At 67.6% G+C, this 57,671-nt stretch carries 50 protein-coding genes and 2 pseudogenes (1 of these 52 running past the window's edge); 34 read left to right on the forward strand and 18 right to left on the reverse strand.

Annotation, left to right across the window (positions count from 1 at the left end):
* Positions 1 to 216: pseudogene (locus AB0C34_RS28660) on the forward strand (cytochrome b); the annotation flags it as partial.
* Between the two features lie 66 nt (positions 217 to 282).
* Here the strand turns inward: AB0C34_RS28660 and AB0C34_RS28665 are convergent.
* The gene (locus AB0C34_RS28665; protein ID WP_357079701.1) at positions 283 to 780 is read right to left on the reverse strand and encodes a polyadenylate-specific 3'-exoribonuclease AS; all 498 of its coding nucleotides are present in this window, start codon (positions 778 to 780) and stop codon (positions 283 to 285) included.
* 187 nt (positions 781 to 967) lie between these two features.
* Between AB0C34_RS28665 and AB0C34_RS28670 the strand changes: the two genes are divergently transcribed.
* A complete protein-coding gene (locus tag AB0C34_RS28670) occupies positions 968 to 2,353 on the forward strand; it encodes a class II 3-deoxy-7-phosphoheptulonate synthase (protein ID WP_357079580.1) in 1,386 nt (461 codons plus the stop codon).
* 132 nt (positions 2,354 to 2,485) lie between these two features.
* On the opposite strand, the gene pknB is transcribed toward AB0C34_RS28670, so the two are convergent.
* Positions 2,486 to 4,450 carry a Stk1 family PASTA domain-containing Ser/Thr kinase gene (gene pknB / locus AB0C34_RS28675; protein ID WP_357079583.1) on the reverse strand — a complete coding sequence of 655 codons (1,965 nt, stop codon included), beginning with the start codon at positions 4,448 to 4,450 and terminating at the stop codon, positions 2,486 to 2,488.
* Positions 4,451 to 4,599: 149 nt separating this feature from the next.
* Here pknB and AB0C34_RS28680 point away from each other — a divergent pair, with 149 nt between their 5' ends.
* Positions 4,600 to 4,968: an Rv2175c family DNA-binding protein gene (locus tag AB0C34_RS28680; RefSeq protein ID WP_357079586.1), complete on the forward strand. Its 369-nt coding sequence runs from the start codon at positions 4,600 to 4,602 to the stop codon at positions 4,966 to 4,968.
* A 428-nt stretch (positions 4,969 to 5,396) separates the two neighbouring features.
* Here AB0C34_RS28680 and AB0C34_RS28685 read toward each other — a convergent pair whose 3' ends face one another.
* Positions 5,397 to 6,980, reverse strand: coding sequence for an alpha-(1->6)-mannopyranosyltransferase A (locus tag AB0C34_RS28685; protein ID WP_357079704.1), 1,584 nt, complete (start codon positions 6,978 to 6,980; stop codon positions 5,397 to 5,399).
* 385 nt (positions 6,981 to 7,365) lie between these two features.
* On the reverse strand, positions 7,366 to 8,442 hold the full coding sequence (locus AB0C34_RS28690) for a polyprenyl synthetase family protein (RefSeq protein WP_357079589.1): 1,077 nt from the start codon (positions 8,440 to 8,442) through the stop codon (positions 7,366 to 7,368).
* Positions 8,443 to 8,688: 246 nt separating this feature from the next.
* Between AB0C34_RS28690 and AB0C34_RS28695 the strand changes: the two genes are divergently transcribed.
* Positions 8,689 to 9,690: a methylenetetrahydrofolate reductase gene (locus AB0C34_RS28695; protein WP_357079592.1), complete on the forward strand. Its 1,002-nt coding sequence runs from the start codon at positions 8,689 to 8,691 to the stop codon at positions 9,688 to 9,690.
* A 156-nt stretch (positions 9,691 to 9,846) separates the two neighbouring features.
* Here AB0C34_RS28695 and AB0C34_RS28700 read toward each other — a convergent pair whose 3' ends face one another.
* From AB0C34_RS28700 to AB0C34_RS28725, 6 genes and pseudogenes are all read right to left on the reverse strand, one after another.
* A complete protein-coding gene (locus AB0C34_RS28700; RefSeq protein WP_357079595.1) occupies positions 9,847 to 10,647 on the reverse strand; it encodes a DUF1684 domain-containing protein in 801 nt (266 codons plus the stop codon).
* A 586-nt stretch (positions 10,648 to 11,233) separates the two neighbouring features.
* Positions 11,234 to 12,412, reverse strand: a complete 1,179-nt coding sequence (locus AB0C34_RS28705) for a glycosyltransferase family A protein (RefSeq protein WP_357079598.1) — start codon at positions 12,410 to 12,412, stop codon at positions 11,234 to 11,236.
* Between the two features lie 35 nt (positions 12,413 to 12,447).
* Entirely contained in the window at positions 12,448 to 13,143 is a 696-nt protein-coding gene (locus AB0C34_RS28710; RefSeq protein ID WP_357079707.1) for a DUF3153 domain-containing protein, read from the reverse strand.
* 158 nt (positions 13,144 to 13,301) lie between these two features.
* Positions 13,302 to 14,090 (reverse strand): carotenoid biosynthesis protein, encoded by a 789-nt coding sequence (locus AB0C34_RS28715; RefSeq protein ID WP_357079710.1) that lies wholly within the window; start codon positions 14,088 to 14,090, stop codon positions 13,302 to 13,304.
* Positions 14,091 to 14,296: 206 nt separating this feature from the next.
* Positions 14,297 to 14,467, reverse strand: a pseudogene (locus AB0C34_RS28720) (NAD(P)-binding protein); the annotation flags it as partial.
* A gap of 7 nt (positions 14,468 to 14,474) precedes the next feature.
* Positions 14,475 to 15,086 (reverse strand): GNAT family N-acetyltransferase, encoded by a 612-nt coding sequence (locus AB0C34_RS28725; RefSeq protein ID WP_357079601.1) that lies wholly within the window; start codon positions 15,084 to 15,086, stop codon positions 14,475 to 14,477.
* Positions 15,087 to 15,293: 207 nt separating this feature from the next.
* Between AB0C34_RS28725 and AB0C34_RS28730 the strand changes: the two genes are divergently transcribed.
* The 23 genes from AB0C34_RS28730 (at position 15,294) to AB0C34_RS28840 (ending at position 42,609) form a co-directional block, all read left to right on the forward strand.
* A complete protein-coding gene (locus AB0C34_RS28730; protein ID WP_357079604.1) occupies positions 15,294 to 15,734 on the forward strand; it encodes an SAV_6107 family HEPN domain-containing protein in 441 nt (146 codons plus the stop codon).
* Between the two features lie 125 nt (positions 15,735 to 15,859).
* Entirely contained in the window at positions 15,860 to 16,282 is a 423-nt protein-coding gene (locus AB0C34_RS28735) for a DUF3040 domain-containing protein (protein ID WP_357079607.1), read from the forward strand.
* 421 nt (positions 16,283 to 16,703) lie between these two features.
* A complete protein-coding gene (mraZ, locus tag AB0C34_RS28740) occupies positions 16,704 to 17,135 on the forward strand; it encodes a division/cell wall cluster transcriptional repressor MraZ (protein WP_357079610.1) in 432 nt (143 codons plus the stop codon).
* A 184-nt stretch (positions 17,136 to 17,319) separates the two neighbouring features.
* Positions 17,320 to 18,294, forward strand: coding sequence for a 16S rRNA (cytosine(1402)-N(4))-methyltransferase RsmH (rsmH, locus tag AB0C34_RS28745; protein WP_357079613.1), 975 nt, complete (start codon positions 17,320 to 17,322; stop codon positions 18,292 to 18,294).
* A gap of 197 nt (positions 18,295 to 18,491) precedes the next feature.
* On the forward strand, positions 18,492 to 19,430 hold the full coding sequence (locus AB0C34_RS28750) for a hypothetical protein (protein ID WP_357079616.1): 939 nt from the start codon (positions 18,492 to 18,494) through the stop codon (positions 19,428 to 19,430).
* A gap of 128 nt (positions 19,431 to 19,558) precedes the next feature.
* Positions 19,559 to 21,322, forward strand: coding sequence for a penicillin-binding protein 2 (locus tag AB0C34_RS28755; protein ID WP_357079713.1), 1,764 nt, complete (start codon positions 19,559 to 19,561; stop codon positions 21,320 to 21,322).
* Positions 21,323 to 21,615: 293 nt separating this feature from the next.
* A complete protein-coding gene (locus AB0C34_RS28760) occupies positions 21,616 to 23,199 on the forward strand; it encodes a UDP-N-acetylmuramoyl-L-alanyl-D-glutamate--2,6-diaminopimelate ligase (RefSeq protein ID WP_357079618.1) in 1,584 nt (527 codons plus the stop codon).
* A complete protein-coding gene (murF, locus tag AB0C34_RS28765) occupies positions 23,196 to 24,737 on the forward strand; it encodes a UDP-N-acetylmuramoyl-tripeptide--D-alanyl-D-alanine ligase (RefSeq protein ID WP_357079621.1) in 1,542 nt (513 codons plus the stop codon). The genes AB0C34_RS28760 and murF overlap by 4 nt, the downstream gene beginning before the upstream one ends.
* Positions 24,734 to 25,810, forward strand: coding sequence for a phospho-N-acetylmuramoyl-pentapeptide-transferase (gene mraY / locus AB0C34_RS28770; RefSeq protein ID WP_357079624.1), 1,077 nt, complete (start codon positions 24,734 to 24,736; stop codon positions 25,808 to 25,810). The genes murF and mraY overlap by 4 nt, the downstream gene beginning before the upstream one ends.
* Before the next feature lie 47 nt (positions 25,811 to 25,857).
* Positions 25,858 to 27,300 (forward strand): UDP-N-acetylmuramoyl-L-alanine--D-glutamate ligase, encoded by a 1,443-nt coding sequence (gene murD / locus AB0C34_RS28775; protein ID WP_357079626.1) that lies wholly within the window; start codon positions 25,858 to 25,860, stop codon positions 27,298 to 27,300.
* Positions 27,297 to 28,742, forward strand: coding sequence for a putative lipid II flippase FtsW (gene ftsW, locus AB0C34_RS28780; protein WP_357079629.1), 1,446 nt, complete (start codon positions 27,297 to 27,299; stop codon positions 28,740 to 28,742). Before murD ends, ftsW begins: the two co-directional genes overlap by 4 nt.
* Positions 28,688 to 29,842, forward strand: coding sequence for an undecaprenyldiphospho-muramoylpentapeptide beta-N-acetylglucosaminyltransferase (gene murG / locus AB0C34_RS28785; protein ID WP_357079632.1), 1,155 nt, complete (start codon positions 28,688 to 28,690; stop codon positions 29,840 to 29,842). The genes ftsW and murG overlap by 55 nt, the downstream gene beginning before the upstream one ends.
* A 20-nt stretch (positions 29,843 to 29,862) precedes the next feature.
* Positions 29,863 to 31,362: a UDP-N-acetylmuramate--L-alanine ligase gene (murC, locus tag AB0C34_RS28790; RefSeq protein ID WP_357079716.1), complete on the forward strand. Its 1,500-nt coding sequence runs from the start codon at positions 29,863 to 29,865 to the stop codon at positions 31,360 to 31,362.
* A gap of 33 nt (positions 31,363 to 31,395) precedes the next feature.
* A complete protein-coding gene (locus AB0C34_RS28795; protein ID WP_357079635.1) occupies positions 31,396 to 32,091 on the forward strand; it encodes an FtsQ-type POTRA domain-containing protein in 696 nt (231 codons plus the stop codon).
* Between the two features lie 352 nt (positions 32,092 to 32,443).
* Entirely contained in the window at positions 32,444 to 33,676 is a 1,233-nt protein-coding gene (gene ftsZ / locus AB0C34_RS28800; RefSeq protein WP_357079638.1) for a cell division protein FtsZ, read from the forward strand.
* Positions 33,677 to 33,753: 77 nt separating this feature from the next.
* Positions 33,754 to 34,482 (forward strand): peptidoglycan editing factor PgeF, encoded by a 729-nt coding sequence (pgeF, locus tag AB0C34_RS28805; RefSeq protein ID WP_357079641.1) that lies wholly within the window; start codon positions 33,754 to 33,756, stop codon positions 34,480 to 34,482.
* Positions 34,483 to 34,552: 70 nt separating this feature from the next.
* Positions 34,553 to 35,314 (forward strand): YggS family pyridoxal phosphate-dependent enzyme, encoded by a 762-nt coding sequence (locus AB0C34_RS28810; RefSeq protein ID WP_357079644.1) that lies wholly within the window; start codon positions 34,553 to 34,555, stop codon positions 35,312 to 35,314.
* A gap of 187 nt (positions 35,315 to 35,501) precedes the next feature.
* Positions 35,502 to 36,284: a cell division protein SepF gene (gene sepF, locus AB0C34_RS28815; protein WP_357079647.1), complete on the forward strand. Its 783-nt coding sequence runs from the start codon at positions 35,502 to 35,504 to the stop codon at positions 36,282 to 36,284.
* An 89-nt stretch (positions 36,285 to 36,373) separates the two neighbouring features.
* The gene (locus AB0C34_RS28820) at positions 36,374 to 36,676 is read left to right on the forward strand and encodes a YggT family protein (protein ID WP_039797136.1); all 303 of its coding nucleotides are present in this window, start codon (positions 36,374 to 36,376) and stop codon (positions 36,674 to 36,676) included.
* A 69-nt stretch (positions 36,677 to 36,745) separates the two neighbouring features.
* On the forward strand, positions 36,746 to 37,591 hold the full coding sequence (locus AB0C34_RS28825; protein WP_357079650.1) for a DivIVA domain-containing protein: 846 nt from the start codon (positions 36,746 to 36,748) through the stop codon (positions 37,589 to 37,591).
* 76 nt (positions 37,592 to 37,667) lie between these two features.
* On the forward strand, positions 37,668 to 37,868 hold the full coding sequence (locus AB0C34_RS28830) for a hypothetical protein (RefSeq protein ID WP_357079653.1): 201 nt from the start codon (positions 37,668 to 37,670) through the stop codon (positions 37,866 to 37,868).
* A gap of 296 nt (positions 37,869 to 38,164) precedes the next feature.
* Complete coding sequence (gene ileS / locus AB0C34_RS28835; protein WP_357079656.1) at positions 38,165 to 41,332, forward strand: isoleucine--tRNA ligase; 3,168 nt, start codon at positions 38,165 to 38,167, stop codon at positions 41,330 to 41,332.
* Positions 41,333 to 42,114: 782 nt separating this feature from the next.
* A complete protein-coding gene (locus AB0C34_RS28840) occupies positions 42,115 to 42,609 on the forward strand; it encodes an NlpC/P60 family protein (RefSeq protein ID WP_357079719.1) in 495 nt (164 codons plus the stop codon).
* Between the two features lie 335 nt (positions 42,610 to 42,944).
* Here the strand turns inward: AB0C34_RS28840 and AB0C34_RS28845 are convergent, their stop codons facing one another.
* Positions 42,945 to 43,832: a UTP--glucose-1-phosphate uridylyltransferase gene (locus AB0C34_RS28845; protein WP_357079659.1), complete on the reverse strand. Its 888-nt coding sequence runs from the start codon at positions 43,830 to 43,832 to the stop codon at positions 42,945 to 42,947.
* A 361-nt stretch (positions 43,833 to 44,193) separates the two neighbouring features.
* On the opposite strand from AB0C34_RS28845, the gene AB0C34_RS28850 reads away from it, so the two are divergent.
* Complete coding sequence (locus AB0C34_RS28850; RefSeq protein ID WP_357079662.1) at positions 44,194 to 45,597, forward strand: DNA polymerase IV; 1,404 nt, start codon at positions 44,194 to 44,196, stop codon at positions 45,595 to 45,597.
* 13 nt (positions 45,598 to 45,610) lie between these two features.
* The gene (locus AB0C34_RS28855; protein ID WP_357079665.1) at positions 45,611 to 46,285 is read left to right on the forward strand and encodes a hypothetical protein; all 675 of its coding nucleotides are present in this window, start codon (positions 45,611 to 45,613) and stop codon (positions 46,283 to 46,285) included.
* 336 nt (positions 46,286 to 46,621) lie between these two features.
* Here AB0C34_RS28855 and AB0C34_RS28860 read toward each other — a convergent pair whose 3' ends face one another.
* Both AB0C34_RS28860 and rarD read right to left on the reverse strand, forming a co-directional pair.
* Positions 46,622 to 47,548 carry an ADP-ribosylglycohydrolase family protein gene (locus AB0C34_RS28860; RefSeq protein ID WP_357079668.1) on the reverse strand — a complete coding sequence of 309 codons (927 nt, stop codon included), beginning with the start codon at positions 47,546 to 47,548 and terminating at the stop codon, positions 46,622 to 46,624.
* Between the two features lie 198 nt (positions 47,549 to 47,746).
* Complete coding sequence (rarD, locus tag AB0C34_RS28865) at positions 47,747 to 48,667, reverse strand: EamA family transporter RarD (RefSeq protein WP_357079722.1); 921 nt, start codon at positions 48,665 to 48,667, stop codon at positions 47,747 to 47,749.
* 35 nt (positions 48,668 to 48,702) lie between these two features.
* On the opposite strand from rarD, the gene AB0C34_RS28870 reads away from it, so the two are divergent.
* Entirely contained in the window at positions 48,703 to 51,126 is a 2,424-nt protein-coding gene (locus AB0C34_RS28870) for an HAD-IC family P-type ATPase (RefSeq protein ID WP_357079671.1), read from the forward strand.
* A 79-nt stretch (positions 51,127 to 51,205) separates the two neighbouring features.
* Complete coding sequence (locus AB0C34_RS28875; RefSeq protein WP_357079674.1) at positions 51,206 to 52,024, forward strand: PhzF family phenazine biosynthesis protein; 819 nt, start codon at positions 51,206 to 51,208, stop codon at positions 52,022 to 52,024.
* A gap of 142 nt (positions 52,025 to 52,166) precedes the next feature.
* On the opposite strand, the gene AB0C34_RS28880 is transcribed toward AB0C34_RS28875, so the two are convergent.
* The 5 genes from AB0C34_RS28880 to lspA form a co-directional block, all read right to left on the reverse strand.
* Positions 52,167 to 52,595, reverse strand: coding sequence for a hypothetical protein (locus AB0C34_RS28880; protein ID WP_357079676.1), 429 nt, complete (start codon positions 52,593 to 52,595; stop codon positions 52,167 to 52,169).
* 78 nt (positions 52,596 to 52,673) lie between these two features.
* Positions 52,674 to 53,216, reverse strand: coding sequence for a hypothetical protein (locus AB0C34_RS28885; protein WP_357079679.1), 543 nt, complete (start codon positions 53,214 to 53,216; stop codon positions 52,674 to 52,676).
* The gene (locus tag AB0C34_RS28890; protein WP_357079682.1) at positions 53,213 to 53,878 is read right to left on the reverse strand and encodes a hypothetical protein; all 666 of its coding nucleotides are present in this window, start codon (positions 53,876 to 53,878) and stop codon (positions 53,213 to 53,215) included. The genes AB0C34_RS28885 and AB0C34_RS28890 overlap by 4 nt, the downstream gene beginning before the upstream one ends.
* Positions 53,871 to 54,797 carry an RluA family pseudouridine synthase gene (locus AB0C34_RS28895; protein WP_357079685.1) on the reverse strand — a complete coding sequence of 309 codons (927 nt, stop codon included), beginning with the start codon at positions 54,795 to 54,797 and terminating at the stop codon, positions 53,871 to 53,873. The genes AB0C34_RS28890 and AB0C34_RS28895 overlap by 8 nt, the downstream gene beginning before the upstream one ends.
* Positions 54,794 to 55,390, reverse strand: a complete 597-nt coding sequence (lspA, locus tag AB0C34_RS28900) for a signal peptidase II (RefSeq protein WP_357079725.1) — start codon at positions 55,388 to 55,390, stop codon at positions 54,794 to 54,796. The genes AB0C34_RS28895 and lspA overlap by 4 nt, the downstream gene beginning before the upstream one ends.
* 138 nt (positions 55,391 to 55,528) lie before the next feature.
* On the opposite strand from lspA, the gene AB0C34_RS28905 reads away from it, so the two are divergent.
* The 3 genes from AB0C34_RS28905 to AB0C34_RS28915 all read left to right on the forward strand — a co-directional run.
* Positions 55,529 to 56,476, forward strand: coding sequence for a hypothetical protein (locus tag AB0C34_RS28905; protein ID WP_357079688.1), 948 nt, complete (start codon positions 55,529 to 55,531; stop codon positions 56,474 to 56,476).
* Complete coding sequence (locus AB0C34_RS28910) at positions 56,464 to 57,198, forward strand: hypothetical protein (RefSeq protein ID WP_357079691.1); 735 nt, start codon at positions 56,464 to 56,466, stop codon at positions 57,196 to 57,198. The genes AB0C34_RS28905 and AB0C34_RS28910 overlap by 13 nt, the downstream gene beginning before the upstream one ends.
* A gap of 81 nt (positions 57,199 to 57,279) precedes the next feature.
* A protein-coding gene (locus tag AB0C34_RS28915; protein WP_357079694.1) for a VOC family protein crosses the window boundary here: on the forward strand, positions 57,280 to 57,671 show its 5' portion. 76 nt of this gene lie beyond the right edge of the window; only the first 392 of its 468 coding nucleotides appear in the window; the start codon lies at positions 57,280 to 57,282; its stop codon lies beyond the right edge, outside the window.

The following is a 57,671-nucleotide window of genomic DNA, read 5'->3' on the forward strand; positions in this document are numbered from 1 at the left end:
GGTCACCCGATCCCGCTGCAGTATCAGGGCGCTCCGGTGCCGAAGAAGATGAGCAAGCTGGGTTCGGCGGGCAAACCGGGCACCGGCAGCTTCCTGCGCGCGGACCCCTGGCAGGAAAGCGAGAAGCACTTCGAACTCGAGCACCACGAAGAGCACAAGCAGTTGAAGGTGCTGCAGCGGGCACAGGAGAAGGCGAACGGCAAGAACAGCCACTGAGCTGGCGTTACGCGACGGCCCCGAGTCGAATCCGACTCGGGGCCGTCGCGTATCACGAGGCGGGTGTCACCAGCGGGGCGTCGAGCGAGCCGCCTCGATGGCCTCGAACTTGGCCAGATTGTGCCGGGCGTCGGCCAGCGCGTCATGCGCGTCCGCGGGAACCGGCGGAAGTTCGGGCCGGCCGTGTGCCTCCCAGTGCTGGCGCAGCTCGTTGGTGTAGCGCGGCAGGGCATTGGGCAGATCCACCATGGAACCCCACAGCTGGCACAGCGCCACATGGTCGTAGGCCGCGACCCAGGCCCACAGTTCCGGCTGCACGCTCGCTCTGGGGACCAAGAACCGGTAGAGGTCGTCGCGGATCTGTGCGCGGCTGCGCCATAGCGGGGAGGACGGCGACGGCAGCTGCGGAAGAACGTATTTGCGCACCCACGGGCCTGCACGGTCAGGATCGAATTCGGTGGACACCGCGTAGTACTCACGGCCGTCCTCGCAGACGAATCCGATCGAGATCAAATCGATGGTCTTACCGTCCTCGATGAATTCCGAGTCGTAGAAATATCGCAGCGAGATCGGTCTCTCCTCGGCGTTCGGGTGCCGTTGCGGCAGGTAATGGGTTTCGGGCAACCCTATGTGGACGGTCGGGGCGGCAGGTGCAAGGGGCCATACGGTGGAGATTTCCGCCACCTTGGTGGAGTGGTATTCCCTGGGCACCGGGTATCCCCGGAGGCCGGACGGTCCGTATTCTGGACTGGTGAACTGGACCGTCGACGTACCCATCGATCGCCTGCCGGAATTGCCGCCGCTGCCCGCCGGTCTGCGCAAGCGGTTGGACGACGCGCTGGCGCGTACCGCGCTGCAGCAGCCGTCCTGGGATCCGGCGCAGGCAGCCGAAATGCGCACCGTGCTGGAGAGCGTGCCGCCGATCTGCGTGCCCGCCGAGGTCGAGGAGCTGCGCAACCAGCTGGCCGAGGTCGCACGTGGCGAGGCGTTCCTGATGCAGGGTGGCGACTGCGCGGAGACCTTCGCGGACAACACCGAGCCGCACATCCGTGGCAACATCCGTACGCTGCTGCAGATGGCGGTCGTACTCACCTACGGCGCGAGCCTGCCGGTGGTGAAGGTGGCCCGGATCGCGGGGCAGTACGCCAAGCCACGCTCGGCGGACACCGACTCCCTCGGGCTCAAGTCCTACCGCGGCGACATGGTGAATTCGCTGGTCGCCGACGCGGGGCTGCGCCAGCACGACCCGTCCCGCCTGGTCCGTGCCTATGCCAACGCGAGCGCCGCGATGAACCTGGTCCGCGCGCTCACCGGCGCGGGCATGGCCGACCTGCACAAGGTGCACGACTGGAACCGTGACTTCGTCGCCAAGTCGCCCGCGGGCGCGCGCTACGAGGCGTTGGCCGAGGAGATCGACCGCGGCCTGGCGTTCATGACCGCCTGTCGGGTGAACGACCCGAGCCTGCAGGCCGCCCGCATCTATGCCAGCCATGAGGCGCTCGTGCTCGATTACGAGCGCGCCATGCTGCGCCTGAGCGAGAACGCGAACGGCGAGCCGGTGCTCTACGACCTGTCCGCGCACTTCCTGTGGATCGGTGAACGCACCCGTCAGCTCGATGGCGCGCATGTGGCGTTCGCGGAGCTGATCGCCAACCCGATCGGCTTGAAGATCGGCCCGTCCACCACGCCGGAGCAGGCCGTGGAGTACGTCGAGCGGCTGGACCCGAACAACGAACCGGGTAGGTTGACCCTTGTGTCGCGGATGGGTAATGGCAAGGTTCGCGACGTGCTACCACCGATCATCGAAAAGGTGCAGGCCACCGGTCACCAGGTGATCTGGCAGTGCGACCCGATGCATGGCAACACCCACGAAGCTTCCACCGGCTTCAAGACCCGTCACTTCGACCGCATCGTCGATGAGGTGCAGGGATTCTTCGAGGTGCACCACGCGCTGGGCACGCATCCCGGCGGCCTGCACATCGAGCTCACCGGTGAGGACGTCACCGAATGTCTGGGCGGCGCACAGGACATTTCCGACCTCGACCTTTCCGGTCGCTACGAAACCGCCTGTGATCCGCGCCTGAACACCCAGCAGTCCCTGGAGCTGTCTTTCCTTGTCGCGGAGATGTTGCGCTGAACGGTGATCGGCGCACCGGGTTACGTTCCGGTGCGCCGAATGTCGCGCTGGTCGTCGCGTAGCGCTTCAGCATGACCTCCCGTGTTGCGACACCTCGCCGGGTGCGAGCGACCTCGGCGGCGTGCCGCAGTGTCAGGGAAGTGCGACGAGCGAGACGCTGCTGCCTGGCTCGACGTTGGCACCGATGGCGGGGGTCTGCGAGATCACCACCGACGCGTCCGAGCGCGTGAGCTGGCTGATCTGCACGTGCAATCCCAAGCCTTCCAAACGGGAGCGGGCATCACCGACACTCGCACCCAGCAGGCTCGGCATCTTCAGCGCGTTGGACACGAGCAGGACGACCCCGTCGCCGGACTGCACAGTCTTTCCGGCGGTGGGATCGGTGCCGATGACGTGATCCGCCTCGACGCTGCGATCGAACTGGCTTCTATTCTCGCGCACGGTGATTCCGGCGGCCGTGAGGATCTGCACCGCCTCCGCGGTGGAGCGGCCGTGCACGTCGGGCACCCGTACCGGCTGGGATCCCTTACTGCGGAAGACCTTCACCTGCGCACCCATCGGCAGCACGGTCCCCGGTTTCGGATCGAGTCTGGCAACGGTTCCCTTGGGTGCGGCGTTGGACTCCTCTCCGGCGTCCACCGGTTGCAGCCCGGCATTCCGGATCAGCTGTTCGACATTCGACACCGAGTCACCAGGTTTGGCATCCGGCACCCGGGGCTTTCCATTGGAGACCAACACCGCGACCGTCGATCCCTTGGTGACCTTGGCCCCGGCCGACGGGTCGCTGCCGACCACGCCACCGACGGGGATCGTATCGGACGCCTTCGGCCGGGTCTCGGTCTCGAAGCCAGCCTCTCGGAGGGTAGCGATCGCCTTGTCGGTGTCGAGCCCAGCGATCGGCGGAACCGCCGAATAGCGGCCGAAACCGAGCCACCACCCGCCGATGCCGACCAGCAGCGTGAGGATCGCGATGATCGCCACCCACAGCCATACGGTGCGCCGGGACCTGTCGCGGTCGTTGCCGTAAGGCCGATACGGTGGCGCTGGATGCGCTCCCCGCATCTGCTGCGGCTGGTCGTAGCCGTCCGGCGCACCGTAGTCGAGTCGTGGCCGCTGCGCGGTGACCACTCTGGTGTGCTGCATGGGTTGCGCCGTGCGCGGTTCGCGTACCGGCGCCTCGACAGCGGTCCGCAGATCATCGGGATCGACGGTCCGGTAGCTGGCGCTGAGGTGCTCGGCCGACTCCTGCGGCGCGGGCACCCGGTAGGCGGGTAGTTGCAGCGACGCGCCGATCTGTCGCAGCGCGTCCACCATCTCGTTCGCGTCGGCGAACCGATGTCCCGGTTCGCGGGCGGTGGCCTTGGCGACCAACTCATCGAATTCCGCGGGCACCCCGGCGATGAATCGACTCGGGCTGGGCACGTCGTTCTCGATACGTTGGTAGGCCACCGACAGCGAGGTGTCACCGGTGAACGGGACTTGGCCGGTGAGCAATTCGAAGATCAACACGCCGAACGAGTAGACATCGCTGCGCGCGTCCGCGGTGCCGCTGGTGACCTGCTCCGGAGACAAGTAGGCGGCCGTGCCCAGAATGACACTCGCCGAGGTGGTGTTCGCCGCGGCCACCGCTCGCACCAGGCCGAAATCGGCGATCTTCACCTCGCCCGCATCGGAGATCAGCACATTCTCCGGCTTGATGTCGCGGTGCACCAGCCCCGCCGCGTGCGCGACGCCGATCGCCGCGAGCACCGGCTCGGCGACGGCGCGCACCGCGTGCGGTGGCATCGGGCCGCGTTCACGAAGCAGCTCGCGCAGCGTGCCGCCCTCGACCAGTTCCATGATCAGGAACGGGTGGTCGCCGTCGATCCCCTGGTCGTACACCGCGACCAGCGACGGATGCTTGAGTTTGGCGACCGCCCGTGCCTCGAACTCGAATCTCGATAGGAACTGCGGGTCACCTGCGAACTTCGGGTCCATCACCTTGATGGCGACCGGTCGGTCCAGGCGGGTATCGACCCCGCGGAAGACCGTCGACATTCCGCCGCGGGCAATCGGCGCATCGATCCGATAGCGCCCTTCCAGCATCTGGCCGATCAAGTGACGTCCTCCGGCTTTCCCAAACCTCGCACCCCTCGCGGTCCATGCCACAAGCGATCAGCCGCCCGGTGCGGCCCTCACGATGGTATCGACCGAACCGGCCCGGGTGTCTCACGACGTGCGAGGCAGGACCGTCTACCGTTGTCCGGGTGAGTGCATTTCCCTGCAGTGATGACGTTCTTCCGCAGTCGGTGGCGGTGGTGCCGCTGCCCGAGGTGGCGGACAACCTCGGACTGGTGGTAACCCGGGTTCATCAGATGCTGCGCGACCACCAGCTGATCGCCGTTCGCAGAGACGGCGTGCCGGGCATCCCGGCGCGATTCTTCGACGACACCGGCGCGGTAGTGAAGCCATTGCCCGGGCTGATCACCGTGATGCGCGACGCCAAATACACCGACGAAGAGATCCTGGAGTGGATCTTCACCGAGGACGACAGCCTGCCCGGCAAGCCGATCGATGCGTTGCACGGCCCATTGGCGCGCGAAGTCCTGCGCCGTGCGGCGGCCGATCCGTTCTGAGTTGTCGGCCGCGCGGGAGCTGCGGGTTCGCAGCCCTCTTGTGGCTACCGTCCGAGCGGCCGGCGCTGGCGACTTCGTCGCGTGCGCGTCGGCTGCTCGGACGGTAGCCAGACCGCGAACGGCGCTCGATGGCACCGCGTGGGTGAGGGTTGTGTGGGTGAGGTTGGTGTCTGCTCGGCGGAGTATCGGGCTGGGGTCCGGGCATGATGGTCTTGCGCGGGTATCGGTTTCGGCTGAGCTGGGTGTGTGGTGCGGTCAGCGGTGGAGTGGGCCGCGCAGGTGTCAGTGGTGAATTCGGTTGTGGCTACCCGTAAGTGGTGAGGGCGGCGGCGCGTTGCGCGAAGACGGCGTAGTCGAAGCGCCCGCTGCGGTACCAGATGTCGGGTAGCGGGTGGCGACCGTGCGCACGGCCATTAGGCGGCTATAGGTCATGGTTGGTCGGCCGGCGCCGGCGCGGCACTCGGCGGACCGGCGCGCAACCGCAGCGGGTCCACCGTGCACAGCGACATCGCCGCCACCACGGCGGCGAAGGTCGCGGCGGCGACGTGCCAGAAGTTGTACAGGCCGATCGAGCCGTCCGGCTGGAACACCAGCATGAGCCAGGTGCACACACCGACCAGCGTCATCAGCGTCGTGGTGGACAGCGCGAATCCGGCGGCCAGCGCCAGCGGCCACGAGTAATACCAGGGCAGCGCGGCGGGGGAGAGAATGACGATGGCCACGAACGCGATCAGAATGCCGAGGACTGCCTCCCGCTCGCTGTGCCGGAACCGCCACCAAGTCCAGGCGAGCACCGCGACCAGCGCCAGCGCGCAAATCGCGCGAGTCACCCCGAGTACCGACTCCATCCGCAGCGGGGTCAACCAGGTGACCGCGTGCGCCATGATGGTCGGCAGCGACAGCCAGTTGATGATCTTCTTGGACCCGGACAGTGCGGTGAGCCAACCGATGCCGACGCCGGCGATCGCCGAGGTGGCCACGAAGACCACCGCGAACACGCTCAGCCCCAAGCCCGCGATCTTGGCAAACATCGTTGCCGGGTGGGGCATGTCCTCGGTCGGCTCGGCGGCATCGTCGGGCTGCTCACTCGCGGGCAGGTGCGACGGGTCGCGCCCGACCCGTCGCGCCGCGCGGCGTTCGCGTTCGTGCAGCATCCAGATCCAGACCAGGAACGGCAGTGCCACGCCCGCGGTCGCCTTGATGGCCACGCCGATCGCGACGACCACGATTCCGGCTACGTGATGACGCTCCAGCACCAGCGCGATGCCCGCACACATCAAGCCGACCATCAGCATCTCGTTGTGCACTCCGCCGATCAGGTGGATCAACACCAGCGGGTTCAACACGGCCAGCCACAACGCCACGGTCGGCTTGCCGCCGAGATGCTTCGTCAGATACGGCACTGCCCACATCATCAGGGCGAGTCCGGGCAGCATGACCAACCGCATCGCGATGGTGCCGGCCACCACGTTGTCGCCGGTTACGGCGGTGATCGCACGGCCGAGAAGCAGGAATACCGGGCCGTACGGCGCGGTGGTGGTGGTCCAGACCGGGCTCACATTGTCCAGCAGCACACCGGGATTCGCCACCGGCCCGACCTGGTACGGGTCGAAACCGTCGCGCAGCAGCGCGCCCTGGGCCAGGTAGGAATAGGTATCACGGCTGAACATCGGCACGGCGAACAACAGGGGGAAAATCCAGACGCCGACGATCGCACGCAGCTCGTTCGGTGTCACCCCGGCGCTGGTCCGGTCACCCGTCCCGATCGTGGCGCGCCCCAGCCGGACCCAGGCGGTGATCATCAACAGCACGCCGATCCAGATGCAGATGGTCGAGAGGGCGTATCCGTGGCCGAAGCGCAGCCAGGACAGGTGCATAGCCTCCAGCAGCGGGTCGCGCTTGCGGACGCTACCCGCGCCGAACCCGCCGAAGGTGATCATGATGGCGCCGAAGAAACCGAGTAGGGCGGCGTGACCCTCGGGACTTCTGGCGAAGTCGGCGCAGGCGCGCATCCACCACAGGGAACCACGGGGGGTGGCCGATTCGCGGCGTGCCGAGGTGTCGGGTGCCTGGCCGGTGCTGTCGGTGGTGGCGGCCTCTGCGGTGCGCGTTTCGGGGGATGCCATCTGGTGTCGGTCCCCCCGAATGATCGGCGGTCGCAACCGCGAGCGAATAGGTCGGCGCTCAGTTTACGGCGTCGTTCCGAACACTATGCCGCTGGTGCGCGGGGTTTCGCTCGGAGTGGGCCGGATATCGCCGGAAATCCGGTTTGCCGCTAGTTTTCCAGAGCAGTGCGGTGCGGGCGCCAAGCCCAGGCGTGGTGCCGCGACCAGCGATAACTATGTTGTCGCTATAGGCGGGAAAATTATCCGGTCGACATGGCGGTACCCGCTCGGCTCATGCGGAGCGTTCGGTCGCGGCCAGCGCCATCGCGCGCAACCGTTCCTTCGCGGCGGCTGTCGCGGTGCTGGCTTCGATGGCGGCCAGGCCCCGTGCGGTGAGTTCGGCGATCATGCGCTCCACCTCGTCGACCGCGCCGAGTTCGGTGAGCACCTCGCGCAGCCGTTGTACCTCGTCGGCACTCAGATCGGTGCCGATGCTGGTCCGCAGCAGCGTGCCCGCGGCAGGATCGGTCGTATCGGCACGACGCAGCGCCTCGGCCAGTAGCGCGGTCCGCTTTCCTTCTCGCAGGTCGTCGCCCGAAGGTTTGCCCGTCACCGCCGGGTCGCCGAAGACGCCGAGCAGGTCGTCGCGCAGCTGGAAAGCGATGCCGATATCGGTGCCATACCTGCGAAAGGATTCGATGAGGTCCTGATCGGCGTCCGCTATGGCGGCGCCGAGGTGTAGCGGGCGTTCGACGGTGTAGGCGGCGGTCTTGTACCGGTTGATCCGCAGCGCCGCTTCGATCGATTCGTCGGCCCCCGCCTCGCCGTGGATATCCAGCAGTTGGCCGCCGAGCACCTCGGTGCGCATTCCGGCCCAGACCGGTGCGAACCTGGCGATGGCTGCCGGGGTGAGGCCGGAGGCGTGCACCATGTCGTCGGCCCAGGCCAATGCCAGGTCGCCGATCAGGATGGCCACGCTGGTACCGAAGTGTGCCGAGTCGCCGGCCCACTCGCGTATCTGGTGGCGCCGTTCGAAGTCGACGTGCACGGTGGGAAAGCGGCGGCGGGTACGGGACGAGTCGATGATGTCGTCATGGACCAGCGCGCAGGCCTGCACCAACTCCAACGCCGAGCAGGCGGTGAGCACCGCGTCCGCCTCGGCGCCGTGCGGATCGCCGCCGGCGCCGAGCCAGCCGGTCCACGCGAACGCGGGTCGGGTGCGCTTTCCGCCGCGCAGGACGAACAGCTCGAGCGCCTCCGCCGCCTCGATGACGACCGGCCCCAGCTGTCCGACGATTTCCCGGCGGGTCAGGAAGAACCGTTTCAGAGCCGCCTGCACGGCGGAGACGAAGGCGGGGGTGCCCGGCACCGGCACGACGGCCTGTGGGGTGTGGGTACCGATTCCGGCGGACAGAGTGGAGCCTCCAAAGTCGTGTGGCGGTGGACACGCGTGGTGCGGTGCACCGGTGCCGGCCACTGCGTGTGATCCGGCACCGTGCGGAGGTGTTCGCACGTGGGCGCCGGGCGCGGCGTATGAGCTGTCTGATCCGAGAGAATACGCGGGGTGGCCGAGCGACTTGACGGCGCTGCCGTCGGTCACCTCTAGACTGAACCGGTGACTTTCGACAACGTGCGGGGACGCTCGACTCCGGGCCGGGCCTCCCGGACGCATCCGAACGTCTCTGGAACACCCTCGGTTGTACAGAGTCTGCAGGCTCACGCCGGGAGCGCGGTGCCGTTCTCCGTAGAGTTCAATCCGCCCCGGGACGGCGCCACCGAGGCGCGGCTATGGCGTGCGGCGCGCCAGTTCGAGCGCATGCACCCCGCGTTCGTATCGATGACTTACGGCGCGGGCGGCTCCACCCGAGACCGCACGGTGCGCGTCACCGGAGAGCTCGCCGAAGAGACCACCCTGCTTCCGGTCGCGCACCTGACCGCGGTGGAGCACAGCGTCGCCGAGTTGCGTTCACTGGTCGGCGCCTACGCCGACTCCGGCATCCGCAACATCCTGGTGCTGCGCGGTGATCCGCCGGGCGATCCGCTCGGTGAGTGGCACCAACATCCCGAGGGCGTCTCCTACGCCGAGGAACTGGTGCGCATCGTGCGCGACCTCGGTGATTTCCACGTCGGTGTCGCCTCATTCCCCCAGGGGCACCACCACTCACCGGATCTGGCGACCGACACCGAGTTCCTCGTCGCGAAACTGCGCGCGGGCGCGGAGTATTCGATCACTCAGATGTTTTTCGATGTCGAGCACTACTTGCGGCTGCGCGACCGGGTCGTGGCCTGCGACCCGGTCGAAGGCGCCAAGCCGATCATCCCGGAGCTGATGCCGATAACCTCGTTGCGCACCGTGCAGCGCGCCGAAGAACTCTGCGGCAGACCGCTGCCCGACGCGATCATGCAGCGGTTGCACAAGGCCGCGGGTGACGGGCCCGAGGAGAACGGCGCCGCGGTGCGCGCGGCGGGCATCGAGATCGCCACCGAGATGGGGCAACGGCTGATCGACGAGGGCGCGCCCTGCCTGCACTTCATCACGCTCAACTTCGCCAAGGCGACCAGCGAGGTGCTCACCAACCTCGGCTACGGTGTCACCGCCGCACCGATCAGCGCCTGACGTCCACGTTCCGGATCAGACGTGCGTACCCGGGTACCGCTGGTCTATACCCGCGCTGTCGCGTGATTCGACCACATCGCGTGATCGGTTGCGGCGCCGGTGCGGACGACCGAGGCGTGGGATCGACCAAGCGCCGCTGATGGGTACCGCGGGTGATCAGTAGTTCGTCCGCGGATCCTGCTCGCCCGCCTCGACGGCCACCCGCAACCGGTTCTGTGCGGGCGCGACCGAGCAGGTCGCGAAATCGGTGAAGGCGCACGGCAGATTTGTCGCCCGGTTGAAGTCGAGCAGCACTGCGCCATCTGGCTCGGGTGCGCGGACGGCCAGCGAGCGCGCCGTGGGATAGGTGGTGACACCGCTGGTGGCGTCGGTGAACAGCACCCGTAGTTGGTCCGGGGCGCCGAAGGTGACGACCCGCTCGGTCATCCCGCCGAGAGTGAATTCGATGGTGCCCGAGATGACGTGGTGGTGTTCGAGCCCTGCCACCACCGCGCCCGTGGTCAGAGTCGGTCGCCGGTCGAACGGCGTGAACCGACCGGGCGCCACCCAGCGCGGATCCGGCGGGTAGGTCGGGATTCCGTCGAAACTCAGCAGGCCGGGTGCCGCCGGATCATGCACTCGGACGGCGTAGCGGCTGGTCCGTCGGATCACCTCGAGCACCCGATGTTCCTGCAACACACTCAGTCCCGGAGCGCCCTCGGCGGGCGTGATGATCTGCACGCCCGCGATGCCGAGGCCGTCGTACTCCAGCCGGTCGGCGGGTTGCGCGGTGATGAACACCTTGTCGTCGGTGACCCACCAGGTGCCGGGAACATCCGGCAGTCGCTCGGGGTGGTCGGTAAGCCAGTGCAGTCCGGTCAGGCTGAGGAGGCCGAGCGGGTCACGCAGTTGGTCTTCCCTCGCGTGGTGCCAGCGCGCCCATTCGGTCTCGAAAATACTGGTGATGCTGGTGGTCATGACGCTTCGGTTCCTTCGTCGAGGGTGCTGCGATGGTGGCGCAGGCCGAGGTTCATCGGACAGGTGGTCGCCTCGTGGCCGAACTGCTCGTGTCGGCGGGCGGTGTCGTGTCGGCGGCCGCGGGCGGATCAGTGACGACAACTCGCGGAGGCGACGGTGCAGTGGTCGATGTGGCGACGGTTCCCTCGGACGCCGCGGGTGGCGGAGCTGATCACTGCGTTCCTCCATCGGTCCCGGCGGAAGCACCCGCGCCCGGTGACCGGGGGGTTGCTGCGATGTCGATGAGCCAGGTCTCTCGACCGCTCTGGACGGTTGATGCCGGCGCCCGGCCAGCCGATCTCAGGTCGAGCCGAATCATCATGCCCAGCATGCGAGCCCTGGAACAAGGGAAGTAATCACCGTGAGCGTAGATCTTGCCGCGTGCCGAGCTACCGGATCTGTATGTAGCCAGATATCCGCCGTCGCCGCGGTAACGGCCTACTTCGGGCAGGCCGACTCGGGTGGACAGCACCGACTGTCCGGGGAATGTCGCCGTTCGCGATAGCAGGCGGTTTGCGGGGTGCCGCACGTGGACTGCGTCGTGGCGCTAGCCGCTCGTCGGTTCGAGCGGACGCCCCTTCCAGCGCAGCGCGCCCCGGTGCCGGGCACGGTGTGAGCGCGCCCACAGCAGCAGATAAACCGCGACCGAGAGCGGGTGCGCCAGGGCGGCAGCGACATCCGTGCGCGTCGGTGCGCCGCCGATCTCCATGGAGCGGGCGAGCAGCCTGCTCGTCACGGCGGCCAGGGAGCCGAGCAAGCCCGTCCACCGGACGCCCCCCTTCCCGAGCACGGCGGCCATCGGTGGCGCCCAATAGATGAGGGCGGCAAGCAATCCCACCACGGCGCCGCGCGCAATCGTGCCGCCGTGGGCCGACCAGAGCCAGCGGGTGTAACCCGCCTCGATGTCGATCGCGCTGTGATACATCCTGGTGCGTGCCAACGACCCGGCGGCCACGACGGCGGTGGAATATCCGGCTCGGCGCAGGGCTCGGGCGATATCGAGGTCCTCGGTGACGGACGTGGCCACCGCGGCGTGACCACCGATGGCGCGGTAGTCGTGGTTGTCGAACACCAGGAACTGGCCGCAAACCACCGCGGTGGACGGCCGCGAACTGCGGTCGGCCGCCGTGATCGGCAGCGTCGCTGCCCAGGACCAGCACAGCAGCGGCTGCACCATGGCCTCGGCGGCCGACTCGGCCAACTGTAGCGGCCACGGTGATACCAAAGCGACGCGTCGCCTGCGCAATTCGGCTACCGCCGCCGCGATGGCGGTGGGCGCCAGGCGCACATCGGCGTCCAGGAAGACCAGCACCGGCGTACGCACCCCTTCGGCCAACCGGGCGCAGGCGGCGGACTTCCCGGTCCAGCCGGGGGGAGGTTCGGACTCGATGCGCAGTAACGTGAATCGCGGGTCGCCGTCGATCGCCGTGCTCGCCGCCGCGGAGGTGTCGTCGGTCGAGGAATCGTCGAGAATACGGACCGACATGCGCGGAATGCGCACCTGGGCACGCAGATCGGCGATCAGACCGGGTAGGCGATCGGCCTCGTCCCGTGCGGGGACGCACACCGTGACCGGCTCGATCGCCGGCGGGGGTGTCCTCGTCAGCCGTCGCAGGGTGACCCTGTTGTACAGGGCGATGCCCGCGCCGAGCACCGCGAGCGCCGCGGCACACGTCACGGGGATCGCGGTCGCGCGTGGCGTCTTCGGCCGATCGGCGCACACCATGGCGCTACGCTATCGCGGCGCGTCGTCGAAATGCTTCAGCGATTCTGCGTCACGGAGCGCCACCAGCGGCTCGGTGAGAACCCGATCTCCGGCGCGCCGGGAGCGGGCGGGTTGCGATCCATGAACGCCATGGCGGCGATGATCGCGGCCACGGCGAGGGTGATGCCGCCGACGATGCCCGCCCAGCCCGCGAACGAGCGGGTGTTCGGGTCGGCGTAGCTGACCTCGGCGCGCAGCGTGGAGACATCGCCGGGTGGCAGTTTCCAGGAGACGATGTTGTCGCCCTCACGGCTGCCGTTGGTCTTCGCGACGCGGGCCGGGAACGCGATGGTGAACTGTACGTCGGAGCCGTGTGGCGGAACCGATTTCAGATCGACCCGGCCCGTGAGGCTGACCAGATCGCCGGTACGCAGGAACTGCAGTTGGAACATGCCCTGGGTCTGCTCGGACAACTGCCCGAGTTGCTGCACTTCGCCGAACGACAGATCGTCGAAGAACACCTGGCTGCCCACGTAACCGTCCTGGGCGTACGCCTCCACCCGCACCGTCGCCGCGAGCGACTCGGGCGCCTTCAACTGCGGTCCCTTGTCGTTGGGGTCCGTGGGCACCACCGCGGCGACGATCCGGCCGGACACCCGATCGTTGGACGAGACACCCATCGAGACCTGGACGCGCAGGCAGCCCGCGAGCACCGGGGCCAGCAACGCCGCGAGCAGGAAGGCCGCGACCATACGCACGCCACGGCGTGGTGTCCGTTGCGGCGGGAGTACCAGGGCATCGGGCATCGTGGTCTGCACGGGTGACATCGTGCCAGGCCAATCGCCCGGCATGCCACGCGACGGGCGCAACCCGTGTCGCGGCGTGGCCGCGCCGAGGACATCGGGTCAGGTCAGCGCCGCGATCGGGGCAGGACCACCAGCAGCGGGATGCCGAGCACACCCATCCCTACCAGTCCATAGCAGGCGGAATAGGGCAAGCCGAGGAAGGCCGCGTGGGCGAGCGCCGACCCGAGCCAGGTCCACAGAAACATCGCGCCCGGGACCGCGAGACCGAATCCCCGGCCGCGGACCGGGCAGCCGGCGGGCGCCGCACGCTCCCAGACCGCGAGTAGACCGGCCATGACGAGTGCGACGCCGAACCACCCCAGGTAATTCGAGAACGGGATCTGCTCGAGACCGGGGAGGCCGGAGCCGGCGTCACACCAGGTCCACTGCCCGTCGGCGACCATCTGCGGGTCGAGGAACAGGTCCCAGCCCACGGCGCCGAGCGCGGTCAGCGTGATCCGCGCCGTTGTCCGCCGAGACACCGCCCCGGCCACCACCCACACCGGATATAGCCCGCCGATCCAGGCTGTCGCGACAACCAGCGGCACCCCGAGCAGCGCGGGTCCGAGCCGGTCCACCGCGTATCCGTAGCAACCGAACGGCACACCCGTCGCGGTGCCGACCACCTCGGTCAGCAGTCCGATTCCGGCGACGAGCAGCACGCCGGTGGCATAGCGCAGTCCCCGGGTCGCCGTCGCGTGGGTGAGCGCCGTCCCGGCGGACAGCAACACGACCGCGATCGTGATCCGGTCGCGACCGTCGCCGGACGTCAGCGGATAGCCGATCTGCGCGGCGACTGTCAGCATCGCGCAGGCCACCGACAATTCGAACAGTGCGCGGCGATGTTCCGCCATCGGGCGCGCGGCGCCGATCGCGGCGGGGTGTCCGGGCAACGGCTCGGATGTTTCGGCGCACCCGCGCGACGCCGACGGTGGGTCGACCGAGCCCTTCACCGTCGTCGCCGCCGAAGATATCGGCCGTGCCGAGGGTCGCGTAGTACCGGGGTAGTCGCCGCGCGTCCGGTCACCCTGGAGACACCACCCGGATGGGCGGACGCAGTGTGCGCCGACGACCCGCGATCGACCCGATGGCCGGGAAACCGCTGCACCATCGACACCGTCCCGCCGAGTGCCTCGTCGCGTTCGAGCACCTAGACCGAATGCCCGGCGCGGGCCGGATAACACCGGGCGGCCACTGCGTTGTGGCCGGAGCCGACGACGACAGCCGTCACCCGTCCCTCACAGCGGTAGCCGCCTGCCGAGGATTGCGAACGGCCGATTGTCGCCTGCGAACACGAAATTGCGTACCACGTCGTCGAATCCCTGCCTGCGGTAGAGCCGCCACGCGCGGTTGTCCTCGCCGTCGACCTCGGGCGTCGACAGCAGAACGGCCCGCTCGGGCCGGTCGCGAAGCAGCCGTTCCAACAGTGTGGCGCCGATGCCGCGGCCTTGCGCGGTGGGATGCACATGCAGTTCGGTGAGTTCGAAGTAGTCTGCGAGCAGTTCTCGTGTGGAGTTTTCCGGCCAGCCGCAGCGGCGCATCCCGCTGTGCACCTGTTGGTGCCACCACTGGTGCGCGGCACCGCGGTAGCCGTAGGCGATCGCGACGATAGGCGCGCACCGCAGGTCGATTCGACCGGAATCTTCGGGTACCACGGCCGCCACCGCCTGCCAGCCCGTCCTGGTGGTGTGTTCGGTCCACATCGGCGCGCGATGGTGCTCGGTGCCGCGCGGATAGGCCATGGCCGCGACGTATACCGCCAACGCGTCATGCAGCCGGGCGCGCAGATCCGCGACCGAGAGGTCGACGATGGCGGGTGCGGGGGTGTGGTTGGGCTTGACGGCGGTCATGGCTCTCGTCGGTCGCGCGGACGCGGAAGTTTGTCGGTGGGCGTCTCTATATTCAAGCTCAATTCAAACGTTCGAATACCTGTTCGGTCCGTGCGGTGGTGGAAAGCGGAGTGCTATGCCGCCTCCCACGCAGGCTACGGGCCAGGGTGTGCGATTGCTGAGATTGCTGAGATCGGCGCGATCGCTGCGAATAGGAAGGGCAGGCTCATGTCTGGTCGAGTCGAACATCCGGGGCAGCCGGGCCGGGCCGGCAAACTGCTACTGCGGGCCGATGGTTTGCTCATGCAGGCGCAGGGGGAGCGGGATCCGCGCGAGCGGTTCCGCACCGCCTACTTGGCCGCGCTGCGCGGCGCGGGTGCGGTGATCGCGCTCACCGGTGCCGATGCCGCGGCCAGGGCGCGCTCGCGCAATGCGTGGGTGCTCTTGCAGCGCGCCGCGCCCGAGTTCGTGATGTGGTCGGACTACTTCAGCGCGCGCTCGGAGATCCGGGCCGCACTGGAGGCCGGATTGGACCGGGACGTCGATGATCACGAGGCCGACGAGTTCTCTTCGCGGGTGGGCGCATTCCTACATGACGTGGAAGACCTCCTGTCGGTGTCGGCCCGATTGCGACCCGCGCCGGGATGGAGCGGCGGCATGACCGCTTAGTTATCGACGAGAAGGTGGTACGGCTGTGATCGAACTCGTATCATTGGTGACAGATAGCCGCCAAGGTCGGCTATCTGTCGCCTACCCGGAGGCGGCAGCCACGTCCTAGTGCCGGGGGAGGTACCGTGCCACTCTCCGAGCACGAGCAGCGCATGCTCGAACAAATAGAGAGCGCTCTCTATGCTGAGGATCCCAAGTTCGCCTCGTCCGTTCGCGGCGGACGGCTACGTTCGACCTCGAGTCGCCGCAGACTCCAGGCCGCCGCGTTGTTCGTCCTCGGCCTGTTTCTCCTCGTCGCCGGCATTGCCGCACCGGTGAAGCCCGGCGGCTTCCCGATCATCAGCCTGATCGGATTCATCGTCATGTTCGGTGCGGGCGTGCTCTTGCTGCTCGGCAGTACCAAGAGCGTTGCCAAGAACGGCCGAGCGGGTGACGCTTCGCCTGGTGGTTCGGGCGGATCGAGGAGCGGACGCGGGCGTCAGCGCAAGTCCGGTGGTTTCTCCGATCGGATGGAAGACCGGTTCCGGCGGCGGTTCGAGCAGGAGTAGCCGCCCGCCGCCGGACATCGTCAGTACAGACCGCGACGCCGCACCGAGGTGCGGCGTCGCCTTTTGTGCGTTTGGGCGTCGAACGCACGGATGCTCTCCACCCGATTCGGCACCGGACTTTCTCGCTTCCCCACACCTCCCCACACGCTTCCCCCGCGATGCCCCTCCGGTCGGTCCCGACGGGCCTGTCCAGGGGGTTTGCTGGGTGTTATCGGACATTTGCTCCGTGACCTGGCGCGTGTCGGTAGAACTCGCAAAAGTTCGGCATGCCGGTGATAGCTGGGGTGACCTGCGGAATCGTCTGAGCCGGGAGCCAGATCACCGCTTGTTTCGATTGAAAGTGGGGGAAAGTGGGGTAATGTGGAGCGCGCACTTACTGAAAGAGCCGACCATCGAGGTGATCGACTAGGGAGGTGTCGAGATGTTTCTCGGTACCTACACACCTCGCTTGGATGACAAGGGGCGACTCACGTTGCCTGCGAAGTTTCGAGACGATCTGGCGGGAGGGTTGATGGTCACGAAGGGGCAGGATCACAGCCTTGCCGTGTACCCGAAAGAGGAGTTCACCGCGCTCGCTCGGCGGGCCGCGGCCGCGTCTCGAAGTAATCCGCAGGCTCGCGCGTTCGTCCGGGCGCTCGCGGCCGGAACGGACGAACAGCGTCCGGACGCCCAGGGCCGGATCGTATTGTCGGCAGACCATCGCCGCTACGCCAACCTGCACAGGGATTGCGTGGTGATCGGATCGGTCGACTTCCTGGAGATATGGGACAAGCAGGCGTGGGAGTCCTACCTCGCCGAACATGAGGAGGACTTCTCGCAAGCCAGAGACGAGTCGCTGGGCGGAATCTTCTAGCCCCGACCGAGCGAGTGCCGCGCGGTCTCTGCCCGGACACGGACCCTGACGTACTTCCCCGACGCCAGGTGCCGAGGTTCGGTCAGAGACCACGGGGCATTCGTATCCGTATCAAAAGCATTGTGTATCAACGCGGCCCGTGTGTGGCGCGCGACGACGTGAGGCAGGATTCCGGGAGGTCGAGGTGAACCGTGAACAGCGCGGCCCTCGTCATGTTCCAGTTCTGCTCGAGCGAGCCGATGCGCTGCTTGGTCCGGCCCTCGGCGAACCGGGCGCGGTGTATGTCGATGCGACCCTTGGCCTCGGCGGTCACGCCGAACATTTTCTGCGCACCTATCCGAACCTGCGTCTGGTCGGCTTGGATCGCGACACCACCGCACTGAAGCTGGCTGGTGAGCGGCTCGCGCCGTTCGCGGATCGGATCACGTTGGTGCACACTCGCTATGACGGCATCGCGGAGGCGTTGACCCAGGCGGGACTGTCCGCGACCGGCTCGGTCTCGGCGATCCTGATGGATCTCGGCGTCTCATCGATGCAGCTCGACGAGGCCGACCGTGGCTTCGCCTATTCGGTCGACGCGCCGCTGGACATGCGGATGGACCCGACCACCGGTCCCACCGCCGCCGACGTGCTCAACACCTACAGTCACGGTGATCTGGCCCGGGTACTGAAAACCTATGGCGAGGAACGCTTCGCGGGCCGCATCGCGGCCGAGGTGGTTCGCCGTCGCAAGCTGAAGCCGTTCACCACCAGCGGTGAGCTGGTGGATCTGCTGTACGCCACGATTCCCGCGGCGACCCGCCGCACCGGCGGGCATCCGGCCAAGCGGACTTTCCAGGCGCTGCGAGTTGAAGTCAATCGGGAGCTCGATTCGCTACGCGACGCGTTGCCTGCCGCGCTGGCCGCGCTGCGCGTCGGCGGACGCGTGGTCGTCATGTCCTACCAATCGTTGGAGGACAAGGTGGTCAAGCAGGCGCTGGCTCCGCGCACGATGTCCAGGACTCCGGTGGATCTACCGGTCGAACTGCCCGGGATGGGGCCGGAATTCCGAATGCTCACCCGTGGCTCGGAGAAGGCGACCGAGCGGGAGATCGAGGAGAACCCACGGGCGGCGCCGGTGCGGATGCGCGCAGCGGAGCGGATCCAGGAGGCGCGATGAGGAATCATCGCGCAGCGCCTTGTCGCGCCGACCGGGTGCGGGTGTCCCGCAAGTTTCAGGAGGCGCGATGAGGAATCATCGCGCAGCGCCTTGTCGCGCCGACCGGGTGCGGGTGTCCCACAAGACACAGGAGGCCGGATGAGACAGCACCGCGCTGCGTCGATCCGGCATCTCGTGCGGACAGAGGAGGGGAACCGATGAGCGTGCGGACACGGACCGTCGAAGCGCCGGGCCGGATCGCCCGGCGGGTCCAGGATGCCGAACGGGTGAAGTCCGGTGCGGCGCAGCGAGCTTACGCCCGGCGTCGGCTGCGTGCCGAAGGTCGTTCGGATGCGATGCCGCCCGCCATGCGGCGCTCCGCGATGGCCGCGCGGATTCCGTTCGTCACGGCCATCATCGCGCTGCTCGGCTGTGGCCTCGCGCTGACCCTGTTGCTGACCACCCGGGCCGCCGAGGACAGTTACCAGCTCGGCGACGCACGAGCGACCAACCGGAAATTGGCCGACGAGCGCGCCGCGTTGCAGCGGGAGGTCGAAGCCGCCGACTCGGCGCCCGAGCTGGCCGCGCGGGCGCGGGAACTAGGCATGATTCCGGCCAAGGACCCGGCCCGCCTCCTCATCGCGCCGGACGGCACTGTCACGGTGATCGGCACACCGACCCCCGCCCAGGGCGCGCCGGTGCCACCGCTGAATGTCTCGCCGTCGGGGCCGCGGGTCGGTAACCCGCAAGCAAGAGGTGAGCGGGTGATACCGGTCACCACGATGCCTGCCGTGCCTGGACAGGGCCAGGCGGCTACTGGACAACAGAGCACCGTCCAGGGTGATGCCGCGCCCCCGGGCCCGGCGCCGGTCGCCCCGGTGATGGTCGGCCCCACTCCGTCCGGCCCGGTGTCCGCCGCCCCGCAGGCTACGGATCAGCAGTCGCAAGCCGACACGGCACCAGGGCCCCAGCCGTCAGTTCGAGGGCCGCAGACGCAAGCAGAAGAACCTCAGCTACCGCAGGTGGAAGCGCAACAGCTACCGCAGGTGGAAGCGCAACAGCCGCGGCAGGTGGAGGTCGCTCCGGCTCGAGGGGAACAGCAGTCGGACGAGGAGACGCCGCAGGCGCAAGGTCTCCTCGACGGAGGGCCGCTGTGACGCGTCCTGGGCCCGCGGCGCGTCGGCGTCGCGGGCCCGCCGCGTCCCCGGGCGCAGGTCCACGCAGGTCCACGTCACTCGGATCGGATCAGCCGCTGCGACTGCGTCTTGGAGTCGGCCGCGTCGTCATGCTGGTCGCCCTCGCCGTCGTCGCCCTGCAACTGCTGTGGGTGCAGAGCGTCGCGGCGCCGGGGCTGTCGGCGCAGGCGGCCAGCCAGCGCACTACCCATCAGCCCGATCAGGCGACGCGCGGGCCGATCACCGATCGCAACGGCAAGTCACTCGCCTTCACCATCTCCGCCAAAGCCCTGACCTTCCAGCCGGTCCGGGTGCGCAAGGAGTTGTCCGACGCCAGAGCCAAGAGTGACAAAGCGCCTGATCCGGATGAGCGGTTGCGCGATATCGCGCACATGATCCACGAGAAACTCGGCAAGGACGCGCCCACGGAAACGGATCTGCTCGCCAAACTGCGCGGTGACGATCAGTTCGTGTATCTCGCCCGTAACGTCGATCCGCGGATCGCCGGGGAAATTACCGAGAAGTTCTCGCAAGTCGGTTCCGACCAACAGAGCATCCGGGTATATCCAGGCGGGTCACTGGCAGCGAACGTGGTCGGCGCCACCGGGTGGGACGGACACGGACAGGTCGGGCTGGAGTCGTCGATGGACTCGGTGTTGGCGGGTACCGACGGATCGCACACCTACGATCGCGGTTCCGACGGTGCGGTCATCCCTGGCAGCTGGCGGGATGAACAGCCTGCGGTGAACGGGTCCGCGGTCGAACTCACCGTGGACTCGGATCTCCAGTACTACGTGCAACAGCAGGTGCAGCAGGCCAAGGAACTGTCCGGCGCGAGCTCCGCCTCGGCGGTCGTCCTCGACGCCAAGACCGGCCAGGTGCTGGCGATGGCCAACGACAACACCTTCAACCCAGCGCTCGGACCGCAGAGTTGGGCCAGGGCCGATCTGAACAATCCGTCGGTTTCGGATGTGTTCGAGCCGGGGTCGGTGAACAAGATCATCACGGCGGCCTCGGCCATCGAATACGGCTTGACCAGTCCCGATGAAGTGATGCAGGTTCCCGGCGATATTCAGATGGCGGGCGTCACCGTTCACGATGCGTGGACGCACGACGTGGCGCCGTTCACCACCACGGGCATCTTCGGCAGATCCTCCAACGTGGGAACGCTGATGCTGGCACAGCGGGTCGGTGAGAACCGCTTCGCCGACATGGTGCATCGGTTCGGGCTCGGTCAACGCACGGGTATCGGCTTGCCGGGCGAGAGTGCCGGACTTGTGCCCGATCGCGACCAGTGGTCTGGTGGCACGTTCGCGAATCTTCCGATCGGACAAGGTCTTTCGATGACGACGCTGCAGATGGCGGGAATGTATCAGGCCATCGCCAACGACGGTGTCCGCATCCCGCCAAGGATCGTCAAAACCGAGATCGCGCCGGATGGCACCCGAACCGAGGAGACACAACCGGACGGGGTGCGGGTGGTGAGCGCGCAGACCGCCGCGACGTTGCGGACAATGTTCCAGGCGGTGATGCAGCGCGACCCGATGAACGCCGAACAGAACGGAACCGGCTGGCCCGCTGCCATCACGGGCTATCAGGTGGCCGGAAAGACCGGCACCGCGCAGCAGGTCGATCCAGATTGCGAATGCTATTCGACGTCGTCTTTTTGGATCACTTTCGCGGGCATGGTCCCCGCCGACAATCCGCGCTACGTGATCGGTCTCATGCTCGATGCGCCCGTTCGGAGTTCCGATGGTAGCGGTGGCGGTTCGGTGGCTCCGCTGTTCCACAACATCGCGTCGTGGGCGCTGCAGCGCGATCGGATCCCGCCGTCGCCGGAGCCGTCCAAGCGATTCGTGCTGCAGGCAGGGTGATTCTGTTCGTCGGCTCGGTGCGGCGGCACGCACAGCCGACCGTGGAAATGACCGACACCGCGCGCTCCGATCGGCTGGTGCGCGAAGCTGGGCCACCGGAATGCGTTGGTGCTTGCCTCGCCCGCCATGGGTCGCCGTCTTCTGCCGCGTGGCGCGGTCCGTTCACGATGGTGCAGCCCGTAGGGTTCGGGTATCGACATCGCCGACGTTGCGGTGGGGCGCATGGTCCTGCCCTGATCGGTCGCCGGTAACCTGACACATCGATCGCTGCCCTCGAAAGGAGCCTGGTTTCTGTGCAGTCCGGTCAACCACGCGCATTGCGGCCCGAGCACTCGCCGGCAACGCCGCTGGCGTCTTTGGCCGCCACCATCGGGGCACGAACAAGTCTCGAGTCGGCTGCGCGTGAATTATCGGTCAGCGGCATCGAGCAACGCTCGAACGCCGTACTGCCCGGTGACCTGTTCGCCGCGTTGCCCGGCGCCCGATCACACGGCGCCCGTTACGCGCGGGACGCGGTCGCGCGGGGCGCCGTCGCGGTGCTGACCGACGCTGTGGGCGCGGAGTCGGCAGCGGAACTGGACGTGCCGGTGCTTGTGCGGGACGATCCCCGCGCGGTGCTCGGTGAGCTGTCGGCGACGATCTACGGCAACCCGTCCGAGCGGTTGCGCATCATCGGAATCACCGGAACCTCGGGCAAGACCACGACCTCCTATCTGGTCGAGGCGGGTCTGGCCGCAGGTGGGCTGTCCACCGCGCTGATCGGCACCATCGAGACCCGGATCGGCGGCAGGCGAGTGCCCAGCGCGCTGACCACTCCGGAGGCGCCGCAACTGCACGCGATGTTCGCGCTGATGGTCGAGCAGGGTGTGGACGCGGTGGTGATGGAGGTGTCCAGCCACGCGCTGGCGTTGGGTCGGGTCGACGGTGTGCGATTCGCAGTCGGTGCGTTCACCAACCTTTCGCAAGACCACCTGGATTTTCATGCCGATTTCGAGGACTACTTCGCCGCGAAACGCAGGCTTTTCGATCCGGATTCGCCGGTTGCGTCGCGAATTCCGGTGATCTGTGTGGACGACGCGTGGGGGCGGCGGCTCGCCGAGGATCTCGCGAGCCCGATCACCGTGTCCACCAAGCGATCCGCGAACTGGAGCCTGTCCGGCGCGGTGGCGGCGCATGGCGGCGAGCAGGATTTCACGGCGTCGGGCCCGCAGGGGGATGTGCCGGTGCGGTTGCGGCTTCCCGGCCATTACAACATCGCCAACGGCCTGCTCGCGATAGCCGTGTGCGCTGCGGCGGGAGTCGAATCATCGGTCGCCGCACCCGCGTTGGCCACCGTGGACGTACCCGGCCGGATGCAACGGGTGGAACGCGGACAGGAATTCCTGGCGATCGTCGACTACGCGCACAAGCCCGCCGCGCTGGAATCCGTAATCGCTACGCTCCGTGGGCATCTCGCTGCGGACACTGCCGGACGGCTCGCCGTGGTGGTCGGTGCGGGCGGTGACCGTGACGCGGGCAAGCGGCCGCTGATGGGTGCGGCCGGTGCGCGAGGCGCCGATCTGATGATCATCACCGACGACAACCCGCGCACCGAGGACCCGGCAGCGATCCGAGCCGCGATCCGTTCCGGTGCGTCGGAGGTGCCCGAGGCCGAGCGCGGCGAGGTGCGTGAGATCGGTGATCGGGCCGAAGCCATTGCGGCCGCGGTGGAGTGGGCCAACCCCGGTGACGTGGTGCTGATCGCGGGCAAGGGACATGAGGTAGGGCAGGAGATCCAGGGCGTGAAGCATCCCTTCGACGACCGCGAGGTGCTCGCGGTCGCATTGGACAGACGAAGTCCGCAAGGAAACCACGCGGAGGACTTGACGGTTTCATGATCGAGATGACACTGCGGGAGATCGCGGACGTTGTCGGCGGCACGCTGCACGACGTTCCCGACCCGGAGGTGCGAGTGACCGGTGCGGTCGAATTCGATTCGCGCCGAATAGGTTCCGGTGATCTTTTCCTGGCACTGCCGGGAGAGCGCTCCGACGGCCACGATTATGCGGGCGCGGCGATCGCCGCAGGGGCGGTCGCGGTGCTCGCCGCGCGGCCGGTGGGTGTGCCCGCCGTCGTGGTCGCTCCGAATCGCGGCTCGGTGCCCGCGAGTTCGGTTGCCTTGTCCCATGATTCGGACGGCTCGGGTGCCGCGGTGCTCGCCGCGCTCGCGGCACTGGCGCGCGCGAGCGTGTCGCGCCTGGTCGCGGCCGGCGGGCTCACCGTCGTCGGCGTGACCGGGTCCTCCGGCAAGACGTCCACGAAAGATCTGCTGGCCGCGGTACTCGCCCCGCTGGGGCCGGTCGTCGCACCGCCGGGATCGTTCAACAACGAACTCGGCCACCCGTGGACGGCACTGCGCGCCGACGCCGAGACCCGCTTCCTGGTGCTCGAGATGTCCGCACGTGGTCCGGGCCACATCGCCGCGCTGGCCGAGGTGGCACCGCCGAGTATCGGTGTCGTGCTCAATGTCGGCACGGCGCATCTCGGCGAGTTCGGCAGCCGTGCGGCCATCGCACAGACCAAGGGCGAGCTGGTCGAGGCACTGCCAGCTACCGGACTGGCGGTACTCAACGCCGACGATCCCCAGGTCACCGCGATGGCCGCACGGACGGCGGCCCGTGTGGTGAGCGTCGGCCAGGCCGAGACCGCCACCATCCGCGCCACCGGCATCCGGCTCGACGAGCAGGCACGGGCCGAGTTCACCGCGCACACTCCCGTGGGCGATATCCCGGTGCGGTTGGCTGTGCACGGCGAGCATCACGTCGGCAACGCGCTGTCCGCGATCGCGGTCGCCCTGGAGTGCGGCGCGGATCTCGACGGCCTCGCCCGGACGCTGTCCGGTGCGCACGCCGCGTCGGCCCGCCGGATGGACGTGCGTACCACCGCAGACGGGATCACCGTGGTCAACGACTCCTACAACGCCAATCCGGACTCGGTGCGCGCCGCATTGAAAGCGCTGGTGAGCATGGCGCGGGCAGGGCAGACACCGCGGCGCAGCTGGGCGGTGCTCGGCGAGATGGGGGAGCTCGGCGCGGAATCCGTCCTCGAACACGATGCGATCGGCCGGCTCGCCGTGCGACTGGATGTCAGCCGCGTGGTGGTAGTCGGGACCGGACGGCCCTCCCGCGCGCTGCACCAGGGAGCGGTGATGGAAGGGTCATGGGGCGAGGAGTCGATCCTCGTACCGGATATCGAGGCGGCGATCGCTCTGCTCGACGAAGAAGTCACCGCGGGTGACGTGGTGCTGGTCAAGGCATCGAAGTCGGTGGGCCTGTGGAAGGTCGCCGAACATCTGACCGATGCGGCTTCCGCGGCAGGACGCGACGCCGTCGCGCCGGGCAGCAGGGCGGGACATGACACGGAGGCAGCAGAATGAGACAGATTCTCTTCGCGGCGGCGATCGCGCTGACGGTCTCGATCCTGCTCACCCCGTTGTTGATCAAGATGTTCGCCAAGCAGGGTTTCGGCCAGGAGATCCGGGTCGACGGTCCGGCCAGCCACCAGGCCAAGCGCGGCACCCCGACCATGGGTGGGGTGGCCATTCTGGTCGGGCTGTGGGCGGGATATCTGGGCTCGCATCTGATCGGTATCGGGTACGACGCCGAAGGACCGTCGGCCTCGGCACTGCTGGTACTCGGCCTGGCCACCGCACTCGGTGCGGTGGGCTTCCTCGACGACTTCATCAAGATTCGTAAGCAACGCAATCTGGGCCTGACCGCGGCCGGTAAATATCTCGGCCAGCTGACCGCGGCGGTGATCTTCGGTGTGCTCGCACTGCAGTTCCGCGGCGCGAGTGGGCTGACCCCCGCTAGTAGGCACCTGTCCTACGTACGCGACATCAGCACGGTGACCATGGGTGTGGTCGTGTTCCTGGTTTTCGTGTGCTTCGTCGTGGTCGCCTGGTCCAATGCGGTGAACCTGACCGATGGCTTGGACGGCTTGGCCGCCGGATCGATGAGTCTGGTCCTCGGCGGATACGTGGTCATCACGTTCTGGCAGTACTACCACGCCTGTGAGACCAAGCCGGAGACCGGCTGCTACAACGTTCGCGATCCGCTGGATCTGGCCCTGGTATGTGCCGCGGGCGCGGCCGCGTGTGTCGGCTTCCTGTGGTGGAACGCCGCGCCGGCGAAGATCTTCATGGGTGACACCGGTTCGCTGGCATTGGGCGGCATGCTCGCCGGTCTGTCCATTACCACCCGGACCGAGCTGCTGATGATCGTCATCGGCGCGCTGTTCGTCGCCGAGACGGCGTCGGTGGTGTTGCAGGTTGCCGTGTTCCGCACGACGCGTAACCGGTTGTTCAAAATGGCGCCGTTCCATCATCACTTCGAGCTCAGCAAGTGGGCCGAGACGACGGTGATTATCAGGTTCTGGCTCTTGGCCGCGATGGCCTCGGCCGTCGGTCTCGGTTTGTTCTACAGCGAATACCTTTCTGCGGTCGGGTGAACGAGATGGTCGAACATTCTCCTCGGGCCCTACGTTCACCAGGGCCCATGCTCGAATTTCTGCGCGGGCGTGACGTTCTGGTCGCGGGTTGGGGTGTGTCGGGGCGTTCGCTGGTCGAGCCACTGCGGGATATCGGCGCGCGACCGGTGGTCACCGACGGTGGTGCCGCCGCGCTGTCCGAGGCCGCCGGGCTCGGACTGGATGTGGCCACCCCCGCCGAGCTGGAATCCACCGACTGGAGCCGGTTCGCGCTGGTGATCACCAGTCCGGGCTGGCGGCCGGATTCCCCGGTGCTCGCCACCGCGGTAGCCGAGGGCACACCGGTGTGGGGTGACGTCGAATTCGCCTGGTGGGTCGATCAGGCGAGGATCTACGGGCCGGTGCGCAAATGGCTTGTCGTCACCGGCACCAATGGCAAGACCACCACCACACAGATGACCCACGCGATTCTGCGTGCCGCGGGTATCGCCAGCGTCGCCTGCGGCAACATCGGCCTTCCGATCCTGGACGCGCTGCGCCGCAATCCCGGTCCACAGGTGCTGGCGGTCGAGCTGTCGTCGTTCCAGCTGCACTGGGCGCCGTCGGTGCGTCCAGAGGCGGGTGTAGTGCTCAATGTGGCCGAGGATCACCTGGATTGGCACGGCGGCTTGGACGCCTATGCCGCGGCGAAGGCGCGGGCGCTGGTCGGCCGAGTCGGCGTGGTCGGTCTGGACGATCCCGTCGCGGCTTCGCTGGCGCGCAAGTCCAAGGCACGCCGGACAGTGGGCTTCCGGATCGGAGTGCCCGCGGACGGCGAGTTGGGCGTGGTCGATGGCAAGCTGCTCGACCGGGCGTTCACCAAAGCCGCCATCCTCGCCGAGGTCGGCGATATCAGCCCGCCCGGTCCGGCCGGTGTCGCCGACGCGCTCGCCGCGTCGGCGCTGACCAGGGCGATCGATGTTGCCCCGCAGTTCGTCCGCGAGGGTCTCATCGAGCACAAGGTGGGTCCGCACCGCGCTGAACTGGTGCGTGAACTTGCCGGAGTCGAGTTCGTCGACGACTCCAAGGCCACCAACCCGCACGCCGCGCGCTCCTCGATCCTGGCGCACCCGCAGGTGGTCTGGGTGGCCGGCGGTCTGCTCAAGGGCGCGCACGTCGAGGATCTGGTGGAGGAGGTCGCCGAGCGGCTGGTCGCCGCGGTGCTCATCGGCGCCGATGCGTCGGTCATCGCCGCCGCGTTGGCGCGACACGCGCCCGAGGTCCCCGTCGTCGAGTTGATCGCGGGAGACGATGCAGGGATGGGTGACGAAGCGGCGAAAACCGAGGCGGCCGACGCGATGATGGCCCGTGCCGTTCGCGCGGCCGCCGGATTCGCCCGCAGCGGCGACACTGTGCTGCTGGCTCCCGCCGCCGCGTCGCTGGACATGTTCGCCGACTACACGCACCGGGGCCGCAGCTTCGCTGCGGCGGTGCACACCCTGGAAGACGGTGACATCGGGCGGCGGCTATGACGAAATCGGCGTGGCGTGATCCTGCGCCGGCCACCCGGTTCGGGGTCTGGCTCGCGCGGCCGCTCGCGTCGTTCCACTTGGTGGTCACGATCGCCACGCTGTTGACGACCCTCGGACTGGTCATGGTCCTGTCGGCATCGGGGGTTGTGGAGTACGCGGTCGGTGGGTCGGCTTACTCGCTGTTCATCCAGCAAGCGTTGTTCGCGGCGCTCGGCGCCGTCCTGTTCTATCTCGCGTTGCGGGTACCGCTGCGCCGATTGCGCCAGGTGTCGTTCCCACTGTTCGCGATGTCGGTCTTGGCGCTGGTGCTGGTCCTTGTTCCTGGTATCGGTACCCGTGCTCAGGGCGCACGCCGTTGGCTGATGCTCGGCCCTGTTTCGGTGCAGCCGTCGGAGATCGTGAAGGTGACGCTGATCGTCTGGGGCGCACACCTGCTGGCTTCCCGACGGGCCAGCGGTTCGAACTTGCGAGATCTTCTCGTTCCGCTGGTCCCGGCCGGACTGCTGGTGTGTCTGTTGATCGTGGTCCAGCCGAACCTCAGCACCACGGTCGCGGTAGGACTCGTCCTCGGCGCGCTGCTGTGGTACGGCGGACTGCCGGTCCGCCTGTTCGTGACGATCGCGGTTTCCGGAGTCGTGGCGGCGGGCGTGCTCGCGATGTCCGCCGGTTATCGGTCGAACCGGGTGCGGTCCTTCTTCAACCCGGGTTCAGACCTACAGGGCGACAACTATCAAGCTCGACAGGCTCTCTATTCCCTTGCTGACGGCGGAATCTGGGGTAGGGGGCTGGGGCAGAGCCGCGCCAAATGGAGCTACTTGCCGAACGCGCACAACGACTTCATCTTCGCGATCATCGGCGAGGAATTGGGCTTTCTCGGCTGCGCGCTGGTGCTGGGGCTTTTCGCACTGTTCGTCTACACGGGACTGCGTATCGCCAGCCGGTCGGTGGATCCGTTTCTCCGGTTGTTGACCGCTGCCGCGACAACGTGGATCGCTGGACAAGCCATGATCAACATCGGGTATGTGGTCGGTTTGTTGCCGGTCACCGGTCTACAGCTACCACTGGTGTCCGCGGGTGGTTCCTCGCTGGCGATCACTCTGATCATGTTCGGCTTGATCGCCAATGCCGCTCGGCATGAACCGGAAGCGGTCGCGGCGCTGCACGCCGGACAGGACGGTCGCTTCAGTAGGCTGTTGCGGTTGCCCAAACCCGAAGTGTACGCACCAGCTCGGGCGAGCGCCCGGGCCGCCGCGGCGCGCCGCGGTCGGGCGCCAGACCGCGGACCTTCCGCGCTGCCGACCGGTGGGCGTACGCGGTACGGTGCGGAACCGGTGCCGCGCCGTGCGCCAGAGAGTCGCGGCACCAGTTCGGCCCGCGCCACCCGGGCATGGGAACCCAGTTATCCGGTCAATCACGCAAGAGAACGGGGAAGGTCCAGGTGATCTCGGTAATCGTCGCGGGCGGCGGCACGGCGGGCCACATCGAACCGGCACTGGCGGTGGCGGACGCGTTGCGGCGGCTCGACGCCTCGATCCGGGTGACGGCGCTGGGCACCGAACGTGGTCTGGAGACCCGGCTGGTTCCGGAGCGCGGCTATCCCCTCGAACTGATCCCGCCGGTTCCGCTGCCGCGCAAGCCCACCGCCGATCTGCTGCGGCTGCCAGGGCGGGTGCGGGCCGCGGTGACCAAGACCCGAGCGGTGATCGACGCGGTCGACGCCGACGTGATCGTCGGCTTCGGCGGATATGTCGCCCTGCCCGCGTATCTCGCCGCGGGCGCGGGCGCACTGCGTCGTCGGCGTGCCGTGCCGGTCGTGGTGCACGAAGCCAATGCCAAAGCGGGCATCGCGAACAAGGTTGGCGCGCGCGGCGCCGCGCGGGTGCTCGCCGCCGTTCCTAATTCGGGCCTCGCGAACGCCAAGGTCGTCGGCATTCCGGTGCGTGAATCGATTACGAGTCTGGACCGAGCCGCGCTGCGGGGGGAAGCACGTGCCCATTTCGGCCTACCGGCCGAGGGCCCGGTGCTGCTGGTATTCGGTGGTTCTCAGGGCGCGCGGACCCTGAACGAGGCCGTATCGGCGGCCGCGCCACAGCTGTCCGCGGCGGGTATCTCGGTACTGCACGCCCACGGTCCCAAGAACACGCTCGAGTTGGCGGACTCCGGCGAGGATGGCTCCCGCTACCTGGCAGTGCCGTATCTGTCCCGGATGGACCTCGCCTACGCCGCCGCCGACGCGGTGGTCTGCCGGTCGGGTGCGATGACGGTCGCGGAGGTCTCCGCGGTCGGATTGCCCGCGTTCTATGTGCCCCTTCCACACGGCAACGGTGAGCAGGAACTCAACGCGCGACCGGTGGTGCGCCTCGGCGGCGGCCGGATTGTCCCGGATGCGGAACTGACGCCGAAGTACGTGATCGATGAGGTGATTCCCTTACTCATGGACACCGCAGGGCTGATCGAGATGGGCCGGGCCGCCGCAGGCGCCGGGCACCGTGACGCCGCCGACGAGGTGGCGCGGATCACGATGGAGGTGGCAGGCCGGTGAGCGAGACCACGGCGAACGGGATGGGGTCGGAGACCACCGGCGAGCGTTGCGCATTGCCCCCGGAGCTGGCGCGCGTACACATGGTCGGGATCGGCGGTGCGGGGATGTCCGGGATCGCGCGCATCCTGCTCGCCCGCGGCGGCGCGGTGTCGGGTTCGGATGCCAAGGAGAGTCGCGGCGTGCTGGCGTTGCGCGCGCGGGGGGCACAGGTGCGCATCGGTCACGATGCGACGGCCCTCGACCTGCTACCCGGCGGCCCGACCGCGGTGGTCACCACCTACGCGGCCATCCCGAAGACCAATCCGGAGTTGGTCGAGGCGAATCGGCGCGACATCCCGGTGCTGCTGCGCCCTGCCGTGCTCGCGTCGCTGATGCAAGGCCATCGCACCTTGCTCGTCTCGGGTACCCACGGCAAGACCTCCACCACGTCGATGCTGATCGTGTCGTTGCAGCATTGCGGGTACGACCCGTCCTTCGCGGTCGGCGGCGAACTGAACGAGGCGGGCACCAATGCCCACCACGGCACCGGCGATATCTTCGTGGCCGAGGCCGACGAGAGCGACGGCTCGCTGTTGCAGTACGACCCGGACGTCGCGGTGGTGACCAATATCGAGTCCGATCACCTGGACTTCTTCGGCTCCGATGAGGCATACGTCCAGGTTTTCGATGACTTCGCCGACCGTCTTGCCGCGGGAGGTCTGCTGGTGGTGTGCCTCGACGATCCGGGCTCGCGGGCGTTGGCCGAGCGGGTCGGCGCGCGGATGGCCGAGAAGAATGTGCGGGTGCTCGGGTACGGATCGGGTGAGCTCACCGACGCCCCGGTCGCGGTGGGCGCCCGCTTACACAGCTGGGAGCCGCGCGATGTCGGTGGTATCGCCCAGTTCCAGCTCGCCGACGAGGCTGCGCCGCGCACCCTGCGACTGTCGGTGCCGGGCAGGCACATGGCGCTCAACGCACTCGCCGCCCTGCTCGCCGCTCGCGCCGCCGGCGCCGATGTGGGCGAAATCGTGCAGGGCCTGGAGGGTTTCGGGGGAGTGCACCGCAGGTTCCAGTTCGCCGGACGGGAGAACGGCGTGCGGGTCTTCGACGACTACGCCCACCACCCGACCGAGGTGCGCGCCGTGCTCGGCGCGGCTGCCGAACTGGTCCAGCAGGAGGCCCGCGATGGTGCTCGGTCCAGACAGGGGCGGGTCATCGTGGTGTTCCAGCCGCATCTCTACAGCCGTACTGCGACGTTCGCACAGGACTTCGGCGCGGCATTGAGCTTGGCCGACGAGGTCGTCGTGCTCGATGTCTACGGCGCACGGGAGAAACCGCTGCCCGGCGTGAATGGCGCACTGGTTGCCCAGGCGGTGACCAAACCGGTGCACTACCAGCCGGATATGTCCCGGGTCGGCCGTCAGGTCGCGGGTCTGGCCCTGCCTGGCGACGTCGTGATCACGATGGGTGCGGGTGATGTGACGATGCTCGGGAGCCAGATCCTCGATGGGTTACGGGCGCGGCCTCAGCACGGACGGTGATTCGGCGTGCGCGGGGTCGGATCGGCGCGCGACATGGGGCGATCCGCGAGTGATCGCCTCGGCGTGGACGAATGGCGCCGAATTCGGCTGTGGGGATTGCTGGGCGTCTGTGTTCTCGCCGTAGTCGGCGTCGTCTGCTGGTTCACGCCCGTGCTCTCGGTGCGCACCGTGCGGATCGAGAGCACGCTCGCGGTGCCCGAGCAGCAGGTGCGCGATCTGCTCGAAATTCCGTCCGGCCGCTCCATACTGCGAATCGACACCACTGCTATTGCGCACCGAGTGGCCAGCATTCCGAGGGTACGCACGGCACGGGTGCAGCGGATATTTCCGTCCACCGTCCGAGTGACGGTCGTGGAGCGCATTCCGGTGTTGTTCTACGACGGCCCGCAGGGCGAGCATCTACTGGACGCGCAGAGCGTGGAATTCGCGATCGAACCCGCACCGATCGGTGTGGCGAAGTTGATCGCCGATCATCCCGGTGCAGACGATCCGGTGACCCGCGCCGCGGTTTCGGTCCTTGCCATTGTGCCCGCTGCGCTGCGTGTTCAGGTGGGTGAGGTTGTCGCACGGTCTATTTCGGATATTTCGCTGAATCTGAAGGACGGTCGCACGGTACTCTGGGGCGGGACCGACGACGCCGAGCGCAAGTCAGCGGTCGTGTTACCGCTATTGACGCGCCCCGGAACGGTGTTCGATGTCTCGAGTCCCAATCTGGTCACGGTAAAGTGATCCACACCCATTGTGTCCAGGGAATTTTCGGCGGTTCGGGAGCGGTTCCGGCGTCGAGGAGATGGCCGGGGGGCAACCGTCCACCATACGACGTGTGGAGTGGCGAGACGAGCGGGATCACACAAGATTCTGACTCTCGTTTCGGCGCGCCTGCGCGCGTATCGCGGCGGCTGCGAATAGCGTTCGGCACCAGTCGGATACTTGACATAACGCTAACCCTATGGTTCAGGTTTAGGGTTTGCTCGGTTCTCGGGTCGCTTTCCGAAGCGAATCGACCCACGGGCCGGGTCGAAAAGCAGCGTGCCGAGAATCCGGAAACGACAGGCTTTAGATCGAAGGAAGGCGAGAGCCCATGACGCCCCCGCACAACTACCTTGCGGTGATCAAGGTCGTCGGTATCGGCGGCGGCGGTGTGAATGCCGTCAACCGGATGATCGAACAAGGACTCAAAGGTGTCGAGTTCATCGCGGTCAATACCGACGCACAGGCCCTGCTGATGAGCGATGCCGACGTCAAACTCGACGTCGGTCGTGAACTCACCCGCGGTCTCGGGGCCGGCGCCGATCCCGAGGTCGGACGCAAGGCGGCCGAGGACCACAAGGACGAGATCGAAGAGGTGCTCAAGGGCGCCGACATGGTCTTCGTCACCGCGGGCGAAGGAGGTGGCACCGGCACCGGTGGCGCCCCGGTCGTCGCGCAGATCGCGCGTAAGCTCGGCGCGCTCACCATCGGTGTGGTCACGCGTCCGTTCTCGTTCGAGGGCAAGCGCCGCGGCAACCAGGCCGAGGTGGGGATCAACCTACTGCGCGAGTCCTGCGACACGCTGATCGTGATCCCCAACGACCGGCTGCTGCAACTGGGCGACGCGGCGGTGAGTCTGATGGACGCCTTCCGCTCGGCGGACGAGGTGCTGCTCAACGGTGTGCAGGGCATTACCGACCTGATCACCACACCCGGTCTGATCAACGTCGACTTCGCCGATGTCAAGAGTGTGATGTCCGGAGCGGGCAGTGCGCTGATGGGTATCGGTTCGTCGCGCGGCGAGGGGCGATCGGTGAAAGCTGCCGAGGCGGCGATCAATTCGCCGCTGCTCGAGGCGTCGATGGATGGTGCGCACGGAGTGTTGCTGTCGATCGCGGGCGGGTCGGATCTAGGTCTGTTCGAGATCAATGAGGCGGCGTCGCTGGTGCAGGAGGCCGCGCACATCGAGGCCAACATCATCTTCGGCACCGTTATCGACGACTCGCTGGGTGACGAGGTGCGGGTCACCGTGATCGCCGCGGGCTTCGACGGCGGAGGCCCAGCCCGGCGGACCTTCGACACCACGAGCCGGGGCACCATCGGGTCGGCGAGGTCCGGCGAGATCGGACAGAGCCGCCCCAGTGAGGTCGTCGCCCGCAGCACCGACACCCCGGCGAGTATCTCCAGCAGCCGAGGCGCGGTGCCGAGCTACCGCGACACCGAACGGCAGCGCTCGCTGTCCGAGCCGACGATCGCGAACAACCCGCGTTCGCACATCACGCCGCCGGACGATGATGACGATGACGACGACGTGGATGTGCCTTCGTTCATGCGGCGGGGTTAGCAGGTGGGCAGTGGGTTCCGGCCGCGGCCGGAACCCAGCTCGAAATAGCGTGTGAGAACGCCACTAGGCTCGTCGCTATGACTATCGCGCCGACTACGATCGTTCGACGGGTCACCACGACCAGGGCGGGGGGCTTCTCGGCGCCGCCGTATGACTCGTTCAACCTCGGCGACCATGTCGGCGACGATCCGGCGACGGTGCGGCGCAACCGGGATCGGCTGGCCGAGGGGATCGGCCTGACGCCCAACCGCTTGGTGTGGATGGAACAGATCCACGGTCGCAATGTCGAAATCGTGGACGGTCCGCGGCCGCAGCCGGTTCCCGCGACCGACGCCATCGTCACGACGGTGCCCGGCCTCGCGCTCGTGGTGCTCACCGCCGACTGCGTCCCCATCCTGCTGTCCGACGATGAGGCAGGTGTGATCGCGGCCGTGCACGCCGGGCGCATCGGCGCTCGGATCGGCATCGTGCCGCGGGTGCTGGACGCGATGATCTCCGTCGGCGCGCGCGTGGATCGCATCGGCGCCTTCCTCGGTCCCGCAGCCTCCGGTCGCCAGTACGAAGTCCCCGCGGCGATGCGTGACGATGTCGAGGCGCATTTGCCGGGAAGCGCGACCGTCACCGTCCGCGGCACCCCCGCGCTCGACCTGCGCGCCGGAATCTCCCGGCAGCTCACTGAGGCCGGGGTAGCCGGGATCGCCGTGGATCCGCGTTGCACGATCGAGGACCGCACCCTGTTCAGCCACCGCCGCGGCGCCCCGACCGGCCGAATCGGTGGGGTGATCTGGCGGGAGGACACCGCGTGAGTGAGCGTCGGCGCGTGACATGGGAACACCGTGCGCGGTCGGCTGAGCCGAGCCCGAGCGAGGCACCGTCGTGAGTGCCGACATCGAGTCCGTGTCGGCCGAGGCGGTCGCGGCCCGTACTGCGGAGTTGAGCGCCACCTTGGCGGGCCTGCTTGCCCGGATCGATGCGGGCTGCGTCGCGGCGGGCCGGGATCCGAACTCGGTCCGGCTGCTACCGGTGACGAAATTCTTCCCGGCCTCCGATGTGGCGATCCTGTATCGGCTGGGTCGGCGTGACTTCGGTGAGTCGCGCGAGCAGGAGGCCACCGCCAAAGTGGCGGCCGTGCGTGATGAAGAACTCTCCGGTATCCGCTGGCACATGATAGGGCGCCTGCAACGGAACAAAGCGAGGGTTGTGGCCCGCTGGGCGCACACCGTGCACTCGATCGATAGCGAACGGCTGGCAACTGCCCTTGACGCCGGTGCGCGGGACGCGTTGGACGCGGGGGATCGTACCGATCCGGTTCGGGTATTGCTCCAGGTGAGCCTGGACGACGACCCTGCGCGCGGCGGTGTGCCGGCGGCCGATCTCGCTCCGCTCGCCGAACGGGTCGCGGCCGCGCCGGGACTACGACTGTCGGGTCTGATGGCCATTCCGCCGCTGGGGGCGGAGTCTGATGCGGCGTTCGCACGTCTTGCGACGTTGCACACCCTGCTGCTCGCCGATCATCCGGAGGCGACGGACCTTTCGGCGGGCATGTCCGGCGATCTGGAATCGGCGATCGAACACGGGTCCACGGTTGTGCGTGTCGGTACCGCCTTGATGGGCGGCAGGCCGATAACCTCGGCGTAGCAAAGAAACCTCATCAGTCACATTCGACACATATGCTGGGAACTGGCGAGGGCTGAGCAAGACTTCAACACCCGGCTGCCACCGGGGCCGAAGGAAGGTCGACCAGAATGAGCGAGCGCAGCGAGCGAGTAATCGACGCAGCCACCATCGTGGTCATGACGGAGCCGAGCGACAGCGAGGTGCGGTCATGAGCACGCTGCACAAGTTCAAGGCGTACTTCGGCATGGTTCCGCTCGACGACTACGAAGATGACTATGTCGACGATCGCGCCCCTCGGGGTGTCGACGACCGCGGTGCGCGCCGGCCCCGGCCCCGTGACTATTCCGACCGTGACGGTTATGCCGATCGCTACGGCGAAGATCGTTACGGTGCGGACCGTTTCGACGACATCGAGTATCCGGAGCCTGCTTACAAGTCGCCGTACAAGGCGGGGTACCCGGTGTCGCGGCGCGACGACTACGCCGACGAGCCGTACGGTGACGACCGCTACGAGGCGTCGCGCCGCCCGACCCGGATCGAGTCCGCCCCGTCGGGCCGGTTCCGGGCGGGTGGGAGCGCGCCGATATTACGCGGAGCCACCCGGGGTGCGCTCGCCGTCGATCCCGACGCCGAGGAACGCCGGCTGGAGGAGCGCGTGCGTCCCGAGCCCGCCCCGGTGCGGCGTCCCGGGATCTTCGAGGACGGAGGCCCCTTGTCCAAGATCACGACGCTGCGCCCGCGGGATTACAGCGAGGCCCGGATCATCGGCGAGCGCTTCCGTGAGGGCAATCCGGTGATCATGGACCTGGTCGAACTGAGCAACGCCGACGCCAAGCGATTGGTCGACTTCGCCGCAGGCCTGGCCTTCGCCCTGCGCGGCTCGTTCGACAAGGTCGCGACGAAGGTGTTCCTGCTCTCACCCGCCGATGTCGACGTATCGGCCGAAGAACGCCGCCGAATCGCCGAGACCGGCTTCTACAACCAGAAATAATGCCGTGATCCGGGGGGTGGGGAAGACCGGTCGTGGGTGGTGCGGCGCGGTCATTTTGCGCGAAGCGATTTTTGCGGCAGAGTGAACTGGTGGCCTTGTTCGCGGTGCTGTACTTCGTACTGTTCATCTTCTGGCTGTTGCTGATCAGCCGCGTGATCGTCGAGTTCATTCGAAGCTTTGCCCGTGACTGGCGCCCAACCGGTGTCGTGGTCGTCGTACTAGAGGTGATCTTCACGATCACCGACCCTCCGGTGAAACTCCTGAGGCGGTTGATACCCCCGGTGTCACTGGGCGGAATTCGGCTGGATCTGTCGATTATGGTCTTGCTATTCATCGTCTTCATCTTGATGTCGATCGTGGGCAGGCTCGGGCAACCGGTAGCTCCGGTGTGACAGAATGGGCCGGGAAGACAGCTTGCTAGATCTGCTAGATCTCCAAAAGACGCGTGAAGGGATCCTTCCATGCCGCTGACCCCAGCCGATGTGCACAACGTCGCGTTCAGCAAACCGCCGATCGGGAAGCGTGGCTACAACGAGGATGAGGTCGACGCGTTCCTGGATCTCGTGGAGCAGGAGCTCTCGCGTCTGATCGAGGAGAACGCCGACCTGCGCCAGCGGGTTGCCGAACTCGACGCGGAACTGGCCGACGCCAAGAAGAATCGCGGCCCGGCCACCGTGAATGCCGCGAAGGTTCCGGTACCACAAGCTCCGCCGCCCGAGCCGATCAAGCCGCCGGTTCCGGTCGCCCCGCCCCCCCCGATGCCCGCGCCGGTGGTCAAGGACGCTGGTGCGGACGCGAACCTGCAGGCCGCCAAGGTGCTCAGCCTCGCCCAGGAGATGGCGGACCGGCTGACCAGCGACGCGAAGGTCGAGGCGGAGAACCTGCTGTCGAATGCCAGGGCGAACTCCGAGCGACTGGTAGGTGATGCGCGGACGCGGTCGGAGTCCATGATCGTCGACGCTCGCCAGAAGTCGGACGCCCTGCTGTCGGACGCCCAGACCCGGTCGGACAACCAACTGCGCCAGGCCAAGGAGAAGGCCGACGCGCTGCAGGCCGACGCGGAGCGCAAGCACACCGAGATCATGGCCACCATCACCCAGCAGCGCACCGTGCTGGAGAGCCGAATCGAGCAGCTCAAGACATTCGAGCGGGAGTACCGGGTACGCCTCAAGTCGTACCTGGAGTCGCAGCTCGAGGAGTTGGAGAATCGCGGCTCGGCGGTGCCGGTCGACGGTGGCGAAGCGTTCGCCGACGCCAACACCGCGAACAACCTGGCGCCCGCCTCCTTTGCCAAGGGTGGCAAGTAGCGCGGCTCGGTCTGCGTGCAGCAGGTCATACTGCTAGAGGAAATGTCGAGCCGCCTGGCATGCCTTGGGGGTCACCATGCTCGTCTTGACGCTCGTCCTTGCCGCGATCGGCTTCGCCCTACTCGTGGCCGCGCTCACCACCGGATCGGTGATCTGGGCGTGGGGCTGCATCGTGGTGTGTGTCGTCGGTGCTGTGCTGTTGCTGGTGAGTGCCCTATCCATGCGGAGGCCCGAGGGTGAGTCCACGCAGCCTCCTGGTCGTCATGCCAAACGGTAAGGGCTGCCCTGCCGGCCGAGCGTGACTTGCCCTGCGAACTGGGTTGACCGCTCTGGCTAGAATCAAACATGAATACGACGTCGATCCGGCAATCACCGGGGAGTCTTCGGAAGAACAGCCGCACGGCCCCCTGGCCGGGTGCTCAGTAGAACCGAACGGGTGAGCCCGTCACAGCTCCCGAACGAGAGGTCCGGCGGATACTGTGCCGGGCAAGCGGGGTGGTACCGCGGTTTCGGCGCACCGGGCGCTGTCATCGTCCCCGTGCCAACGACACGGCACGAGGAGACGTATCCGCGATGGCGGACCACACTTCCAGCAGCAGCGCGTATCCGCGGGTCGACTTCGGCGTCGGCAGCGCGACATCGTTCCCCGAGATGGAGCGCCGCGTGCTCGACGCATGGGCGGCCGCCGACACCTTCCGCGCGAGCATCGAAAAGCGTTCCAGCGCATCAGAATTCGTTTTTTATGACGGGCCGCCCTTTGCGAATGGTCTACCGCATTACGGCCATTTGCTCACCGGATATGTCAAAGACCTCGTCCCGCGTTTCCAGACTATGCGTGGCAAGCGGGTCGATCGTCGATTCGGTTGGGACTGCCACGGTTTGCCCGCGGAAATCGAGGCAGAAAAGCAGCTCGGTATCACGGACAAATCACAGATCGATGCCATGGGTCTGGCCGAATTCAACGCGGCCTGCAAAACATCGGTACTGCGTTACACCGGCGAATGGCGCGACTACGTGACGCGCCAAGCCCGCTGGGTCGACTTCGACAACGACTACAAGACGCTGGATACCGACTTCATGGAGTCGGTGATGTGGGCGTTCAAGTCGCTCTATGACAAAGGCTTGATCTATCAGGGCTTCCGGGTGCTGCCCTACAGCTGGTACGAACAGACGCCGTTGTCGAATCAGGAGACTCGCCTCGACGACGCGTACAAGATGCGCCAGGACCCGGCGGTCACCGTCGACATGGTGCTGCGCGTGTCCGCCGACCATCCGCTGAGCGCACTCGACGGTGCCAATGCCCTGATCTGGACGACCACGCCGTGGACGCTGCCGTCCAACCTGGCCATCGCGGTGCACCCGGACGTCCGCTACGTGCACCTGCGTGCCGCCGACGGCAAGCGCTACCTGCTTGCGGTCGAACGAATGTCGCACTACGCCCGAGAGTTCGGCGAGGACCTCGAGGTGCTCGGCGAGTACGACGGAGCAGCGCTGGCCGACCTGGCCTATACCCCCCCGTTCGACTTCTTCCTCGGCCACCCGAACGCGCACCGTGTGCTCACCGCCGATTATGTGACCACCGACTCTGGCACCGGAATCGTGCACCTCGCACCGGCTTTCGGCGAGGAGGACATGGATGTCGCCGCGGCCAACGGGATCGAGCTCGTACAACCGCTGGATCCGGGCGGCAAGTTCACCTCGATGGTCCCGCCGTACCAGGGGCTGATGGTGTTCGACGCCAACCCGATGATCATCAAGGATCTCAAGTCCACGGGAAAGGTGTTGCGGCACGAGACGATCGAGCACTCCTATCCGCACAGCTGGCGTTCCGGTCAACCGCTGATCTACATGGCCGTGCCGTCCTGGTTCGTCGCGGTCACCCAGTTCCGCGATCGCATGGTCGAGTTGAACAAGCAGATCACCTGGGTGCCCGAGCACATCCGCGACGGACAGTTCGGCAAGTGGCTGGAGGGCGCGCGGGATTGGAACATCAGCCGCAACCGCTACTGGGGCAGCCCGATTCCGGTCTGGGTGTCCGACGATCCGGCCTACCCGCGCGTCGATGTGTACGGCTCGCTCGATGAGCTGGAGCGCGACTTCGGCGTGCGCCCCGCCGATCTGCACCGGCCGACGATCGACGAGCTGACCCGCCCGAACCCCGACGATCCGACCGGCAGCTCGACCATGCGCCGGGTGCCCGAGGTGCTCGACTGCTGGTTCGAGTCGGGCTCCATGCCATATGCCCAGGTGCACTACCCGTTCGAGAACAAGGACTGGTTCGCCGGCCACTTCCCCGGTGACTTCATCGTCGAATACAACGGACAGACGCGCGGCTGGTTCTACAACCTGCACGTCCTGTCAACGGCGTTGTTCGATAGCCCGGCATTCAAGACCGTGGTCGCGCACGGCATCGTGCTCGGTGATGACGGGCTGAAGATGAGCAAGTCCAAGGGCAACTACCCGGATGTGAACCAAGTGTTCGACCGGGACGGCTCCGATGCCATGCGGTGGTTCCTGATGAGCTCGCCGATCCTGCGCGGCGGTAACCTCATCGTCACCGAGCGCGGCATCCGCGAGGGTGTCGGCCATGCGCTGCGGCCGCTGTGGAATGCGTGGACCTTCCTGCAGTTGTACGCCTCGAAACCCGGGACGTGGCGGACGGATTCGCCGAACGTGCTCGACCGCTACATCCTGGCGAAGCTGGCGCAGACCAGAGATGTGATGACCGAGGCACTGGAGGTCTATGACATCGCGGGCGCCTGCGAAGAGCTGCGTTCGTTCGCCGACGCGCTGACCAATTGGTATGTGCGCCGGTCGCGTTCGCGGTTCTGGAACGAGGACGTGGACGCGGTGGACACCCTGCACACGGTGCTCGAGGTGGTGACCCGGCTGGCCGCGCCGCTGTTGCCGTTGCTCACCGAAGTGATCTGGCGAGGACTGACCGGCGGCGACTCGGTGCATCTGGCGGACTGGCCGGCGGGAGCGGAGCCTGCGCAGCGATCAGAAAACGCTGCGGGGGCGCTTGCGCACGACCCGGAGTTGGTAGCCGCTATGGACGAGGTGCGTGTGGTGTGCTCGACGGTGCTGAGCCTGCGCAAGGCGCAGAATCTGCGGGTGCGGCTGCCGCTGGCCGAGGTCACCATCGCCGCGGCCGACGCGGAGCGGTTGGCGCCGTTCGCGGACATCATCGCGGACGAGGTCAATGTCAAAAAGGTGGATCTGACCACCGATGTGGACGCGCACGGCCGCTTCGAGCTGGTGGTCAACGCCCGTGCGGCGGGTCCGCGCCTCGGCAAAGACGTGCAGACGGTGATCAAGGCGGTCAAAGCGGGGGACTGGTCCGAGGGCGCCGATGGTGTGGTCACCGCGGCCGGTATCGCCCTGCTTCCCGAGGAATACACTCAGCGCTTGGTCGCCGCCGAGCCGGAGTCCACCGCGGCGCTGCCGGGGAATGCGGGTCTGGTGGTCCTGAACTCGGTGGTCACCGAGGAACTGGAGGCCGAGGGATGGGCCCGTGACCTGATCCGTGACCTGCAGGAGACCAGGAAGACCTCCGGCCTCGATGTCTCCGACCGCATCACCGTAGTGCTCGACGTTCCCGCGGAGCGGGCCGGCTGGGCCGAGGCCCACCGTGAGTTGATCGCGGGCGAGATCCTCGCCACCACATTGGCATTCGGCGACGCCGGCCCCGATGCCGCCGATCTCGTCGGTGGCGTGCGGGCGAAGGTCACCAAGGTCTGACGTCCAAGACAGGACGAGTCGGGGGTGAGACCGAAAGGTCTTGCCCCCGAACTGTATTCGCGGTCGTATACCCGGAGCGACTCGACCACGCCCATGGCTCGGGTTTACGTCGATGGTCAGTGTGCCCCATGGATCACATCGAACAGTGATCGCGTGCGCTGCTCGCCCGGTGTTGTGGTTCGATCCGTCATTCTGCCGGGCACGAGATCTACGGCAGTCGCAGCCGGACCGGAGCAGGTCCGCACAAATCCCTATCGTCTGCCGTCTGCCGCACGCGTGTCTCGGCTCGCGGGCAATTTGCTCGCAAGCCATGCCGGGTGATGCCGTGCCGATAGCGGGCTATCGGCACGGCATCACCCACGCGATGACTGTCAGGGCATTCCCGGCCATCCGCGCTGCCGTGGCTTCCCGGAGGTTCCGCGCGGGCTGCGAAAACTGCGCATTAGGCGCGCAAAGTCAAGAGATTGATGTGTGATGTAGATCACACGCTAGGAATTTGCTGAACCGATTGTGTCGACGCTTTCGGCCCGGCACAATCGGCGATGTTGCTGCTGTTACGCAGGTTAACTGCTGAGGCGGCAGTGTCTGTTCGCGGAGTGTCCTACTCGAAATGCGCTGCGCCAGGTGTGCTTTCGCCAGGCGCGGTAGCCGCGGCGCCATCTCGATGACCCTGCTGATGCCAGATGTTAGCCAGGGCTGTCGGTGGGTGCCCTGTCAGTCGGGTCAACGGAAGGGACGAGCACGTGACGAGGAAACCGCTGCGCCGCATCGCACTCGGGTTCATGGTGTCGATGATTGCGACACTTGTCCTGGCAGGACCGGTCTGGTCGGACACCGGTAGTGCCTCCGGCAGCGGACCGGGCAGCGGTTCCGCCAGCGAGTTGGGCGCGACCCTCAGCGCCAGTGGCTCGGCGGCACTGCCGGTGCCCAGTTCGCGCGGCCTCGCCGCACTGGCCGTGGCCTTGACGCAGATCGGCAAGCCCTACCAGTGGGGTGGCACCGGTCCGTTCGCCTGGGATTGCTCCGGCCTGGTCCAGTGGGCGTTTCGCCAGGTGGGGGTGAGTCTGCCGCGGACAACCTGGCAGCAGGCGAAAGTTGGGGTGGCGGTCCCGCGCAGCGCCCTCGCGCCCGGCGATGTCGTGGTACTCAATGACGACGGCTCGCACGTCGGTATCTATGCCGGCTTGGGGCAGGTGTTCAACGCCTACGGCTCGGGCGTGCCGGTTGGATTCACCCCACTCAGCCGCTTCGACATCTATGCGATCCGCCGCTTCTGAGCACGCCACACCAGCCTGATTCACGGTCGGCGTAATCCACGGGTATGCGCGTCACGGTCACGACCCGACGGAGTTCGGGTCGTGACCGCGGTAGTGGTACCGGTTTCGGCTCAGTCGAACCGGATGACGTCTCGGCCGCCTCGCCCCGCACGCGCGGAGCATTCGGGTGAGCCCTTCGACGTCATGCTGACGAACGCACCGCGCTGGTCGAGGAACGTGGCGAACGGCGAGCCCCGGGATCGACGACGAGAAGGTGGGCCCATGGCGGCATCGCCGACGCTATCGGCGACAGCGTCGTCGCGGGCCATGCGAGGTATCGGCGGGTGGCGGTTCGGTCAGGTGCCGAGCGACTCGGCGAGCGTGCGCAGCAGCGGTCCGTACTGCGGATGCGCCAGCGCCGAGGCGAATTGCGCGACCAGGTAGTCGGCCGGATTACCGGTGTCGTACCAGCGACCTTGGATCACCTGCCCGAAGACCGGGTTGCCGGCCGCGTGCTTGTTGATCGCGTCGGTGAGGTACACCTCGCCGGTGCGGTGCTCATACCACGCGTCGGTCTGAATGCGCAGTTCGTCGATGATGCCGGGCGTGACCACATAGCCGCCGATCGCGGCGAAATTCGACGGTGCGTCCTCGGGCTTGGGCTTCTCTCGAAGCCCGGTGATACGCAGCAGACCGTTGCCGTGGTCGTCGGCCACCACCGGCACGCCGTAGCGCTGCGATTCGGCGGGGTTCATCGGCATCAGCGCGAGGACCGGGGACCCGGTGGACTCGTAGGCGTCGATGAGTTGCTGGGCGCGTGGCACCTCGGCGACGAAGACGTCGTCGGGCCACAACACCAGCATCGGCTCGTCGCCGAGATTTCGGGCGGCGTTGAGCACCGGGGTGCCGTTACCATACGGGCCGTGCTGGTCGAGGTAGGTGATATGACCGCGCCGGGACAGCTCGCCGACCTCCTCCACCGCGTCGGCGTGTGCGGTTTTCCCCTCCGCGCGCAGCTGGTCGACCAGCGCCGGGTTGGGGCGGAAGTGGTCCTGGATCAACGATTTTCCGCCGCTGACCACAATGGTGATGTCGGTGATGCCCGAGGCGACCAGCTCACGGACCGTGTGCTCGATCACCGGCTTGTCGCCGACCGGCAGCATCTCCTTGGGGATGGCTTTGGTCAGTGGGAGTAGCCGGGAGCCGATACCGGCGGCCGGGATGACGGCCTTACGGATCTTCATGGGTCCGATCATCACATACCGAGTCCGGTGGTGGACCTCGTCCCCGCGGTTCGTCGTCGGCGATTCGGGACTGAGCAGTACATCGACCGGTCCGGCAAAAGGCCAGATCAGAAGGCATGCGCCGACGAAGAGAGCGCGTAACTCGGGTCTCGGGTACCCAGCGATCCGAGAGTGAACCGGCAGCTAGCGCACAGCGCCACCGGATGGCGTCGACGTCCGCTCGGGACCTGTCGGTGTCCGGGCGTACATTGCTCGACGTGAGCATCGAGATCGGGGTGCGTCCGGCAGGTCCGGCTCGGCGGCGCATTGTCGTGCGGGACCCCGCCGATCGGTGGGCCGGACAACGCGCGGCGAAGCATCGGTGAGCGGTCGGCGCCTTCCTGAGCTCGCCGATGCGGACAGCACCGCCGGGCGCTGGGTCCTGCACATCGATATGGACGCGTTCTTCGCCTCGGTCGAACAGTTGACGCGCCCGACGCTGCGTGGTCGACCGGTTCTGGTCGGCGGTACCGGTGGGCGCGGGGTCGTGGCCGGGGCCAGCTACGAGGCCAGGGTGTTCGGCGCCCGCTCGGCGATGCCGATGCACCAAGCGCGCCGGCTCGTCGGCGTGACCGCGGTGGTGGTGCCGCCGCGCGGAGCGGTGTACGGCGTGGTGAGCGGACAGGTTTTCGACGCGCTGCGTCGCCGGATCCCGGTGTTGGAGACACTGTCGTTCGATGAGGCGTTCGCCGAGCCCGCCGAACTCGCGGGCGCGTCTGTCGCGCGAGTGTACGAGTTCTGCGCGGAACTGCGAGCTCTGGTCCGCGCACGCACCGGGCTGACCGCATCGGTCGGTGCGGGAACTGGCAAGCAGTTGGCCAAGATCGGCTCCGGCCTGGCCAAACCCGATGGGATTCGGGTGATTTCGCCGGTCGAGCAGCAGCGGTTGCTCGCCGCACTTCCGGTGCGCAAGCTGTGGGGGATCGGACCGGTCGCGGAAAGCCGGTTGCGCGCAGTGGGCATCGAGACCGTGGGCGCGTTCGCCGCACTGCCGGAATCGGAGGCGGTGTCGATCCTCGGCGGCAGCGTCGGTGCGGCTCTGCACCACCTGGCGCGCGGCATCGACGACCGCCCGGTCACCGAGCGTGCCGAGGCCAAGCAGATCAGTGCAGAGACCACCTATGAGACCGATATCGTCACCCTCGCCCAACTACGGCCCGCCATCGAGGATATGGCCGCCGCCGCGCACCGGCGCCTGGCCGGTGACGGACGCGCTGCTCGCACCGTGGTGCTCAAACTGAAAAAGTCCGACATGAGCATCGTCACGCGCTCCTACACGCTGCCCTACGCGACCGAAGACCTGGCCACGCTCACCGCCGCCGCGCAACGTTCGGCACCGGATCCACAAGAACTGGGCCCGGTCCGGCTGGTCGGGGTGAGCTATGGCGGCCTGTCGACGGTCCGCCAGGAATCGCTGTTCCCGGAACTCGATCGCGGTCTGGGCACCGAGACCGCCCAGGAGGAGCCCGATGCCGACGAGTCGTCGCGATACGACAACGCGGCCAGTGCGTCGCGGTCGGGCGTCGCGGCCCTTCCGATCAGAGTCTGGCAGTCCGGGATGGACGTGACCCATCCCGACCACGGGCACGGCTGGGTGCAGGGCGCGGGACTCGGCGTGGTGACGGTCCGCTTCGAAACCCGTTCGACCGGCGCGGGTCCCGCGCGCACCTTCGCCGTGGGCGACTCCGCGCTCACCCCGGCCGATCCTTTGGACAGCCTGCTCTGACGACGGTTCGACAATGCCTGGACGGACGCGTACGTTCGCTGCCGACGACATCCGTCTGTCCCGGGTGGATCCGGGCGGTGGTTTCCGCCGCCGGGTAACCTGGGGCCTCGTGCAGCGTCGCCGGTTCGGGTGGCGGCTGCCATCGTGGAACACGACATGGACGTACTCGAACGCAAAGGACGAGCAGTTGAAGCTTCGTAAGACTGGACGCATCGCGATCGCCGGCTTGGCCGTCGTTGCCGCGCTCGGCATGACCGCCTGCGGCAGCGACGACAAGGACAGCAAGCCCGCCGCCAAGACGTCGACCAGCGCCAAGGCATCGGCGGCCGCGAGCGCGAACCTGCCGCCGGTCCCGACCGCCGCGGAGCTGAACACCGCCCTGTCTCGGGCGCTGGACCCGTCGGTGCCCGCCACCGAGAAGTTGGACAATGTCCAAGGCGTCGAAGCCGATCCGACGCTGCCGGACCGGCTTTCCCAGGCCGCGGCGGGTGCCGACGTCAAGATCGAGGTCACCGACGTCACCTCGTTCGGCGACAGTGTGAACGCCAAGGCCAAGTTCACGCTGAACGAGCAAGAGAACATCGTCGAGGTGCCGTTCGTCGCCGACAACGGCAAGTGGAAGATCCAGAAGGCCTGGGCCTGTGCCATGTTGACCAATCTGGGTCAGCAGTCGGCGGCCTGCGGCTGATCGGTTCGCGCGTTCGGGCCGGTTACCGGGGTTCGCCCGGTGACCGGCCCGCTGTCATTAGCGGTCTATCGTCTGGTGTCACCGAAATTTCGAGCGGGCGGGGCCCGTGTGGACTGCGTTCCTCGCTCCGGGAATGTCGAAGTCGCACGCAGGCATCGATGTCCGTGTCCGACCCACCGGTGTGGGCGAGACCGCCGTTCGTCGAGCGCTCCGAATCCCGGACGGCACGATCGACTCCGCCGGGTCGAGCGCCGTAGCGCAAGCGACAGTGTCGGGTCCGACACTGTCGTCGCCTTTTCCGGCTCAGGGTCCCGGGCGACATCAGTGTTGTCCCGATCAGCCGATGGTGTTGTTCGTCGCGATCCGGACGGCAAGTGAGACCACGTCGTCACCCGTCGATCCCGGGTAGCCGTGCAGTATCGCGCGCCAGCGCTGCGGGACGGCGCTCGCGCCCCAGCGGGCGCCGAGCAGGCCGCCCGCGATCGCGGCTGTCGTGTCGGTGTCACCGCCCGCCCGTACACACAGTTCCAGCGCCCGCGGCAGATGCGCAGGGCCGGATTGTGCTGCGTGCGTGATGGCCCACCACGCGGTCTGAAGCGCATGCACCACCCAGCCGTTCTTCGGAAAGTCGTGCGGCACACCGGTTTCGGCCTGATCGAGCAGCGGTTCCCAGTATCCGGCGCTTGCGGAGTTGGCCACGAAGTCCCGCACGCCGTCGAAACTCGCGTGCAGTACCGCGTGTCGAATGGCGTACGTCCAGATCTGGCATGCCTCGATGGCTTGCTGGTCGCGATGGGTCAAGGCGCCGATGGCGGCCGCCATGCGCACGCATTCCGCGGCGTCGTCGAGGTGGACCAGCGCGACGGGGGCTGTGCGCATAAGCGATCCGTTGCCGCCGGTCAACCCGTCCAGACTCGACGCGCGATGCTGCATGGCCTGCGCCGAATCCGGACGCACCGAGAGCACCCGTGAGGTCTGGAGCCCGACGTCCCGTGGCGCGCTGTCCCACCACGCGACGAATTCCGCTGCCACGTCGTCGAGGTCGATGCCCGGACCTCGGTCGGCCGCCAGCGCGATCGCCATCGCCATGGACGTGTCGTCGGTCCACTCACCCGGCGCCCATTGGAACGCCCCGCCGCCGATCATGTCGATCACCTGGAAGGGGCCAGGATGGGTGAATTCATATCCGGCCCCGAGCGCATCGCCCGCAGCGGTGCCGAGCAGCGCCCCCGCTGCTCGATCCAGTTGCCATTCGTCCAGCATGTATCAACGCTCCGATCTCGCCGTTCGATTCGGTCAATGTAATGAACCGCGCGCGGCCCCGAACCTGTCGGGCTCGACCGGCGATCGGTCGTATGCCTTCAGTTCGGCTGGGTGCTGGGCGAATCCGGCGGCAGGATCGCCCGGACCGCGTCGACAGTTCCGGAACCGTGTCGCCAGCACCGCACGCGCCGGCAGTCGTCAAACGTGGCTGGCAGGTGGTTCCGCTGCGGTCACCGGGTTCCGACGCCCGCGCCGCGCGCGCAGCAGGGCGTCGGTGGTGAAGATCGCCAGAGCAAACCAGATCAGCGCGAAGCCTGCCCACCGGGACCCGGCCATCGGCTCGTGCGCGACCATGACGCCCCAGGCCATCTGCAAGGCGGGCGTGAGGTATTGCAGCAGGCCCATGGTGGACAGCGGAACCCGTTGAGCTGCGACGGCGAACAGCAGCAGCGGTACCAGGGTGACCGGTCCGGTGGACATCATCAGTGCGGCATGTCCAGCGCTGGAACCGAATTCGCTGTCTCCGGTGACCGCGAGCACGATGATGAATCCCAGCGCGAACGGCGCTGCGACGAGCCCTTCCGCGGCGATGCCGCGCAACGCGTCCAGCGGGATCACCTTCTTCACCAGACCGTAGATGGCGAACGAGCAGGCCAGCGCCAGGGCGATGATCGGAGGCCGGCCGTAGTCGACGGTGAGCACTGCCACGGCGGTCGCGCCGATGGTAAGCGCCGCCCACTGTGCGCGGGTCAGCCGCTCGCGGAAGATCACCACGCCGAACGCGACGGTGACCAGCGGGTTGATGAAGTACCCGAGCGCGCACTCGACGACGTGTCCCGAGGTGACGCCGTAGACGTACACGCCCCAGTTGAGCGCGATCGCTGCCGAGGCGAGCGCCGCGAGCCGCCAGACTCGTCGACCGATGTCGCGCAGCGACGCCAGTCGTCCGCTCGCCGCCAGCACGACGAGCACCAAGACCAGAGTCCACAGAATCCGCTGGGCTACCACCTCGCCCGCTCCGGCGAACGCCAGCAAACCGAAGAAGGCAGGGAACAGGCCCCACAGGAAGAAGGCGCTAGTGCCGAATACCACACCGGGGATAGACCTGCTTTGCCGCACGATGACGACGGTAGTTGTCACGTAGCCTTGCGGTCATGTCGACTACCGCGCAGGCATCGCGCGCCACCGGGCTCACTACGGCGGAGGTCGAACAACGTCGCCGTGACGGCAGCACCAACGACGTGCCGGATCGCGCGAGCCGCTCGGTCGGTGACATCATCCGCGCGAACGTCTTCACCCGGATCAATGCCATCCTCGGTGTTCTGTTCATCCTGGTGCTGGCCACCGGGTCGATCGTCGACGGCATGTTCGGTCTGCTGATCGTCGCCAACAGCGCGATCGGCATCATCCAGGAGATTCGGGCCAAGCGCACCTTGGACGAGTTGGCCATCGTCAGCCAGGCCAAGCCGACGGTGCGCCGCGACGGCATGGCTGTCGAAATCGCGCCGCGTGAGGTGGTGCTCGACGATCTGATCGAACTCGGCCCGGGTGATCAGATCGTGGTCGACGGTACGGTCGAGGAGTCCGCGCTGCTCGAGGTGGACGAATCGTTGCTCACCGGCGAGGCCGACCCGGTCGACAAGTCGGTCGGCGCCGCGGTGATGTCCGGCAGCTATGTGGTCTCCGGATCCGGCGCCTACCGTGCGACCAAGGTCGGCAAGGACGCGTACGCGGCGAAGCTGGCCGAGCAGGCGAGCAGGTTCACCCTCGTGCACTCCGAGTTGCGGGCCGGTATCGACAAGATCCTGAAGTTCATCACCTACCTGCTCATTCCGGCCGGTCTGCTGAGCATCTACAACCAGCTGTTCTCCAGCAAGGAATCGTGGCGGCCCGCGCTCACCGGCATGGTCGCCGCACTGGTGCCGATGGTGCCCGAGGGATTGGTGCTGATGACTTCGATCGCGTTCGCGGTCGGCGTCGTGCGGCTGGGCCGGCGCAAGTGCCTGGTGCAGGAGCTGCCCGCGATCGAGGGCCTGGCCCGCGTCGACGTGGTGTGCGCGGACAAGACCGGCACGCTGACCGAGAACGGCATGCGGCTGTCGGACCTGAAGACGCTGGAGTCCTTCGACGCCACCGAGATCCGCGCCGCGCTGGCCGCGCTGGCCGCCGATGATCCCCGCCCGAATGCGAGTGTGCAGGCGATCGCCGAGGAGCTTCCCGACGGTCCCGGCTGGCAGCAGACCGCGGTGGCGCCGTTCACCTCGGCCAAGAAGTGGAGTGGTTGCTCCTACGGTGCGCACGGCGATTGGCTGCTCGGTGCGCCGGACGTGCTGCTGGACCCGGCCTCCGAGCATGCGCGGGTCGCCGAGGACCTCGGTTCGTCCGGATTGCGCGTCCTGCTGCTCGCCCGCAGTGACCGTCCAGTGGACGCTCCGGACGCCCCGGGTACGGTGCGGCCGGCCGCGCTCGTCGTGCTGGAACAGAAGGTCCGGCCGGACGCAAGGGAAACCCTCGAATATTTTGCGAGCCAGAATGTTTCCATCAAGGTGATCTCCGGCGACAACGCCGTGTCGGTCGGCGCCGTCGCCTCGTCACTCGACCTGCCGGGCGGCGACCACCCCATCGACGCGCGCGAACTGCCCGAGGACCGCGACCAGCTGGCCGACGTAGTGGAGCGCAGCACCACGTTCGGCCGGGTACGGCCGGATCAGAAGCGCGCTATGGTGTCGGCGCTGCAGTCGCGCGGACACACCGTGGCGATGACCGGTGACGGTGTGAACGACGTTCTCGCGCTCAAGGATTCCGATATCGGCGTGGCCATGGGCGCCGGCAGCCCCGCCACGCGCGCGGTCGCCCAGATCGTGCTGCTGGACAACAAATTCGCCACGCTGCCCTATGTGGTCGGCGAGGGCCGCCGGGTGATCGGAAACATCGAGCGGGTCTCGAACCTCTTCCTCACCAAGACCGTCTACTCGGTCCTGCTCGCGTTCCTGGTCGGTCTCGCCGGGATAGGTTCGCAAATTTTCGACTACGAGCCGATCGGCTACCCGTTTCTCCCGCGCCACGTCACGATCGCGGCCTGGTTCACTATCGGCATCCCGGCGTTCATTCTCTCGCTCGCGCCGAACAACGAGCGCGCTCGCAGCGGGTTCGTCTCGCGTGTCATGCGATTGGCCATCCCGTCGGGTGTTGTGATCGGCGCGGCGACTTTCGTCGCCTATCTGATCGCCTATGCCGGTCCGGATGCGGGCGAGCAGCAGAAGATCCAGGCGGGCACCACCGCGCTGATCACCTTGATCATGATCGCGGTGTGGGTGCTGGCCATCGTGGCTCGGCCGTACGTGTGGTGGAAGGTCGTGTTGCTGGCGGCGTCGGTCGCGGCGTACGTCGTCCTGTTCACCGTTCCGTTCACCCGGGAGTTCTTCAAACTCGATCCTTCCAACGTCAGGCTGACCGGCGCGGCAGTGGCCTGTGGCGTGGTCGGCATCGTGTTGGTCGAAGCCGCCTGGTGGGTAGGTGCGGCACTGCTCGGGGAGCGCCGGCAACTGTTTCCGAGTTCGCCGGGCGGGGCTGCCTGACCAGCTGGACGCCTGACTCGCCGCGCCACGAGAACCCTTGTGCGAGGGCGCCATTCAGGATTGGAGTACCTTTTGGACTATGGAGGTACTGCTGCACCAGATCGACGCGTTCGCCGACGCACCGTTCTCTGGCAACCCGGCCGCGGTGATGCCGCTCCCGTCGTGGCTCCCGGATGCGTTGCTGCAACAGCTGGCCGAGGAGAACAACCTCGCCGAGACCGCCTTCTACACCTCGCAATTACCGTCCGAGGCGGGTACGCCCCCGGGCGACTGGCCCGCCTTCCACCTGCGCTGGTTCACGCCGACGGTGGAGGTCGCCCTGTGCGGGCACGCCACCATGGCCAGTGCCGCGCAGATTCTGGCGGACATGCATCCGGGAGAAGACCGGGTGAGTTTCTACACACGCAGCGGCTGGCTGCAGGTCGACCGCACCGACGACGACGAATTCGTGTTGGATCTGCCGGTTGTGCCCAGTATTCCGGTGTCGCCCGATCCCGCGCTGGTCGCCGCGCTCGGGGTGCGCCCGGTGCGGGCCTACTCCGGCACGGATGAGGTGATCGTCGTCGCGTCCGAACAGGAAGTCCGTGCTGCCGCACCGGTGCTCGCCGCGTTTCCGGCCCTGTCGCGTGCTGCGATCATCACCGCGCCCGGTGATTCGGTCGATTTCGTCTCCCGGTTCTTCGCGCCGGCTGTGGGCGTCTCCGAGGATCCGGTGACCGGATCGGCACACGCTCAGCTGGTTCCGCTGTGGAGTGAGCGGCTGGGGCGCACCACGCTGCACGCCAGGCAGCTGTCGCGCCGCGGCGGAGCCTTGCGCTGCGAGCTCGTCGGGGACCGCGTCCTGCTGCTCGGCCGATGCCGCCGTTACCTCGACGGTGTGGTCACCCTGCCGGACTGACGCCACTCTCGCCAGGTCGAGTGCCCGTCCCCACATCGGTGTCGAAAGTCCGGAATCGGTGTTCCTGAACTGTGCCGATGTGGGGACGCCACCTTTGCCAAGTGGAATCACTCGTGTTCGCCGGCCGGAAGCAGGATGGGGCTCAGCAGATACTGCGATATCCGCAGTATGCGCGCCAACCGTGCAACGGATGGATGCGGAACTCGTCCGGGTAGGTGTCCCGGTAACGGGCGCGCGCGGTGGATTGACGGTGATCGTGTCGGTCGGCAGTGACGGACGCGCGCACGGCCCGCGGTTGACGCCGGATGTCACCACCGGGTGGGAGCCGCCGCTCAACGTCGATCCGAGCGCCTTCGCCGAGCACGACGTCGCCGTCGGATCCGGCGCGCTCGCACTGGTGGGCACGATGAGCATTCCACGTGAAGGTGCCGCTATGCCCCGCAGTCGTGCCGCTCAGTGGCGGAGGGCCGTTCGACCGCGACGAGACCAGCGGTCCGAACGAGCCGCTGAAGGACATCGCCTGGGGTTTGGCCTCACGTGGGGTGGTGGCGCCGCGCTTCGACAAGGTCACCTTCACGCACCACGGAGCGGTCGACAACCCCGAATTCACGATGACCGAAGAGCATGTGCCGCACGCGGTGTCAGCGATTCAGCTGCTGCGCGTGCGGCCCGAGGTGGATGCCGGCGCGTTTTCGTCCTCGGGCACAGTATGGGCGCGAAGGTCGCGCCACGCGTCGCGGCCGCCGAACCGGCCATTGCGGGGCTGGCGCTGATGGCGGGCGATGCCGAGCCGATGCACCATGCGGCGGTACGCGTCACCCGCTACCTCGCGGCGCTCGATCCGAGCCCGCAGGCGACGGCGAGAGTGGCGGCGATGGCTCGCCAGGCCGCGCTGGTGGACGACCCCGCGCTCTCGGCGGCCGCGGCGGTGGCCGCGCGCCTGCTGGTGCTCCAGGGCGGTCGCGACTACCAGGTGCCGGAGGCCGACGACTTCGCCCGGTGGCGGTCCGGACTCACCGGACACCCCGACGTCACCTTTCGCGTGTATCCGGACGATGATCACTTGTTCTTCCCCCCGGGCTGGGTCCCCGTCCATGCCCGCGCACCACCAGGCGCCGCGGCACGTCGACCCCGCGGTGATCAGCGACATCGCGGACTGGGTGGCGCGGCGCTGAACGCTGTGCGGGCTCACCGATCGGGAACCGGGCCGTCATCGGGGCCGGGCTGGACGACTTCCAGTTGGTCCGGTAGCAACGGGACCACCCCGAAGCGGCCCGCCACCGCGTCGGCGGGCAAGGCTTGGACGGCACGGACGCCGTTCTGTGCGGCCAGGTGTCGCAGATTCGCCAGTGGTCCCCGGACCACCAGTCCGATGACGCACGCGCAGCCCGCACGCAGACGCGTGGCGGAGACGGCGACGGTGCGGGCCGAGCGGTCGTCAGCGGGTGACGGGAGCAACCAGGCCGCGTAATCGGCGGAATCCACCGCCGCGCCGATGTCTTCCGGGACGGGCACGGCGACCAGGGGAGTCTGGACGCGGGGTATCGGCACCCGGTACAACACCTGCGCGATGCGCACACCGCCGCCGTGGTCCGGAATTCGCTCGGGCGTAAGTGGTTCGGTGAACGACAGCAGTGCCCAGTGCTGCACGCCTTCGGGACCGGTCAGCGAATCCCGCGCCCGCACGAGATAGTCCGCGACCTGTTCCCCCCGCTCCGGTCCGAGCCGGTCGGTGAATACGCCGGCCCTGCGCGGCGGATTCAGCACGCCGAGCGCGCCGACCAGCGCGATCAGCGCGACGGCCGCTACCGTGCGGGCGATGCCACGCCACGGTAGCGCGCGCGGGTCAAGCATTGCGCAAGACGTCCAAGGCGTGGTTGAGGTCGTCGGGGTACGCGCTGGTGATCTCGAGGTAGCGTCCGTCCGCTGGATGCTGGAACCCCAGCGAGCGAGCGTGCAGCCATTGCCGTTGCAGCCCGAGGCGTTCGGCCAGCCGCGGGTCCGCACCGTAGGTGAGGTCGCCGCAGCAGGGGTGGCGGATGGCGGAGAAGTGCACCCGGATCTGGTGGGTGCGGCCGGTTTCCAAGTGGATGTCGAGCAGGCTGGCCGCCTGAAACGCCTCCACCGTGTCGTAGTGCGTGATGCTGGGGCGTCCGTCGGCGGTGACCGCGAACTTCCAGTCGTTGCCGCGGGCCCGGCCGATCGGAGCGTCGATGGTGCCGCTGCTCGGGTCCGGGTGTCCCTGCACGAGCGCGTGATACCGCTTGTCGACGGTGCGCTGCTTGAACGCGCGCTTGAGCACCGTATACGCGTGCTCGGACTGCGCGACCACCATCACCCCGGAGGTGCCGACGTCGAGGCGGTGCACGATGCCCTGCCGCTCATGGGCGCCCGAGGTGGAGATGCGGTACCCGGCCGCGGCGAGTCCGCCGACCACGGTGGGCCCGCTCCAGCCGACGCCGGTATGTGCGGCAACGCCGACCGGCTTGTCCACCGCGACGATGTCGTCGTCGGCGTAGAGGATTCGCATGCCCTCCACCGGTTCGGCCTCGATCGTGAGTTCCCGCTTGGGCTCGGGAAACACCACCTCGAGCCATGCGCCCCCGGCGAGGCGGTCGGATTTACTTGCGGCGATCCCGTCGAGTTGGACGGAGCCTTCCTCGGCGAGCGCGGCGACGGCGGTACGCGACAGGCCCAGCAGCCGGGACAGTCCTGCGTCGACGCGCATGCCGTCGAGCCCGTCGGGGACGGGCATGGTTCTGGTCTCCCTCATGCGGCGCTCTCCCCGTTGTTGTGCTCGCTGCCGCGTCCGACGCGGGTGCCGTTCGGTTCGAAGCCGAACACGGTGAGTGCGACGAGCAGGATCGCGCCGCACACGATCGAGGAGTCCGCGACATTGAACACCGGCCACCAGCCGATCGCGACGAAATCGACCACATGCCCCTGCAGCGGGCCCGGCGCACGGAAGAGCCGGTCCACCAGATTGCCGAGCGCACCGCCGAGCACCATGCCGAGGCCGACCGCCCACCACAGTGAGCGCAGGGTACGACCGATGCGGACCACTCCGATCACGACGCCGGCGGCGATCAGGGTCAGCAGCCAGGTCATGCCGGTCGCCATGGAGAACGCCGCACCGGGATTGCGCACCAGGCTCAGGCGGGCGAAGTCGCCGAGGAGTGGCACCGGGTCGCCAGGCGTCAGATTCGCGACCACGAGGGTCTTGGTGAGCAGATCGAGGCCGAACAGGACCGCGGCGATGACGAGCAGGGTCCGCAGGCGCTGAGGCGGAGTCGCTGGGGTCGTCGGATCGGCGGTGTTTGCTCGGCTCTCCTCGGGCGGTCGGTCGTCACTCACATCGACCATCATCTCTCGAGCGGGATCGGGGTCGGTGCGCGCGTCCGATTGCCGTGCCTGCGCACCCGAATCGCGCTCACCCGGCACGCCGAGCGGCTGGATACCGAATGTCCCAGCTGACACTCAGGAAGCGGTCGTACCCTGTTGCTCGTGACGGCGTTGTCTTCCCTCCACATCCCGCGGATCGCGCGCTCGGGTGTGCTGCTGATGGTGCTCGCGGTCGGACTCTCCGCCTTCGGGGTCGGTTGCGGCGACGGCGCCGAAAGACGCAGTGAGGCCGAGAGCACCGAGCCGCTGGGGCTGGGCAAGGAAGTCACCGTGCCGATTCCGGCCGCCGTGACCACGGTTGTCGCGGCCGGCGCGGAGCCACGTTCGCTGCTGCGGCCGGACTACCCGGCGGGCACCGTTCAGCGGGTCACACTGTGTACCGCGCACCGGATCGAACAGCAGATCAACGAACAGCCGATGCACGACTTCTCCGCGCCCGCGCTGACCATCCCGATGACCGCCCAGACCACTGCCGAGGGCATCGACCTAACCCTCGGCACCGTCACTTCGCCCGACCCGACACTGGCTGAGGCGCTCACCAATATCGGCGGCTCGCACGCCGGTTTCGATCTCAGTGATCTCGGTGCCATCACCGCGCTGCGGCTCGAGCCGTCTCCGGATACCTCCACAGCCGCCCGGGCCGCCCTGGAACAAGCGTTCTACCAGGCTGTCTATCGCTCGATCGCGTTCCCCGACCAGCCCGTTGGAGAGGGCGCGGTATGGACGGTGCGGCAGGAAGTCACCGGTGGTGTCGCGCTCGACCAGATCACCACCGCGACGTTGACCAGGCGCGAGGGCGACCGGCTCGTCATCGAACTGACGGTCACCCAGACGCCGAAGTCTCCGATGTGGAACCTGCCCAACAACGCCGGAGCACTGGACATCAGGGACTATGTCATGCAAGGCGCCGGCACCATCACCGTCGACCTCGGTTTGCCGCTGCCAGTGGCGGGGTCCATCACGGTCGGTGGTCATCAGGCCTACCGTGATCCGCACAGCGAGAGCATGCTGCAGCAGACGATCGATACGCAGGTGTCGTGGACCGAGTGACCCGGACGTGCGGCCTGCTGGTCGCGGTCGCGTCCACCGCATTGGTCACCGGGTGCGGGTCCGCGCAACCGGCCACACCCGAACCGCCCGAGCTGCCGTCGCTCGGTTCCGCGGTAGTCGCCGCCCCGGTGACCGCCGCACCCGAATCCGATCCGAATCGCCTGCGTGGCCTGCTGCTCGACGAGGCGAACCTACCGCCGAACTTCACCGTCCTGCCGCCGCGCGCCGACATACCTGAGACAGTCACGGCCACCGGCGCGTCGCCGACGAACCCCGCGGAGTGCGCGAAACTGCTCACCCCGCTGGCTGCGCAGCGCCGCGATGCGCTCGCGCAGGCTTCGATCCACTACGCGGGACCGAGTTTTTCCAGTATCGATATCGATGCGGCGAGTTATGCACATGAGGCATTGGCCGACGCGCTCTCCGACGTGCAGGCGATACTGCGCCGCTGTTCGCACTATTCCGGCGCCGACGACACCGATACTCCGGTGGATTACCGGGTCGGCGGCCTGGCCCAGCCACCCGCGGGCGACGCGTCCACCGCCTTTCAGGTGCGCACCAGCAGCGATGGCTTGACGCTCGGCTCGTCGGTCGCGATCGTTCAGGTCGGCAGCACGCTGGTACAGGTCGCGGTGACCGCGCCGGAATCGGTGGACCCCGGCGTGCTCAGCGCTCTGACCGCCGCGCAGGTGCGTCGACTGCGCGGTGTCGCCGGTCCCTGATTTCGGGAGATCCGGCCACCGGGGTGGGAGACGGGAATAGGCTCGGGAGGTCCGACACCATGCCTCGATCGGAGGTTTCTCATGTCTGATGTCAAGCCCGTTCCCGAGGGATACCCAGTGGTCTCGCCGGGACTGTCGATCGACGGTGCGGCGGCCGCGATCGACTTCTACAAGAACGTATTCGGTGCCACCGAGCGAATGCGTATGCCCGGTCCGGACGGCACGATCGCGCATTGCGAGCTGATGTTCGGCGATTCGGTCGTCATGCTCGGCGATCCCGCGCCGGATATGGGCTTCCTCGACCCGAAGACGATCGGCGGCACCCCCGTCAATCTCTACGTGTATGTCGAGGATGCCGACGCAGCGTTCGCCGCCGCCCTGGCCGCGGGCGCCACCGAACTCACGGCGATGACCACCCACTTCTACGGCGACCGCAGCGGCGCTTTCGAGGATCCATGGGGTCACCGCTGGAC

This window comes from Nocardia sp. NPDC049220, from assembly GCF_040647855.1.
GTDB lineage: Bacteria > Actinomycetota > Actinomycetes > Mycobacteriales > Mycobacteriaceae > Nocardia.

Bases quoted from the DNA above. Each gene is read 5' to 3' on its own strand.
- AB0C34_RS28685 (WP_357079704.1), bottom strand. From the start codon at position 6,980: ATGCGCGCCTGCGCCGACTTCGCCAGAAGTCCCGAGGGTCACGCCGCC.
- AB0C34_RS28700 (WP_357079595.1), bottom strand. From the start codon at position 10,647: ATGACCACCAGCATCACCAGTATTTTCGAGACCGAATGGGCGCGCTGG.
- AB0C34_RS28705 (WP_357079598.1), bottom strand. From the start codon at position 12,412: ATGGTGTGCGCCGATCGGCCGAAGACGCCACGCGCGACCGCGATCCCC.
- AB0C34_RS28710 (WP_357079707.1), bottom strand. From the start codon at position 13,143: ATGGTCGCGGCCTTCCTGCTCGCGGCGTTGCTGGCCCCGGTGCTCGCG.
- AB0C34_RS28715 (WP_357079710.1), bottom strand. From the start codon at position 14,090: ATGGCGGAACATCGCCGCGCACTGTTCGAATTGTCGGTGGCCTGCGCG.
- AB0C34_RS28725 (WP_357079601.1), bottom strand. From the start codon at position 15,086: ATGACCGCCGTCAAGCCCAACCACACCCCCGCACCCGCCATCGTCGAC.
- AB0C34_RS28730 (WP_357079604.1), top strand. From the start codon at position 15,294: ATGTCTGGTCGAGTCGAACATCCGGGGCAGCCGGGCCGGGCCGGCAAA.
- mraZ (WP_357079610.1), top strand. From the start codon at position 16,704: ATGTTTCTCGGTACCTACACACCTCGCTTGGATGACAAGGGGCGACTC.
- AB0C34_RS28750 (WP_357079616.1), top strand. From the start codon at position 18,492: ATGAGCGTGCGGACACGGACCGTCGAAGCGCCGGGCCGGATCGCCCGG.
- AB0C34_RS28755 (WP_357079713.1), top strand. From the start codon at position 19,559: ATGCTGGTCGCCCTCGCCGTCGTCGCCCTGCAACTGCTGTGGGTGCAG.
- murF (WP_357079621.1), top strand. From the start codon at position 23,196: ATGATCGAGATGACACTGCGGGAGATCGCGGACGTTGTCGGCGGCACG.
- mraY (WP_357079624.1), top strand. From the start codon at position 24,734: ATGAGACAGATTCTCTTCGCGGCGGCGATCGCGCTGACGGTCTCGATC.
- murD (WP_357079626.1), top strand. From the start codon at position 25,858: ATGCTCGAATTTCTGCGCGGGCGTGACGTTCTGGTCGCGGGTTGGGGT.
- ftsW (WP_357079629.1), top strand. From the start codon at position 27,297: ATGACGAAATCGGCGTGGCGTGATCCTGCGCCGGCCACCCGGTTCGGG.
- murG (WP_357079632.1), top strand. From the start codon at position 28,688: ATGGGAACCCAGTTATCCGGTCAATCACGCAAGAGAACGGGGAAGGTC.
- murC (WP_357079716.1), top strand. From the start codon at position 29,863: ATGGGGTCGGAGACCACCGGCGAGCGTTGCGCATTGCCCCCGGAGCTG.
- AB0C34_RS28795 (WP_357079635.1), top strand. From the start codon at position 31,396: ATGGGGCGATCCGCGAGTGATCGCCTCGGCGTGGACGAATGGCGCCGA.
- ftsZ (WP_357079638.1), top strand. From the start codon at position 32,444: ATGACGCCCCCGCACAACTACCTTGCGGTGATCAAGGTCGTCGGTATC.
- pgeF (WP_357079641.1), top strand. From the start codon at position 33,754: ATGACTATCGCGCCGACTACGATCGTTCGACGGGTCACCACGACCAGG.
- sepF (WP_357079647.1), top strand. From the start codon at position 35,502: ATGAGCACGCTGCACAAGTTCAAGGCGTACTTCGGCATGGTTCCGCTC.
- AB0C34_RS28825 (WP_357079650.1), top strand. From the start codon at position 36,746: ATGCCGCTGACCCCAGCCGATGTGCACAACGTCGCGTTCAGCAAACCG.
- AB0C34_RS28830 (WP_357079653.1), top strand. From the start codon at position 37,668: ATGCTCGTCTTGACGCTCGTCCTTGCCGCGATCGGCTTCGCCCTACTC.
- ileS (WP_357079656.1), top strand. From the start codon at position 38,165: ATGGCGGACCACACTTCCAGCAGCAGCGCGTATCCGCGGGTCGACTTC.
- AB0C34_RS28840 (WP_357079719.1), top strand. From the start codon at position 42,115: ATGGTGTCGATGATTGCGACACTTGTCCTGGCAGGACCGGTCTGGTCG.
- AB0C34_RS28845 (WP_357079659.1), bottom strand. From the start codon at position 43,832: ATGAAGATCCGTAAGGCCGTCATCCCGGCCGCCGGTATCGGCTCCCGG.
- AB0C34_RS28855 (WP_357079665.1), top strand. From the start codon at position 45,611: ATGCCTGGACGGACGCGTACGTTCGCTGCCGACGACATCCGTCTGTCC.
- AB0C34_RS28860 (WP_357079668.1), bottom strand. From the start codon at position 47,548: ATGCTGGACGAATGGCAACTGGATCGAGCAGCGGGGGCGCTGCTCGGC.
- AB0C34_RS28870 (WP_357079671.1), top strand. From the start codon at position 48,703: ATGTCGACTACCGCGCAGGCATCGCGCGCCACCGGGCTCACTACGGCG.
- AB0C34_RS28875 (WP_357079674.1), top strand. From the start codon at position 51,206: ATGGAGGTACTGCTGCACCAGATCGACGCGTTCGCCGACGCACCGTTC.
- AB0C34_RS28890 (WP_357079682.1), bottom strand. From the start codon at position 53,878: ATGCTTGACCCGCGCGCGCTACCGTGGCGTGGCATCGCCCGCACGGTA.
- AB0C34_RS28895 (WP_357079685.1), bottom strand. From the start codon at position 54,797: ATGAGGGAGACCAGAACCATGCCCGTCCCCGACGGGCTCGACGGCATG.
- lspA (WP_357079725.1), bottom strand. From the start codon at position 55,390: ATGATGGTCGATGTGAGTGACGACCGACCGCCCGAGGAGAGCCGAGCA.